The following is a 56,277-nucleotide window of genomic DNA, read 5'->3' on the forward strand; positions in this document are numbered from 1 at the left end:
CGGCTTCCCGCGCCTCGACGACGCCGCGCTCGAAGCCGTGCGCGCGTCGCAGTGCCAGCCGTACCTGCAGAACGGGCAGCCGATGCGCGCCGCGTACACGCAGCCCTACGACTTCAGCCTGACCGACTGATTTCCGCTACATCCAAAAAGCTACACCCAAAAAGATTCAAGAAAAGGAACACACATGCAAAGCTACGGTATCGCGCACGTCTGGGCGCAAGGTGACTTCGTGACGCGCTTCATCGCGATCACGCTGCTCGTGATGTCCATCCTGTCGTGGTTGGTGATCGTCATCAAGGGCTGGAACGTCTTCCGCCTGAAGCGCCTGACCCGCAACGCCGAACAAGCCTTCTGGCATTCGGACGATTTCGATGACGGCGTGCAGAAGCTCGGCGTCTCGTCGTCGACGCCGCAGGACAACCCGTTCCTCGCGCTCGCACTGTCGGGCAAGGAAGCCGCGGACCACCACCACCAGACCCAGCCGCACCTGCACGACCGCATGGACGTATCCGACTGGGTCACGCGCTGCCTGAAGGACACGATGGACGACGGCGTCGCGCGGATGCAGAGCGGCCTCGCGATTCTCGCGTCGATCGGCAGCACCGCACCGTTCGTCGGCCTGTTCGGCACCGTGTGGGGCATCTATCACGCGCTGCTCGTGATCGGCGCGACGGGCCAGACCTCGATCGATCAGGTCGCCGGCCCGGTCGGCGAATCGCTGATCATGACCGCGTTCGGCCTGTTCGTCGCGATCCCCGCCGTGCTCGGCTACAACGCGCTCACGCGCGCGAACAAGGACATCGTGAGCAAGCTGCGCCGCTTCGCGCACGGCCTGCACGCGTACTTCGTGACGGGCGCGCGCCTCGCGTCGTCGTCCCAGCGCGACGGCCTGCGCCTCGCCACCCGCGCGAACTGATCGAGGATCCGTCATGGCAATGAATTCCACCTTCGATGAAGAAGAAGAAGGCCTGATGAACGAGATCAACATGACGCCGCTCGTCGACGTGATGTTGGTGCTCCTGATCATTTTCCTGGTCACGATCCCGGCGATGCACCACGCGGTGAAGATCGATCTGCCGCGTGCGAGCAGCCAGCCGGTCGAAGTGAAGCCGCAGACCATCAACGTCGCGATCGAAGGCGACGGCACCGTGCTGTGGGACGACCACCCGGTCACCGCGGAAGATCTGCAGACGCGCATCGCGCAGGCGGCGCAAGCCACGCCGCAGCCGGAGCTGCATCTGCGCGCGGATCGCAAGGTCGCCTACGAGCACGTGGCGGAAGTGATGTCGGCCGCGCAGGCCGGCGGCCTCACGAAGCTGGGCTTCGTCACCGAGCCGAAGTCGAAGTAACGCATCACGCATCACGCGCTCGACAAAGTAAAAGGCCTTCATCGCCAGATGAAGGCCTTTTTTGATGCGCACGCGGGCGCCTTCGGGCGGCGGGCTCTTCGGCGGCATCAATTGGCGCCTGGAGCAACGCAATGCGACTCGCCGTGATCTCACGGACTGCGCGTTCTGCCCTATCTGGCTCGCAACATATGCGGCCACCGGTTTTCGCTCAGAGCATCCTTCGCGAAGTGGGATTCCAATATAGGTCGACACGCGCACGCATTCAAGCAAACCCCGATTGAAACTACCGATCGCGCGCGACGCTTGAATGAAAAAACCGATGCTTCGCACACACAAGGATCGCCGTCAGGTGGGCAGCATCTTCGGCATGCCGTCCTTCGCGCCGCGCTCCGGGCAGCCGGGCTGCGCGTAATGCTCGTTGTCGAGCTTCTCGACCAGGAAGTCGACGAAGGCGCGCACCGCGGGCGGCATCCCCTGCCGCGACACGAACACCGCGGATAATTGCGGCGCAGGCAAGGTCCAGCCCGGCATCACCGGCGACAACTGCCCCGCGCGCAGCGCGTTGCCGTACATCATTTCCGGCAGCGCGGCGATTCCGACCCCGTCGAGCACCGCCTCGCGTATCGTCATCAGATCCGCAGTGACGAGGCGCGGCTCATGCTCGTGCGTATGCCGCGTCCCATCGGGCGCGATCAGCGAAAACACGTGACGGCCGTCACCCGACGGCGTATCGAGCGTCGCGAAACCAGCCAGATCGTCGGGCGTCAACGGCGGCGCATGCTGGCTCAACAGGCTCGGCGCGCCGACCAGCATCTGCTCGGTGCGAAACAGCGGACGCACGACGATATTCGCGCTGGAGGGCGGCTCGGAGCGCACGCGCAAGGCGACGTCGATCGAATCCTCGAACAGATCGATCACGCGATTCGTCACGCGAATCTGCATCCGCACTTCCGGATAACGATGAAGGAATTCCGGCAGCAGGTTCGACAGCATGGTCTGCGACACCGTCACCGGCACGCTCACGCGCACCGTGCCGCGCGGCGACGTACGCAGCTGCTGCACCGCGTTCATCGCGGCCTGCGCCTCCGCGAGCATGGCCTGGCAATGCTGATAGAACAGCTGCCCGGCCTCCGTCAGCGCGAGCTTGCGCGTCGAACGCTGCAGCAGACGCACGCCGAGCGCCGCCTCCAGTTCGGTCAGGCGACGCGACAGGCGCGACTTCGAGATACCGAGCACGCGCTCCGCGGCGGAAAAGCCGCCATGCTCGACGACCTGCGAGAAGTACATCAGGTCGTTCAGGTTGTGTGCGTCGATAGTCATCTCATCGTTCCAATTCCAGAACGATCCATTGCGGATCGCCCGGCTTTTCTCTGCAAATCGCTCCATATAATAGCTTCATGTATCGAAAATAAAGCGATTCCCCCCATTCCGAAGGGCCTGCCCATGTCATCCAGCCGTTCCATCACACGCACATACCCATCGCTGCGCACGACCGAAGGCGGTGGTTTCATCGTCCATCGTCCATTCCCGACCCGCCTGTTGATGGACTTCGATCCATTCCTGCTGCTCGATGAAATGGGCCCCGTCAACTACGCGCCCGGCGAGGCCAAGGGCGCGCCCGATCATCCTCATCGCGGGTTCGAGACCGTCACCTACGTACTCGACGGCCGGTTCCGCCATCGCGACTCGGCCGGCCACGCGGGCACGCTCGGTCCCGGCGACGTGCAATGGATGACGGCGGGCGCGGGCGTCGTTCACAGCGAGATGCCCGATCCCGGCTTCGCGCACACGGGCGGCCGCTCGCACGGCTTCCAGCTGTGGGTGAACCTGCCGCGGCGCGACAAGATGATCGCGCCGCGCTATCAGGAGATCGGCGCGGCGCGTCTGCCGAGCGCCACGTCGCCCGACGGTCGAGCGCGCGTGAACGTGATCGCGGGCGAAGCGTTCGGCGTACGCGCCCATATCGAGACGCGCACGCCGATCCTGTATCAGCACTTCACGCTGCAACCGGGCGCCGAGGTCGAGCATCCTGTGCCGGCCGGCTTTCGCATGTTCGCCTACCCGTTCGACGGCGACGGGTTCTACGGCGCGCAACGGCAAGCGATCGATGCGCGCCACATGGTCGTCTACGGCGACGACGGCGACACCGTCGCCTTCGCCGCGGGCGACGCGCCGCTCGATCTGCTGCTGATCGGCGGCCAGCCGCTCAACGAGCCGATCGTCCGCTACGGTCCGTTCGTGATGAATACCGAGGACGAGATCCGCCAGGCGGTCGTCGACTTCCAGAGCGGCCGCATGGGGCGCATTCCCGCCTGATGCGCGGCGGTCATCGGGACGCGCCGCCCGCGCATCCGAATTGCGTCACAATACCTGCTCGCGCCTGTGGCGCCGTACGACAGAAGGAACCTGCCGCCTTGAATTTCGAACACCTGATCCAGATCAACGACCCCAGCAACCCGACCCTGCCCACCCTGACCCGCGCCCAGCTGTGGGAAGGCCTCGTGTTGCGCGCCGAGCAGCCGCAACTCTTCGTGATCGGCCTCGACCGCTGCGTCATGCGCGAGCGCACGGACACCCTGCTCGAGCGCGAGCTGCACTTCGGCAACGCGACGATCCTCGATCGCGTGACCTTCACGCCGGACGAGCAGGTCCGCTATGACATCCACGCCGCGCACGGCGAGATCGGCGGCTCACTGACGATGACGATCGAAGAGCCGGAAGCGGCGCAACTGTTCCTGCGCTTCGAATACCGGACCACGCTGCCCGTCGGCGACGACAGCGAGGACGCACGCCAGACCCAGGAGATCGTCAAGGAGGCCTATCGCGCGTCCGACATCGACACGGTCAGGCTGATCCGCGAATACGCGCAGGGGCGCAAGGATCCCGATCCGCTGCACTGAGCCGTCATGCGGGGCGCCCCCGCGGCGCTCCAGCCTGGATTTTGACGTTGGCTATCGACTTCGCTTGTTCGATCAATAATGAGATGTTGTAAATGGGAATGGTTATCATTTAGACTTCATTCCATCGTATCGCCAAACATCACTGACCGAATGACCGAACTTATGCGCTCTTCCACGCTCACCCTGCGCCGCACTGGCGGCACCGCAACCGGTGGCCGGACGAAAGTGGCGGCGGTTACCACGCCAGCGAATGCCGCGAAACCCGCCGGCGCGGATGCCGGCCAGCGCGTCGTCAAGAGCGAGGCGCTGCTCCAGGGCCAGACGCACGTGAGCATCGCGCACAACGGCGAGACTTACCAGCTCCGCGCCACCCGCCTGGGCAAGCTGATTTTGACGAAGTAGTCGTACCGAGTATTGTGGGGACCACCTCCTAGAGGGGTGTTGGGCATTAGCCAGCCGTAGCGGCTTGCACGCGAGATCTAGACCCCTTCGTGCAAACACATTCAAGCAGCCGTTACAGCAAGCCAAGCCACTTTTTTTGGTTCTCACCCGTGAAAGCAAAAGCGGCGCGTTCGATGAACGCGCCGCTTTTTTATCGCCGGCTTTCCTGCCGCCGACACGTCCTTCCACCCGGCTCAGAATCCCCAGAACATCAGCCACCACGCACTGTCGATCACGGCGAGCGCCGCGGCCACCCAGCCCATCGCGAGCACGCGGCGCGGCCAGCCTGCATAGCGGCCCGTGACCTTGAACGCGAGCCACGCGCTCCACAGGTTCGCGCCGATCAGGATCGCCAATCGCACATCGGTCGCCCAGCCGAGCGGCACGTGCTCCGCGCGCAGCAGCGACAGCGTCGTCGCGGACAAGCCGAGAAACACGCCCGCGCCCGCGATCGGAATCAGCCCCTGCGCGAGATGATGGAGCCGCACGCGCTCGAAACGGCCGAGCATCATGACCGCGCCGCTGAGCAGCACCAGCAGCACACTCCCGTAGATCAGTCCCGTGCCGACGATATAGCTGACGACGAGCGCCCCGTCGAGCCACGAGAACACGTCGTTGCGGTCGGGATAATGCGTGAGCAGGAACCACGGCGCATTGGTCTCGAGCGGCCAGAGGATGTCGTGGTCGATCAGCCAGCCGGCGAGCGCCTGCTTGATCTGCACGAACCACGGGCTCACGGTCCAGTGGAACGCGCCGATCGCGACGCCGAGCAACCCGTACAGGATCAGCGCGGTATCCCAGCCGCTCGCGTGCTTGTCGCCGAGCGCGACGACCTCTTCCGACGGCGAGCGCGCCGTCAGCGCGATCGCATCGCGATGGCCGGCGCAGCGGCCGCACATATGGCAGTCCGCCGCGCCCTTCATGTTGCGCAAGGGCACGAGCGGTGCACAGTTGATCGGAATCACGCGGTGCCCATGCTCGCCCTGCCGGTACGAACGTCGCCATGCTTCCTCGTCGACCTTGTAGCGCAGCGGCGCGAGTCGCGCGAGCAGCGAGAACACCCCGTTGACGGGGCACAGGTACTTGCACCAGACCCGCTTCTCGCGCCCGTACAGCAGACCGATCACCATCGCCGCGGCGGTCGAGCCGCCGAGCACCAGCAGCACGGCGCGCGGGTATTGGTAGACGCTCACCATCTGGCCATAGATCGTCGTGATCCCGAACGCAACGAACGGCCAGCCGCCCCAACGCATCCAGCGCGGAATCGCGCGGCCGCGACCGAAGCGGCTCGCGAACTCCGCGAGCGCGCCCTCAGGACACAGCACGCCGCACCACACGCGCCCGAGCATCACCATCGACAGCAGCACGAACGGCCACCAGATTCCCCAGAACAGGAACTGCGCGGCCAGCGTGAAATTGCTCCACAGATGCGCGGTGTCGTCGGGCAGCGGCGTGAACGCGGGCACGAGGATCAGGAACGCATAGACCGCGACCACGACCCACTGGATGCCGCGGATCAAAGCGCCATGGCGCTGCATCCATTGGCCGGCCGCCGCGATGCGGCCGATGCGGCCGCCGGCGACCGCGCTCATGCAGCGCGCCCCGCCGTCGCGACCGGACGCCGTGTCGCGCGCTTCAGCAGCAGATAGACGACGAGCCAATACGCGGCGTACGCAACCAGGTTCATGAGCGCCGGGTGCGCGCGATAGCCGGTCAGCGTCGCGACGAGCGAGCCGAAGGTGCTCGAATCATCGAGCAGCGCGGAGCTGTCCCACAGCTGCGCGATGCCGAGCGGCAGGATCTCCTTGTCGATCAGCTTGTCGACCCCGGTCTGGAACAGGCCGGCGCCGAGGAACAGCAGCATGATCTCGGTCACGCGGAAGAAATGCCGCCACGAGAAATACTTGCCGCCGAGTTGCAGCAGATAGAACGTGAGGAACGCGAGGCCGAGGCCGATGAGTACCGCGAGCATCTGCGCGCCGTCGACATGCCCGGACTGGCCGAAGCCGAGCCCGTACAGGAAGATCACGGTTTCGCTGCCCTCGCGCGCGATCGCCAGCGCGACCAGCACCGCGACGCCCCACCAGTTCGAACCCTGCGTGCTCTTCTGCAGCGATTGCTCCATGTCGCGCTTGAGCGTGCGGCCGTGCTGGCGCATCCACAGCACCATCTGCACGATCAGCACGCAGGCGACCAGCACCATCGCCGTCTGGAAATAGTCCTGCGCGTCGCCGGACAACACCTCGGTGAAGCCGACCAGCGCGGCGCCGAGCGCGACCGCCATCAACAGGCCCGCGCCCACCCCGGCCCACAGATACGGCAGGCCGCGCCGTGCATCGGCGTCGCCGTTATTGAGCCATGCGTAAAGAATGCCGACGACGAGCAGCGCCTCGACGCTCTCCCGCCAGACTATGAACAAGATCTGACCCATCTATCCCTCCTGGCACCGCTCGCGCGGCAAGCGCCGCCGGTGCGAAATCCCTTACTTCGCGACGATGACGCCCTGCGCCTGCTGGTGGAAATCGTCAAAGAACTTGTACTCGCCCGGCGACAGCGGGGCGATCACGACGAACGACTCGGAGCCCGGCGCGAGCACCTTCTCCTTGCGCAGCTGCACGCTCTCGAATTCGACTGCGCCCTTGCCGGTATTGCGGATTTCTATCTTGATGCGCTGGCCGGCCGGCACTTCGATGCGGGCCGGATTGAGCTTGCCGTCGGCCATCTCGAGCTTGAAGGTCGGCAGGTCGACCGCATGCGCGGCGCCCGCGACGAGCACGGCGGCGGCGAACGCGAATATTCTGGGGAATGTCATTGTGTTTCTCAAAAAAGACAAGCGCGCTATACGCGCGCTGTCCGACTGCTGCAGATCCCGCGGATCAATATCCGCCTTTCTTGCCGATGCCCGCGAACGGGAAATCGTAGTCGAGCGTGATCGGCTTGAACCACGGGCCCACGCCGGTTTCCTTGTCGACGTGGCGGCCGAACGCCATGTGGCCCGTCTGCATCGGCGGCTTCACGACGAGCGTCAGGTGGTACTTGCCCGGACCGTTCAGCTTCACGTTGTCGCCGTAGTGCGGGCCGTCGCTCGCGACCATGCCCATCAGGTCGCCTTCCGACTTCCACTTCGCGTCGCCCTGCTTCGTGAGCTTGTAGGTCACTTGCAGGTATGGCATCCAGTCGCCTTCGGCGAACCCGGTCGGATTGTTCTTGACCGCGTGGATGTCGGCCTCGAGGTGGATGTCCGAATCCGATGCCTTGCGCATCATCCCTTCCGGCTCCATCGTGATCGGCTGCAGATAAACCGCGCCGATCTCCATGCCGCCCTGGATCTGATGCTTGCCGATCGGATACTCGGCAGCCGTGGCCGACATCGCGGCCAGCGCCGCCGCTACCGCAATCCCGTTGCGGATGAAGGAAGAACCCAACATTGACACTCCTTGTTTTTATCGTCCGACCACACCCGACGGCCCCAAGCGCGGCCCGTCGGCGGTCCCTGATGCGAGAAAGAACGTTAATGCGAACTATTCTCAATAATTGCGGAGTTTAGCACCGATCCTGAACCGGAACAAACCGGCCCGCGCACCAAACCCTTGCTGGATCAGGAGCCCGATGCATCGGCGCGGGGTCAGGCGCCGCTCACGTGGTCGCCGACATTCGCGCCGAACACGCGTTCGCGCAGCAGCGCGAGCTGGTCGCGCGTCTGGGCGGCCTTCTCGAACTCGAGGTTCTTCGCGAAATCGGCCATCTGCTTCTCGAGCCGCTTGATCTCCTTCGCGATCTGCTTTTCCGACATGTCCTCGAATTTCGCGCGCTGCTGCGCCTCCTTCAGCTCCGCGCGCGCGTCGTCGACGTTGTAAACGCCGTCGATGATGTCCTTGATGCGCTTTTGCACGCCGCGCGGCGTGATGCCCATCTTTTCGTTGAACGCCACCTGCTTCGCGCGCCGGCGCTCGGTCTCGTCGATCGCGCGACGCATCGAGTCGGTGATGCGGTCCGCGTAGAGCAGCGCCTTGCCGTTGACGTTACGAGCCGCGCGGCCGATGGTCTGGATCAGCGAACGCTCGGCGCGCAGGAAACCTTCCTTGTCGGCGTCGAGGATCGCGACGAGCGACACCTCGGGAATGTCGAGGCCCTCGCGCAGCAGGTTGATCCCGACCAGCACATCGAAGGTGCCGAGCCGCAGGTCGCGGATGATCTCGACGCGCTCGACCGTGTCGATGTCGCTGTGCAGGTAGCGCACCTTCACGCCGTGGTCGGCGAGGAATTCAGTCAGCTGCTCGGCCATCCGCTTGGTCAGCACCGTGATCAGCACCCGTTCGCCGGCCTTGACCCGCGCGTTGATCTCGGTGAGCACGTCGTCGACCTGGCTGCTCGCGGGGCGCACCTCGATCTCCGGATCGACGAGCCCCGTCGGCCGCACCACCTGCTCGGCCACCTGCCCCGTCACCCGCAGCTCGTAGTCGGCGGGCGTCGCGGACACGAACACGACCTGGCGCATCTTGCGCTCGAACTCCGGAAACTTGAGCGGCCGGTTGTCGAGCGCGGACGGCAGCCGGAAGCCGTAGTCGACCAGATTCTCCTTGCGCGCGCGGTCGCCGTTATACATGCCGTTCAGCTGGCCGATCAGCACGTGCGATTCGTCGAGCAGCATCAGCGCGTCGGACGGCAGGTAATCGACGAGGGTCGGCGGCGGCTCGCCCGCCGCGGCGCCGGAGAAGTGCCGCGAGTAGTTCTCGATGCCCTTGCAGAAGCCCAGCTCGTGCAGCATCTCCAGATCGAAGCGGGTGCGCTGCTCGAGCCGCTGTGCCTCGACGAGCTTGCCTTCGCGGTGGAAAAACTCGAGCCGCTCGCGCAATTCGTCCTTGATCGTCTCGACCGCGCGCATCACGGTGTCGCGCGGCGTCACGTAGTGCGACGACGGATAGACGGTGAAACGCGGGATCTTCTGCCGCACCCGGCCTGTCAGCGGATCGAACAGCTGCAGCGACTCGACCTCGTCGTCGAACAGCTCGACCCGCACCGCCATTTCCGCGTGCTCGGCCGGGAAGATGTCGATCGTGTCGCCGCGCACCCGGAACGCGCCGCGCTGGAAGTCGGCCTCGTTGCGGTTGTACTGCATCGCGATCAGGCGCGCGATCACGTCGCGCTGGCCGAGCTTGTCGCCCGTGCGCAGCGTGAGAATCATCTGGTGATACTCGGACGGATTGCCGATACCGTAGATCGCCGACACCGTCGCGACGATCACCACGTCGCGGCGCTCCATCAGGCTCTTCGTCGCCGACAGCCGCATCTGCTCGATGTGCTCGTTGATCGACGAATCCTTCTCGATGAACAGGTCGCGCTGCGGTACGTACGCTTCCGGCTGGTAGTAGTCGTAGTACGAGACGAAATACTCGACCGCATTACGCGGAAAGAACTCGCGGAATTCCGCGTACAGCTGCGCGGCCAGCGTCTTGTTCGGGGCGAACACGATCGCCGGGCGGCCGAGCCGCGCGATCGTGTTCGCCATCGTGAAGGTCTTGCCCGAGCCGGTTACGCCGAGCAGCGTCTGGAACGACAGACCGTCCTCGACGCCTTCCACCAGCGTCTCGATCGCGGTCGGCTGGTCGCCGGCGGGCGGGTACGGCTGGTAGAGCTGGAACGGGGAGCCCTCGAACGTCACGAATTTCGATTCGTCGAGCGCCTCTTGCGTATCGGAATGATGTTCAGCCATGGGGTGCGGATCGCTGCGGAGGCAAAGGACTATTCTAGCGCGTCGCCGCCGGCCGGGCTGCTGTCGCCTCCTGCCGCGCGCCGCGTGCAAAAACCCGGCACGCCGCTGCGACATCGGCCGAAAACGCGCGGCGAATTCGCTACAATAGACGGCTGTCGCGCTTTGCCCCGCGTGCCGCCGTCGCGCGTCACGCCGCCCATGCAAGCCGCCGGGCCCAATGGCCTGACCCTCTTTCTCAACTGCTGCCGAACCATCATGTCGCTCTTCTCCGCTGTCGAACTCGCCCCTCGCGACCCGATCCTGGGTCTGAACGAAGCCTTCAACGCCGATCCGCGCCCGACCAAGGTCAACCTGGGCGTCGGCGTGTACACGAACGAAGACGGCAAGATTCCGCTGCTGCGCGCGGTCCGCGACGCGGAGAAGGTGCGGGTCGAAGCGGGCCTGCCGCGCGGCTATCTGCCGATCGACGGCATCGCCGCCTACGACGCCGCCGTGCAGAAGCTCCTGCTCGGCAACGATTCGCCGCTGATCGCGGCGGGCCGGGTCGTCACCGCCCAGGCGCTGGGCGGCACGGGCGCGCTCAAGATCGGCGCGGACTTCCTGCGCACGCTGAACCCGAACGCGAAGGTCGCGATCAGCGATCCGAGCTGGGAAAACCACCGCGCGCTGTTCGAAACGGCCGGCTTCGACGTCGTCGCCTATCCGTACTATGACGCGCAGACCAACGGCGTGAATTTCGACGGCATGCTGGCCGCGCTCGAAAGCTATGCGCCGGGCACGATCGTCGTGCTGCATGCGTGCTGCCACAACCCGACGGGCGTCGACCTGACCGACGCGCAATGGGCGCAGATCGTCGCGACCGTCAAGGCGCACAATCTGGTGCCGTTCCTCGACATCGCCTACCAGGGCTTCGGCGAAAGCATCGAGGCGGACGCGGCAGCCGTGCGCCTGTTCGCCGCTGCGGAACTGAACGTGTTCGTGTCGTCGTCGTTCTCGAAGTCGTTCTCGCTGTACGGCGAGCGCGTGGGCGCGCTGTCGATCATCACGTCGAGCAAGGACGAGGCCGCCCGCGTGCTGTCGCAGCTCAAGCGCGTGATCCGCACCAACTACTCGAACCCGCCGACCCACGGCGGCGCGATCGTCGCGGCCGTGCTCGCGTCGCCGGAACTGCACGCCGCATGGGTGCAGGAGCTGGGCGAGATGCGCGATCGCATCCGCGCGATGCGCAACGGCCTCGTCGAACGCCTGAAGACGAGCGGCGTCGACCGTGACTTCAGCTTCATCAACGCCCAGCGCGGGATGTTCTCGTACTCGGGCCTCACGTCGGCCCAGGTCGACCGCCTGCGCGAGGAGTTCGGCATCTATGCGGTCGGCACCGGCCGCATCTGTGTCGCGGCGCTCAATACCCGCAACCTCGACGCCGTCGCGAACGCCGTGGCCGCCGTGCTGAAGTAAGTTCGCGCACGCCGCCCGGCTCAAGAAAAAACGCGCTCCACGGAGCGCGTTTTTTTATTCCGGGCGGCGACGCCGGCCAAGAAGGCCGCGTCCGCCGACGTCACTGCATGAACCATCCGTGGCTGACGATGAACGACTGGCCGGTCAGCGCGGCGCTCGGGAACGCGGACAGGAACAGCACCGTCTGCGCGACGTCCTCGACCGTGGTGAACACGCCGTCCACCGTGTTGCCGAGCATCACATGCTTGATCACGTCGTCTTCGCTGATGCCGAGTTCCTTCGCCTGCTCCGGAATCTGCTTGTCGACGAGCGGCGTGCGCACGAAGCCCGGACACACCACATGCGAGCGCACGTTGTGCTTCGCGCCTTCCTTGGCCAGCACGCGCGCGAGGCCCAGCAGCCCGTGCTTCGCCGTCACATAGGCCGACTTCAGCGGCGACGCCTCGTGCGAGTGCACCGAGCCCATGTAGATCACCACGCCGCCGCGATCGTCCTTGTACATGTACTTGAGCGCCGCCTTGGTCGTCAGGAACGCGCCGTCGACGTGGATCGCCTGCATCTTCTTCCAGTCCGAGAACGCATAGTTCTCGATCGGATTCACGATCTGGATGCCCGCGTTCGACACCAGGATGTCGATCGTGCCGAAGGCCGCCGCCACCTTGTCGATCCCGCTGTTGACCGCTTCCTCGCTGGTCACGTCCATCGCGACGCCGATCGCCTTGCCGCCCGCCTGCCTGATCTGTTCCGCCACCGCGTTCGCGCCGTCCTGGTTCAGGTCCGCGATCGCCACCGCCGCGCCCGCCTTCGCCAGTTCCAGCGCGATCTCCTTGCCGATCCCGCTCGCCGCGCCCGTCACGACCGCCGTCTTGCCAGCCAAACTCGAAGCCATTCCCACGTCTCCTCAATCAGGTGAATGAAAGCATCATGTGCGGCGCGGGCCGGGCCACTCGGCACGTACCGGCAATCCGGCACGCCCGCGCGCGGACAACGCCGCTATTGTGCATGATCAGACCGCGCGCAATGGCCAAACAGGCTAAGCTTGTCAGCGGTCACGCATACGGGAGGCGCCATGAACTACCGCAGACTGGGACGTTCCGGCCTACAGGTCAGCGAGCTGTCGATCGGATCGTGGGTCACGTACGGCAACCAGGTGGATCGCCGCGCAGCCCGCGAATCGCTGGCTGCAGCGCGCGACGCCGGCGTCAACTTCTTCGACAACGCAGAGGTGTACGCCGGCGGCAAATCCGAGGAGATCATGGGCCATGCGCTGAAATCGCTGGGCTGGCCGCGCCTCAGCTACGTCGTATCGACCAAGTTCTTCTGGGGCCTGACCGAGGCGCCGAATCAATACCACACGCTGAACCGCAAATACCTGCTGCACGCGATCGACGCGTCGCTGCAACGCCTGCAGCTCGACCACGTGGATCTCGTGTTCTGCCACCGGCCCGATCCCTACACGCCGATCGAGGAAACCGTGTGGGCCATGAGCGACATGATCGCGCGCGGCAAGGCGCTCTACTGGGGCACCTCGGAGTGGAGCGCGGACGAGATCCGGACCGCCTGCGACATCGCCGAGCGCCATCATCTGCATAAGCCGGTGATGGAGCAACCGCAATACAACCTGTTCCACCGCCGCCGCGTCGAGCAGGAGTACCGTCGGCTCTACGAGGACCTCGGGATCGGGCTTACCACCTGGAGCCCGCTCGCGTCCGGGCTGCTGACCGGCAAATATCGACACGGCGTGCCCGAAGGCAGCCGGGCGCGCGTGCAGGGTTACGACTGGCTGCGCGAGCAGCTGACCGACGCGGCGAAGAACAGCATCGTCGACAAGCTCGGCCACGTCGCGGCGGAACTCGATTGCAGCATCGGCCAGCTCGCGATCGCCTGGGTGTTGAAAAATCCGCGGGTCAGCACCGTGATCACGGGCGCGTCGCGCATCGAGCAGATCGTGGAGAACATGCGGGCCGCCGACATCGCGACGCGACTCACGCCGGAGATCAAGCAGCGAATCGAGGATATCGTCGGCGATGCGTATCAATGACAGCAGTCGCCGCGGCGTCGCGTACAATACGCGACCGCTTCGGCCGGCCTGCCCACCTCCGCATCCTGTTGCGCGGTGTCGCGCGGGACGTTCGGCCCTTCCACGTTTCGCTCCGTTTGCCTGTTCGCCATGCTCAGTTATCGTCACGCCTTTCACGCCGGCAACCATGCGGATGTGCTCAAGCACGCCGTCGTCGTCCAACTGTTGCATTACCTGAACCGCAAGGACAAGTCGTATTGGTACATCGACACGCACGCGGGCGCCGGCGTTTACTCCCTGTTGGACGGCTACGCGGCGAAAACCGCTGAATCCGGCACCGGCATCGGCAAGCTGTGGGACGCGGATGATCTGCCGGCCGCGCTCGGCGACTACCTCGACGAAGTCCACGCGCTGAACGACGACGGCACGCTGCGCTACTACCCCGGCTCGCCCTATCTCGCATGGCGCCTGATGCGCGAACAGGACCGCATGCGGCTGTTCGAACTGCACACGACGGAAATCGATGTGCTGCGCCACAATTTCCGTGATGCCGGCCGGCGCGCGATGATCTATGCGGGGGATGGTTTCGAAGGAATCAAGGCGCTGCTGCCGCCGCCGCCGCGGCGCGCGCTGGTGCTCATCGATCCGTCCTACGAGGACAAGCGCGATTATGCGCGCGCGCTGAGCTGCGTCGAAGAAGCACTCAAGCGCTTTGCGACCGGATGCTATGCCGTGTGGTATCCGCAGGTGAGCCGCCCCGAGTCGCAGAAATTCCCTGATCACCTGAAGCGCCTGCAACCGAACAACTGGCTGCACCTGACGCTGACCGTGAGTCGGCCGCCGACGGACGGTTATGGGCTGTTCGGCAGCGGCATGTTCATTCTGAATCCGCCTTACACGCTGGTGGATTCAATGCGGGAAGCCCTTCCCTATCTCGTCGAGGCGCTGGGCCAGGACGACGGCGCAAGCTTTTCGATCGAGCATCGGAGCAGCTGACGCCGAATGCCGCGCCTCACTGGCGCGGCTGCCTCGGTGGGAGTTGGGGCTGCGGCTGGGCGCCGTTCCATGCCGGGACCTGGACATAGGGCGCCACGATCACGGGCATGACGGAGTTGGGCGCCAATTCCGCAGGGGCGGTCATCTGAGCAGGCGTCGCAATCGGCGCGCGCGACAGTGGCGCGTTCTGCAACACGATTCCGCTCTTGCCGTCGTGTATGCCGGCCTGGGTATCGAGCACCAGCGGCGGCCGGGACGGCTCTGCGCGAGCCGACAGGAACGCGCCCGAGAGCAAGACGCCAAACCCGCAGGTTACGAGGCGGACGAGGCTTTGAGGTAGTCGCATGTCACGCGAAGTCTTCCGACTGAGGTAGCAGATACGCCACCATAGCGCCGCTGTCCGCGACGCGCCAGTCATTCCGTGGACAAAAAGACAAAGCCCCGACGATACGGGGCTTGATTGTCATTGCGCCGGAACGGGCGCGATACTGCAGCGAAACCGAGGCTTACAGCGAGTAGCCGTTGGTTTCCAGCGCGCGGATGCGCTGCTCGAGCTGAACGATGTCGCTCGACGATGCCAGGTAGGCTTCGCGGCGGGTGCGTTCTGCGGTTTCAAACCAGGTGCTCAGCTTCTCGATGACGTATGCAAACATGATGGCTCTCCAAGGAAGATAAAGATCCCTGGTGAATCGGCGTCAGGGATATCCCGTATAGGGTTAACCCCATTATAGCCACAATGCACCAACTTGCCAGTGAAATGCTCGAATGCCGACCATTCCATTTTGGAATACATGCCGTGTTCCAGGCATAAACGATTGATTCTTCAGCACAATCCTCATGTTCGCGGCGTTCTGTCACGGCGTTGGGGTGCACTATTTCGGTGCATCACAGCACGTCGCCAAACCTTCCAGGATCGGACAATCGGGACGCTCATCCCCGTGGCAATGCGCGGCGAGGTTCGCGAGGGTGTTCCTCATGTCCGTCAACTCGGCGATACGGCTGTTCAATTCCGCCACGTGCTCGAGCGCGATCGCCTTCACTTCCGCGCTTGCCCTTGAGCGGTCCTGCCAAAGCGCCAGCAACTTACGGATGTCGTCGACCGCAAAACCCAGCCTGCGGGCCTGGCGAATGAACCGCAGCAAATGAACGTCGTCGTCCTGGTAGACCCGGTAACCGGCATCGGTTCGCTTGCTCGCGCTCAGCAAACCCACGCTTTCGTAGTATCGGATCATCTTCGCGCTGACGCCCGAGGCGCGCGCCGCTGCTCCAATGTTCACACTGCCTCCCAATCCACTATGGTGAGATCTTAGCTCGTTCGGAGAGACGACATGGCTCAATGGAAGCGCAAGTCTTCGTGCAGTTAACTGAGGAAGCGCTGCTTCATGGCTGCGCGCGCAACGAACCGGACGTCGCCCGCGATTCATCGCCCGGTCCTGATCCGGGTCGGACGGTGTCTGTGGGGAACCGGGAGAATTCTGGCGCGCAAAAAGCAAAACCCCCGCCGGATGGGCGGGGGTTTTGGCAGAGGGAGCCTGACGATTACCTACTTTCACACGGGCAATCCGCACTATCATCGGCGTAGAGTCGTTTCACGGTCCTGTTCGGGATGGGAAGGGGTGGGACCGACTCGCTATGGTCATCAGGCAAAGAGGGTTGTCGCGCTGCTTCGCAACGCGACCAATCCGGGAAGAAGCAGTAATTTTGGGGTTGTGAGGTTGTATCTCACACGTACGCGGTACTTCAACCGTCGTACGTCGAGTGCCTTGCACTCGACGCTCGATGTCCGTCTGCGCTGAAGCGCTGACGTGCATCGAGACAGACTTGTTATAGGATCAAGCCTTACGGGCAATTAGTATCAGTTAGCTGAACGCATTACTGCGCTTACACACCTGACCTATCAACGTCCTGGTCTCGAACGACCCTTCAAGGAGGTCAAGCCTCCAGGGATATCTCATCTCAAGGCGAGTTTCCCGCTTAGATGCTTTCAGCGGTTATCTCTTCCGAACATAGCTACCCGGCGATGCCACTGGCGTGACAACCGGTACACCAGAGGTTCGTCCACTCCGGTCCTCTCGTACTAGGAGCAGCCCCCTTCAAATATCCAACGCCCACGGCAGATAGGGACCAAACTGTCTCACGACGTTTTAAACCCAGCTCACGTACCTCTTTAAATGGCGAACAGCCATACCCTTGGGACCGGCTACAGCCCCAGGATGAGATGAGCCGACATCGAGGTGCCAAACACCGCCGTCGATATGAACTCTTGGGCGGTATCAGCCTGTTATCCCCAGAGTACCTTTTATCCGTTGAGCGATGGCCCTTCCATACAGAACCACCGGATCACTATGACCTGCTTTCGCACCTGCTCGACTTGTCGGTCTCGCAGTTAAGCACGCTTATGCCATTGCACTATCAGCACGATTTCCGACCGTACCTAGCGTACCTTCGTACTCCTCCGTTACGCTTTGGGAGGAGACCGCCCCAGTCAAACTGCCTACCATGCACTGTCCCCGATCCGGATCACGGACCAAGGTTAGAACCTCAAACAAACCAGGGTGGTATTTCAGGACGGCTCCACCGAAACTAGCGTTCCGGTTTCATAGCCTCCCACCTATCCTACACAGATCGGTTCAAAGTCCAATGCAAAGCTACAGTAAAGGTTCATGGGGTCTTTCCGTCTAGCCGCGGGTAGATTGCATCATCACAAACACTTCAACTTCGCTGAGTCTCGGAGGAGACAGTGTGGCCATCGTTACGCCATTCGTGCAGGTCGGAACTTACCCGACAAGGAATTTCGCTACCTTAGGACCGTTATAGTTACGGCCGCCGTTTACCGGGACTTCAATCAAGAGCTTGCACCCCATCATTTAATCTTCCGGCACCGGGCAGGCGTCACACCCTATACGTCCACTTTCGTGTTTGCAGAGTGCTGTGTTTTTATTAAACAGTCGCAGCCACCAGTTTATTGCAACCCTTCACCCTTTGCGCAGGGCATCAAGCTACAAGGGCGTACCTTATCCCGAAGTTACGGTACCAATTTGCCGAGTTCCTTCTCCCGAGTTCTCTCAAGCGCCTTAGAATACTCATCTCGCCCACCTGTGTCGGTTTGCGGTACGGTCATTGTTAAACTGAAGCTTAGAGGCTTTTCTTGGAACCACTTCCAATTGCTTCGCTTCCTAAGAAGCTCGCGCCACACCCTTGAATTCTGCACCCGGATTTGCCTAAGTGCCTTCTCCAATGCAGCGACCGGGACTTCCAACACCCGGACAACCTTCCGCGATCCGTCCCCCCATCGCATTTAACAATGGTGCAGGAATATTGACCTGCTTCCCATCAGCTACGCATTTCTGCCTCGCCTTAGGGGCCGACTCACCCTACGCCGATGAACGTTGCGTAGGAAACCTTGGGCTTACGGCGAGGGGGCCTTTCACCCCCTTTATCGCTACTCATGTCAGCATTCGCACTTCCGATACCTCCAGCACGCTTTTCAACGCACCTTCGCAGGCTTACGGAACGCTCTCCTACCATGCACAACTAGTGTGCATCCGCAGCTTCGGTATATAGCTTAGCCCCGTTACATCTTCCGCGCAGGACGACTCGATCAGTGAGCTATTACGCTTTCTTTAAAGGGTGGCTGCTTCTAACCTCCTGACTGTTTTAGCCTTCCCACTTCGTTTCCCACTTAGCTATATTTGGGGACCTTAGCTGGCGGTCTGGGTTGTTTCCCCTCTTGACACCGGACGTTAGCACCCGATGTCTGTCTCCCGTGATTGCACTCTTCGGTATTCGGAGTTTGCTATGGCGGGGTAATCTGCAATAGACCCCCCAACCATGACAGTGCTCTACCCCCGAAGGTGAGACACGAGGCACTACCTAAATAGTTTTCGGAGAGAACCAGCTATTTCCAAGTTTGTTTAGCCTTTCACCCCTATCCACAGCTCATCCCCTAACTTTTCAACGTTAGTGGGTTCGGACCTCCAGTACGTGTTACCGCACCTTCATCCTGGCCATGGATAGATCACTTGGTTTCGGGTCTACGCCCAGCAACTGAACGCCCTATTCGGACTCGCTTTCGCTACGCCTGCCCTATACGGTTAAGCTTGCTACTGAACGTAAGTCGCTGACCCATTATACAAAAGGTACGCCGTCACCCGTTTCCAGGCTCCGACTGTTTGTATGCATGCGGTTTCAGGATCTATTTCACTCCCCTCCCGGGGTTCTTTTCGCCTTTCCCTCACGGTACTGGTTCACTATCGGTCGATCACGAGTATTTAGCCTTGGAGGATGGTCCCCCCCCATCTTCAGACAGGATTTCACGTGTCCCGCCCTACTTTTCGTACACTTAGTTCTTTCTCGCTGTTTTCGTCTACAGGGCTATCACCTGCTATGGCCGCACTTTCCAGAGCGTTCGACTAACAACAAAAATAAAGAGTACAGGCTGATCCCATTTCGCTCGCCACTACTTTGGGAATCTCGGTTGATTTCTTTTCCTGCGGTTACTTAGATGTTTCAGTTCACCGCGTTCGCTTCACATAGCCTATGTATTCAGCTATGGATACTCCAGAAGGAGTGGGTTTCCCCATTCGGACATCTACGGATCAATGCTTGTTTGCCAGCTCCCCGTAGCTTTTCGCAGGCTACCGCGTCCTTCATCGCCTGTGATCGCCAAGGCATCCACCACATGCACTTATTCGCTTGACCCTATAACGAGTCTGTCTCGTCTTTCGACTTACAGCCGTTACAGGTTGAGTTCTCGCGTTGTGCCGTATTCCAATTGAGCCGAACATGAAGTTCGAATCATCTTGAGATACATCGATACAATCACAACCCGGATAGTTTTCACGTCCATCTCAAGACGCTTCCGCTATCCAAATTACTTACTTCTTCCAGATTGTTAAAGAACGACAGCCGATATGGTATTACTCATATCACTCTGACTGGCTCAATCGCCAATGACAAAAGTTCGATCACGTCGAACGCTTGTCATTGAAGATTGGTGGAGGCAGACGGGATCGAACCGACGACCCCCTGCTTGCAAAGCAGGTGCTCTCCCAGCTGAGCTATGCCCCCATACAGAGACTTCCTCAGGTTTCTGCCCGCGGTTAGCGGCACAGTACCGAAGCACTGAACCATCACACGTCAGACAACTTGGTGGGTCTGGTTGGATTCGAACCAACGACCCCCGCCTTATCAAGACGGTGCTCTAACCGACTGAGCTACAGACCCCTGAGTCTGTCTTGATAAACAGCCGATAAGCGTGAGCGCTCAACTTTGTGCGAAGCTCGAGAAAGGAGGTGATCCAGCCGCACCTTCCGATACGGCTACCTTGTTACGACTTCACCCCAGTCATGAATCCTACCGTGGTGACCGTCCTCCTTGCGGTTAGACTAGCCACTTCTGGTAAAACCCACTCCCATGGTGTGACGGGCGGTGTGTACAAGACCCGGGAACGTATTCACCGCGGCATGCTGATCCGCGATTACTAGCGATTCCAGCTTCATGCACTCGAGTTGCAGAGTGCAATCCGGACTACGATCGGTTTTCTGGGATTAGCTCCCCCTCGCGGGTTGGCAACCCTCTGTTCCGACCATTGTATGACGTGTGAAGCCCTACCCATAAGGGCCATGAGGACTTGACGTCATCCCCACCTTCCTCCGGTTTGTCACCGGCAGTCTCCTTAGAGTGCTCTTGCGTAGCAACTAAGGACAAGGGTTGCGCTCGTTGCGGGACTTAACCCAACATCTCACGACACGAGCTGACGACAGCCATGCAGCACCTGTGTATCGGTTCTCTTTCGAGCACTCCCGAATCTCTTCAGGATTCCGACCATGTCAAGGGTAGGTAAGGTTTTTTCGCGTTGCATCGAATTAATCCACATCATCCACCGCTTGTGCGGGTCCCCGTCAATTCCTTTGAGTTTTAATCTTGCGACCGTACTCCCCAGGCGGTCAACTTCACGCGTTAGCTACGTTACTAAGGAAATGAATCCCCAACAACTAGTTGACATCGTTTAGGGCGTGGACTACCAGGGTATCTAATCCTGTTTGCTCCCCACGCTTTCGTGCATGAGCGTCAGTATTGGCCCAGGGGGCTGCCTTCGCCATCGGTATTCCTCCACATCTCTACGCATTTCACTGCTACACGTGGAATTCTACCCCCCTCTGCCATACTCTAGCTTGCCAGTCACAAATGCAGTTCCCAGGTTAAGCCCGGGGATTTCACATCTGTCTTAACAAACCGCCTGCGCACGCTTTACGCCCAGTAATTCCGATTAACGCTCGCACCCTACGTATTACCGCGGCTGCTGGCACGTAGTTAGCCGGTGCTTATTCTTCCGGTACCGTCATCCCCCCGGGGTATTAGCCCAAAGGATTTCTTTCCGGACAAAAGTGCTTTACAACCCGAAGGCCTTCTTCACACACGCGGCATTGCTGGATCAGGGTTTCCCCCATTGTCCAAAATTCCCCACTGCTGCCTCCCGTAGGAGTCTGGGCCGTGTCTCAGTCCCAGTGTGGCTGATCGTCCTCTCAGACCAGCTACTGATCGTCGCCTTGGTAGGCCTTTACCCCACCAACTAGCTAATCAGCCATCGGCCAACCCTATAGCGCGAGGTCCGAAGATCCCCCGCTTTCATCCGTAGATCGTATGCGGTATTAATCCGGCTTTCGCCGGGCTATCCCCCACTACAGGACATGTTCCGATGTATTACTCACCCGTTCGCCACTCGCCACCAGGTGCAAGCACCCGTGCTGCCGTTCGACTTGCATGTGTAAGGCATGCCGCCAGCGTTCAATCTGAGCCAGGATCAAACTCTTCAGTTCAATACCTGTTACTGTTTTTCGGTTTCGTTAGAAACCGGTCGCTCACTCAAAGCTGACAGGTATATGAATTGCTTCATAAACCTGACTTACTTTAGTGTGAGACTCTTGATACTTTTGCTTGATCCGATCCGAAGATCAGACTCGCATCCCATCAAGCGCCCACACTTATCGGCTGTTAATTTTTAAAGAGCACATCTGCGAGGCGGGCCGGACTTCTTATCGACCTTCTCAGCAGCGCTGCGTTTTCAGCAGCAGAGAAGTGAGATTATGATCAATTCAGAGCAGCGCGTCAACAACTTTTTTCATCGCGCTGATCGTCCTGCTATCGATCAACCATCTTTGCCCAACACGCTTGAAACCCGCGCCAGGCTTTGCTTCTCTTCCTTCGCGCTGCGTTTCCGTTAGCGCGAAAGAGGCGTGATTGTAGGCACGCTTTTCCCGCCGCGCAAGCCCTTTCGTGAAAGATTTTTAAACGTCGCAAAACTGAAGCGCGCGACCCGCGCATCGCTCTATATAGCGGTCCTCCCGGCGACACGCTGACAAGCCCGCGCCGCCAAGCCGCTTAATATGCGCGGATCGGACTAGAATGACGGGTTCTCCGCATCCAACCACGTCCAACTATGCGCCAGCGAATCGCCAAACGCCTCCCTCCCGATGCCGACAAACTCGTCGGCCTGTCGCTCGCGCTGTTCGCCTCCGGCAGCCGCATCGAGGATCGCTTCTGGGAAACCAAGCTCGATGCCCTGCTCGCGAAGATCGTGCGCAATGGGAATCAGACCACGCTCGACGCCGCACTCGACCATCTCCAGCAGAATCATCCCGACGCCTACGGCGCGCTCGCCGACATGGCCGAGACCCACAGCGAATCGCTGCGGGTCGAACACGAAGGCCAGCCCTATGAGGCACTGCTCGTCGCGGTGCCCGTGCTCGCCTGGACCCGCTACATGATTCCGTCCGGCTCGCTCAAGGCCGACGCCTCCGATGCGCTGCGCACTCACCTGCAAGCCCACGTCCTCGCACGCGACACGCTGGTCGCCATGGCGCCGTTCCTGTACAGCATCGATCAATTGCCCCGCCATCACGTCGAGACCTACCGCCTGGCCCAGCAACTCACGCATGCCGCGCTCGGCGGACATCCGGTCAAGCTCAACCACGGCGACCTGCCGGAAACCTCGCCCATTCTTGCCGATCCGCGCTTTCTGCTCGCCGTCGTCGCGGCGCCCGCCGGCGCCCCGTTGTTCCGCTGGCAGGAAGAGGACGGCAATGCGCGCATCGAACGTGGCCAATGTCTTGAACAATGGGCGGCCCAGGGCGGCGCCAACCTGGCCAACGCCCTGCCCGGTTGCGAATTCGAATCCCTGCTGCCCGACGCCTACTACTCGGCCTGCCGCGACGCCGACGAGCGCATCCGCCCCCACACCGTGCGCACCGCCATTCGTTATCTTTTCGACACAATCGGCGCAGCGCCTCAAGAACTGCGCGCAGTGATCGCCGGCTTCGGCGAGCGGCGTGTCGACGAGTACCGGGTCGGCTTCACCCGACGCGGCGCCAACGACGTGATCTATGGCGTGGTCTGGCCGCTCTACGGCCGCGAGAACGGCGACGCCGCGATCGACGAAGCGACCGTAGACGCCGACGCCCCCGTCGAAGGTCCGCTCGAGGAGATCGCGACGCTGCTGCGGGACGCCGGCGTCACCGAGATCCGACGCCATGCCGGCCGCTTCGAGCCCGAGTACTGCGACGACTGCGGCGTGCCGCTTTACGCCGACCCGCTCGGCGAGATCGTGCACGCTGAAATGCCCGAAGACGCCTCGCCCGCCCAGCCGCACTTCCACTGAGCATCGGATCGCCGCCTCGGCCACCGCAAAAAGCCGCCCCGCGATACCGCGGCGCGGCTTTTTGCTTCTCTGTGAGTACGAATTGTCTTATGCCTTTTAGCCAGGCCGACATTTCGTAAGGAGTTTGTCATGATGGGATCCGTGACAGATCGACGCTCCTCCTACTCAGACAATAGAGGCAGAACATGCGATTCCTGGTGCTCAACGCCGACGCCGAGCGGCGCGACGGACTCAAGACCCTCCTCAAGCAGATCGCCCGGCAGGCCGGCTACAACGATGCAAAGGACTGGCACCAGGCTCGGCGGCTCCTCGCCCACCACAGTTTCGACCTCATCACGGTCGACTGGCACGACATCAAGCGCCTCGGCGACCTGAGCCAGCTGTGCGAAGCCTGCGCCCCCGCCCCGGTCGCGGTGCTGACCGACGATGCCTCGCCCGAGCAGGCGCAGGCGCTGTTCAAGGCCGGCGTGTTCGGCGTGATTCCGCGCACCACGCGCCCGCATCTCATCATCCGCGCGCTCGAGATGGTCCTGCTCGGCGGCCACTATGTCCCACCCGGCGCACTCGATCTGACCAACGCGCCCTCCGCCGGCCGCGACGCGCACGTGCAGGAATTGATCGACGAACTGCCGCGCAAGCGGCAGGCCACGCGCAGCCTGCTCTCTCCGCGGCAGGCGCAGATCATGCGCTTCGTCCACATGGGCAACACCAACAAGATGATCGCGCGCACGCTCGGCATCAGCGAAGGCACGGTCAAGATTCACCTCGCCAGCATCTTCCAGCAGCTCGGCGCCACCAATCGCGCCGCCGCGGTCGCGATCTACAACGGCTGGCTGCCCCCGCATCTCGAAGTATTGCTATCGGCCCGCCACGGCGCACCGAAACCCGCGCTGGGCGCGCCCTGTCCGGTTCCGCTGCGCCTCGCCACCCAGCGCAAGTACCCACGCGCCGCCGACGACGACACCACGCCCCAGCCGATGGCCGCCGAACCACGCGCGCCCTTCAAGCCCAGCTAGCAACGCTCGGCCGGCAAAATCAGGGCCGCTCGCTGAATCCATTCCCATTTTTGAGATTCAACGAGTAATATAAAAACATGGGTTTCCTGTACACGCCGCTTCCGTTCTGGGTCGCCGTCGGTGGCTGGATCGCCGCCGTGGCTCTGCTCGCGCTCGCGCTGTGGAGAGCCCCGTTCAAGCGCCTGCAGGACGCCACGCTGCAACACGTCTGGCTCGCGCTCGTCACCGCGATCGCCGTGCTGTGGGCGTCCAACGCCTGGCTCGACGACGGCCTCGTCATGCATCTGCTCGGCGCCACGCTGCTCGTCACCCTGTTCGACTGGACCCTCGCGCTGGTCGGCACCGCCGTCATCACCGGCGTCGCCGCCGTCATCTTCGATACGACCTGGCCCGGCGTCGGCCTGACCTATCTCGTGTACGGCGCCCTGCCCGTCGCCGTCTCCGCGCTGCTGCAGCGCGCCACCATCGCCTGGCTGCCGCACAACCTGCCGGCCTTCATCATCGGCCAGGGTTTCGTCACGCCACTCATCGCGGTCGGCGCGGTCGCGGGCGCCGCGGCGGGCGTGCAGATCGCGCTCGTCGGCGGCGACCCCGCCGTGCTGCCGGCCGGATACGCGCTCAACACCCTGCTGCTCGCGCTCGGCGAAGCGTGGTTCACCGGCATGGCGACCGCGCTCATCGCGGTCTACAAGCCGGCCTGGGTCACGACCTTCGACGTGCGCCGCTACCGCCTCGGCGGCCCCCGCGCCTGAGTGCCGGCGCCGCACCTCGCTCGGACAAAACGCGCATCCGTCCTAAGGGCGCACAACAATTTTGCGCTAAGATTGAACTCCTGCCCGACATCGGACCTCTTACGTGCCCGGTGTCTCTATCGCGCTTATCTCATACCTAGATGGACAGCTTCCCCGCCTCGTACCGCCTATTGGGCGTGCTCGGCAAGCTGGCGGCCTGCATCACGGGCCTGTCGCTTGCATGCGCCACCCCGGCGCTCGCCGACCTGCTCGACCAGCGCGCCGAAATGATCAACAAGTACGTGAACGAGATGCATGCCGATCCGCTCGTCGCGGATTGCGCGGCGCATGGCAATTTCATCGCCAGCACCTCCAATGCGTTCGATCACGTCGAATTCCCGTCCAGCGCCTTCGACCCGAGCAGCGCCACGATCACGCCCTGGAACGATTCGTTCGACCAGGGCAAGCAACGCGTCAAGGTCGACAACATCGTCACCGTCGAAGGGCTCGGCATCAGCAACAACGGCAGCGACCCGGCGCACCTCAAGTTCCGCTGCGGCTACGTCGGCACGCAGATGCTCGCGTTCAGCTGGAACGATCCGGTGCCGCCCGCCCGGGCGCATGTCGAGCGCCCCGCGTCGTCGAATAAGAAATTGAAGGCCCATGCCGGCAAGGGCAAAGGCAAGTCGAAAGCGAAGGCCCCGGGCAAGGGCGGCGGCAAGAAAGCCGCGACCACGAAGAAATCGGGCACCCAGAAGAAGGCCGTCAAGAAATCGACGGCAAAGAAGAGTGCGTAAGCGCCGCTTTCCCGCGGGCAGGAAAAAGCCGGAGCATGCTCCGGCTTTTTCCATGTCCAGGCCCGCCGTGCGGACCGCTGTCGCTGGTCAGCAGAACTTCTGCACCTGGTTCAGCACCGCCAGCAACATCGCGGCACCGAGCGACGCGCTGCGCTCGCCGTTCCAGCCCACCCGCTCGTCGGGCAGATTGGCGTTGTCCTTGAACGGCATCTCCAGCGTCAGCGACAAGCAGCCATATTGGTGGCCGACGTACTTCGACGCCAGCTTCAGCGCGTCTTCCTTATACTTCGACGCCGCATAGCCGTACTGATCCTGGAAATCCGGGCTCGCCTGCTTGAACGCCTCGATGAAAGCCGCCTGCTCGATCCGCTGCTGCTCGGTGAAGCCCGGCAGCATCTCGGAGCCCGCGACAAACACATAGGGCAGATCCTCGTCCCCGTGGATGTCGAAGAACATGTCGCAACCGGTCGCCGCGATCGCCTCGCGCACCACCAGCACCTCGGGGCTGCGCGCGGCATCCGGCTCCATCCACTCGCGGTTCAGGTTCGCGCCGGCCGCGTTGGTGCGCAGGTTCCCGAGCACGCTGCCGTCGGGATTCATGTTCGCGACGATATGGAAGGTCGCGAGATCGTAGAGCCTGCGCGCAACCGGATCGCCCGCCCAGTCGCCCCAGCCCGCCAGCCGCTTGACCAGGCCCTCGACGAACCATTCCGCCATCGATTCGCCCGGATGCTGCCGCGCGATGATCCACACCTTTTTCTTCGGCACCTCGGTCTCTTCCGGCGTGCCCAGCACCAGCAGGGAGATCGGCCGGCCTTCGACCGTCCGCCCCAACTCGACCACATTCGCCTGCGGCATCTGCTGCACCGCGCCGAGGAACTCCGAATGCCGCTCCTCGCCGTACGGCTCGAAGTACGCGTAGTAGATGCTGTCGAATTCCGGCGTATGGTCGATGGTCAGCACGGTGCCGTCGTACGAGGTCGGCACGCGGAACCAGTTGACCCGGTCGTAGCTCGCGGCCGCCCGGTAGTCCCGCCAGCCGGATGGGTACGCGCAGGCATGCGCGTTCTCGAAGCGCATCACGCAGCGTTCGCCGCGCGCGCCCGACAGGCGGAAATAAAACCATTGCGCGAACTCGGCCCGGCTGTCGCCGCGCACGCGCAGACGGATCTCGTCCGCGCGCTCGCACGACACGACGTCGATGGCGCCCGCGTCGAAGTTGCTGGTGATCGAGAGGTTCATTGCATCTCCTTGTGCCGGACGGTCTCGTGAACCGTCCGGGCGATTAGGCGCCGATTCGCCGGCGAAACACATAAGTGGCATCGTTCGAGGCCGCCGCATCGAACGCATAGCCTTCCGTCGCGAACGCCTTCAGGCCGTCCGGCGTCGCGATGCGGTTCTCGACCACATGGCGCGCCATCAGGCCGCGCGCGCGCTTCGCATGGAAGCTGATGATCTTGTAGCGGCCACCCTTCCAATCCTCGAACACCGGCGTGACCACCGGCGCGTCGAGCAGCTTCGGCTTCACCGAGCGGAAATATTCGGTCGATGCGCAGTTGACCAGCACGCGCGACGCGCCTTCGCGCGCATTCAGCTGCGTATTCAACGCCTGCGTGATGCGCTCGCCCCAGAACGCGTACAGATCCTTGCCGCGCGCATTCTCGAAGCGCGTGCCCATTTCGAGCCGGTACGGCTGCAGCAGGTCGAGCGGCCGCAGCAGCCCGTAGAGCCCCGACAGCACGCGCACGTGACGCTGTGCGTAGTCGAGATCGGCGGCCGACAGCGAGCGCGCGTCGAACCCTTCGTAGACGTCGCCGTTGAACGCGAGCACCGCCTGTTTCGCATTCGCGGGGCTGAACGTGCGCGACCAGTCGGCGTAGCGTTGGAAATTCAGCTGCGCGAGCGGATCCGAGATATCCATCAGGCTCGCGATCTGCTGCGGCGACAGCGCGCGCAGTTCATCGACCAGTTCGGCCGCGTCTTCGATGAAATCCGGGAGCGTATGTGCCTGAATATGGGGCGGCGTGTCGTAGTCGAGCGATTTCGCGGGAGAGAGAACGATTATCATAGAGGCTCGCAGGCACGTCGTGCCGTGCGGTCAGACGAAAACTACCGATTGTAACGAATGCCCAGCTCCAACGTGCCGCGCACCGTGGTACTCGATTCGAATGTCTGGATCGACATCCTCGTGTTCGACGACCCCGCCGCCCGCCCGATCCGCGCCGCCCTCGAGGCAGGCGCGCTCGTCGCGCTGATCGACGCGCGCTGCCTGAACGAACTCGAGCGCGTGCTCGACTACCCGCAGTTCCGCGCGCGCGCGGTCGACAAGGCCGCCGCGCTCGCCACGGTCGCGCGGCTCGCCCGCCTGGTCGCGCCCGCGCCGGACGCACCGGAAGCGCCGGTCGGCCGGCCCTTGCCCAAGTGCAAGGACCGCGACGACCAGAAGTTCCTCGAGCTCGCGCATGCCGCGCGCGCCGAGTGGCTGGTGTCGAAGGACCGTGCGCTGCTGAAGCTCGCGCGCCGCACCGAACGCGACTTCGGCTTCCGGATCGCGCAGCCCGCGCCGTTCACGGCGGCCTGCGCGCTCGCCGACGGAGAGCCCGCCCCCGTCTGATCGTCACGCCGCGCCTTGCCGTCCCGTTACCGTTTCGCACTTTCCATCCAGTACGCCACGATGAACGCACCTCACGACATGCCGACGACGCCGCACTTTCCCTCCCGCCTGCCCGAGGTGGGCACGACCATCTTCACGGTCATGAGCGCGCTTGCCACCGAAGCGGGCGCAGTCAACCTCGGACAGGGTTTCCCGGATTTCGGCTGCGACCCGCGCATCGTCGATGCGGTGTCGGACGCGATGCGCGACGGGCACAACCAATACCCGCCGATGGCAGGCGTCGCGCCCCTGCGCGAAGTGATCGCCGACAAGATCGCCCAGCTCTACGGCCGCCGCTACGACCCCGCGAGCGAGATCACCATCACGGCGGGCGCCACCCAGGCGCTGCTGACGGCGATCCTGTGCGCGGTCCATCCCGGCGACGAGGTGATCGTCGTCGAGCCGACCTACGACAGCTACCTGCCGTCGATCGCGCTCGCGGGCGGCACGCCCGTGTTCGTGACGCTCGAAGCGCCCGACTATGCGATCCCGTTCGACCGCCTCGCCGCCGCGATCACGCCGCGCACCCGCCTGATCCTGATCAACACGCCGCACAATCCGACCGGCACGGTCTGGCGCGACAGCGACATGCGCAAGCTGGAAGAGATCGTGCGCGGCACCAACCTGCTGATCCTGTCCGACGAGGTGTACGAGCACATGGTGTACGACGGCGAGCGGCACGAGAGCGTCGCGCGCTATCCGGAGCTGGCCGCGCGCAGCTTCATCGTGTCGAGCTTCGGCAAGACCTTCCACGTGACGGGCTGGAAGGTCGGCTACGTGGCCGCGCCCGCCGCGCTGACGGCGGAATTCCGCAAGGTCCACCAATTCAACGTATTCACCGTGAACACGCCGATGCAGGTCGGCCTCGCCGCCTACCTGCGCGATCCGCAGCCATATCTGACGCTGCCCGCGTTCTACCAGAAGAAGCGCGACTTCTTCCGCGCGGGGCTGGCCGGCTCGCGCTTCAAGCTGCTGCCGTGCACCGGCACCTACTTCCAGTGCGTCGACTACTCGGCGATCAGCGACCTGCCGGAAGCGGAGTTCTCGAAATGGCTGACGACCGAGATCGGCGTCGCCGCGATCCCGGTGTCCGCGTTCTACCACGCGCCGCACGAATCGGGCGTCGTGCGTTTCTGCTTCGCGAAACAGGAACAGACGCTCGCCGCCGCGCTCGAACGGCTCGCGCGCCTCTGAGCGCCTGACGCACGGGCGGCCCGCCGCCCGTGCGTCATCCCGCCTACTTGGCGGCGTCCTGGAACGCCTTGCGTTCCTCCGCCACGCGTCGCACGGCCGGCCGTTCGCCGAGCCGCTTCGCGTAGTCCTTCCAGTCGATCCCCGCCGCGAGCACGAAGTCGCGCCCGAAGACCTGCTTGGTCGCCAGTCCGACGAGCGGCAAGTGCACATAGGCGACGACGTCGGCGATCCCGAACGCGTCACCATACGCGTACGGCGTGAAGGTCGTCAGTTGCTTCAGCGCATCGAGCGCGTGCGTGAGGCGCGCCTCGACGCGCCGCTTGGTCCCGTCGCTCACCGTGCCGCCGAAGAACGCCTCCGGGTACACCTCGCGCGCGGGCAGCTCGATGTACAGCTCGAGACAGGTGATCAGCTCGCGCACCTTGGCGGCCGCGTACGGATCGGCCGGGAAAATGCCCAGCTCCGGATGGCGCGCCGCCAGGTATTCGATGATCGCCTGCGATTCGCTGATCGGACCGGACTCGGTGCGCAGGAACGGCACCTTGCCGAACGGCGACGCGGCCAGCGAGGCCGGATCGGCGAGCGGCAGCCCCAACCGCTCCTCCTCGAACGGGATGCCGAATTCGAGCAGGGCCAGCTTGGCCTTGTTGTAGTAATTGGACAGAGGGAAACCACACAGCTGCAACATGAGACGCCTCCTTTTTATGGGAACGTCGGCCGCATCCAGCCCCGTGCCGGCCCGCCGACGCCACGTCGAAAAGCACGTTCGTGCTAGTCTAAGACAAGTTCGGCACTTGTCATGCATCATCATCGATCCGGGCGCCGCATCCCGGCTGCCCGCCCCGCCCCTGCCCAGGAGACCCGCATGAGCGCAGCCCTGCTCGCATCGCGCCCGCCCGAAAGCGAATCGACTCTCGTCCTCACGCTGTCCAACCCCGGTGCGCGCAATGCGCTGCATCCCGACATGTACGCCGCCGGCCTGGAAGCGCTCAACACCGCCGAGCGCGATCCGGCGATCCGCGCGGTCGTGCTGACCGGCGCGAACCGTTTCTTCTGCGCGGGCGGCAACCTGAACCGCCTGCTCGATAATCGCGCGAAGGACCCGGCCCTGCAGGCGGAAAGCATCGACCTGCTCGGCGAATGGGTGACAGCGCTGCACACCGCGACCAAGCCCGTGATCGCCGCGGTCGACGGCGCGGCGGCGGGCGCCGGCTTCTCGCTCGCGCTCGCGTGCGACCTGATCGTCGCGGGCGACGACGCGAAATTCCTGATGTCCTACGCGCGCGTCGGGCTCACGCCGGACGGTGGCGGCTCGTGGTTCCTCGCGCGCGCGCTGCCGCGCACGCTGGCCGCCGAGATCCTGTTCGAAGGCAAGCCGGCCAGCGCCGCCCGGCTGCACGCGCTCGGCGTCGTCAACCGGCTTGCGAAGCCCGGCACCGCGCGCGAGGCCGCGATCGCGTGGGCCGACGAACTCGGCGCCATTTCGCCGCACGCCCTCACCGGCATCAAGACGCTGCTCGCCGATGCGCCCGACCGGCCGCTCGCGACCCAACTGATCGCCGAACGCGATCAATTCCTCGCCGCGCTCTATCATCCGGACGCGCTCGAGGGCATTACCGCCTTTCTCGAAAAACGCACGCCTATCTACAAACGTTGATGTCCGCCATGTCCCGCTACACCTTGCCGAAACGTCGCCGCCTCTATCTGATGCGCCACGGCGATGTCACCTACTTCGACGCCGACGTCGAGGTCATCGACCACGACGCCGTACCGCTCAACGAACGCGGCCGCGCGCAGGCCAGCGCGGCGGGCCGGCTGTTCGCGGAGCAGGCGGTGCGCTTCGACCGCGTGATCACGAGCGGCCTGCCCCGCACCATCGAAACCGCGCGGCGCGTGCTGGCCGAAACGGGCCAGCCTGCCGTGATCGAGATCGAACCCGCGTGGCGCGAAATCCGCGGCGGCAATCTCGACGCGCTGCCGCCCGAGCAGCACGAGGGCGCGTTCCTGCGCGCGCTCGACGGCCTCGTGTCCCACGATACCCGCTTTCTCTGCGGTGAGACGATCGGCGAACTGATCGATCGCGTCCTGCCGCCGTTCGCCGCGCTGCGCGCGGACCCGTCGTGGGATACCGCGCTGCTGGTGTTGCATGGCGGCGTGAACTGCGCGCTGCTGTCGCATGCCATGTTGCCTGAACAACGCTTGTTCAACGGCCGCCTGTCGCAGGCGACCGGCTGCATCAACGCGATCGACATCGGCGAACGCGACAACGACTATCTGATCCGCCTGCTCGATTATTGCCCGCACGAACCGCTGCATCGCGACGCCCGCAACACGGTGATGGAAATCTACTACCAGCAGTATCTGCAAAACACGCGCGGCTGATCCGGCCCGGCGTCCGGAGACGACGATGGCGCATCTGAATCATCCGGCGGGCTCAGCGACCGACTACCGCGCCTTCGCAGGCACGCGCCCGGTCGACGCCGCGCAGCATCCCGATACGGCGCGCTCGCCGACTGGCTTGCCCGCCACGTCGAGAATTTCGCCGGGCTGCTTGCGATCGAGCGATTCGATCGCGGCCAATCGAATCCGACCGACGCCCACGCGCTGCTATGTGATGCGAGCCAAGCCCGGGCCCGCCGCGAAGCTGCTGCCGTCCGCGCATGCAATCGCACGCGCACACCGGCGTACCGGTCACGCGGAGGCTCGCGCTGTGCGAGCACGAGTACGTGATCGGTCGCGCCTTCTACGTGATCGATTGCGTGGCGGGCCGCATGTTGTGGGATCCCGCACTGCCCGGCACGACGCCGGGCGAGCGCACCGCTCACGTCGACGAGATGGGCCGCACGATCGGCGTGCTGCCTGCGCTCGACGCAGGCCGGCACGCGACCGATGGCGGAACTCGCATGGCAATTGACGCGATGCCGCTCGCCCGCCTCGCCTGGTCCGCGATGCGCCGCGTGCGCGCCCCGACAGCCCGCACGTGATGCAGCCGCGACGGCGGACCTGTGCAGCGTCACCGCATGCGCTTCCCTCGGCAAACCTCGCCGCGCGACGTCTGCAGCCGCGAAAAATCTATGCTCTAATTTCCGCCTGCCGCGGCGCAACAAACACGCGCGCCGCATTGACGAACCGCAACCGAGGAACGCAGATGATCGACGTCTACAGCTGGGCGACCCCGAACGGTCACAAAGTGCACATCATGCTGGAGGAAACCGGCCTCGCCTATGAGGCCCATCCGATCGATATCGGCGCGGGCGACCAGTTCACGCCCGACTTCCTGGCGATCAGCCCGAACAACCGGATCCCGGCGATCGTCGACCACGACGGCCCCGGCGGGCAATCGCTGTCGCTGTTCGAATCGGGCGCGATCCTCGTCTACCTCGCCGAGAAGACCGGCCAGTTCCTGCCCACCGACCCCGCCGCGCGCTACACCACGCTGCAATGGCTGATGTTCCAGATGGGCGGCGTCGGCCCGATGTTCGGCCAGACCCATCATTTTCGGATCTACGCGCCCGAACAGATCGATTACGCGGTCAACCGCTACACGAACGAGACGCGCCGCCTGTACGGCGTGATGGACAAGCAACTCGGCAAGCATGCCTATCTCACCGGCGATGCATACACGATCGCCGACATCGCGACGTTCCCGTGGACCCGTTCGTGGAAGAACCAGGGTGTCACGCTCGAGGAATTCCCGAACGTGAAGCGCTGGCACGACGCCATCGCCGCGCGTCCCGCCGTGCAGCGCGGCGTCGAGGTGCTCGCGTCGCTGCGCAAGCCGCTGCAGGACGACAAGGCGCGCGAGGTGCTGTTCGGCGCGACCCAGTACGCGAAGCGCTGAGCCGCGCTGCGCGTCGCGTGGTGGGCCCGCCATGACGCCCCCGCCTCGCGGCGCGCATACTGTCGCGTTCAGAAGTGATGCTGCGTGATGAATTCCGCGACGCAGGCGAGCGCCGGTTGCCCCTGCGCCTCGATCTCGACGGAGATCGACCAGGTGGCGCGCACCCCGTCGTTCGCGACATCCTCCGCCGCCTTCAGCATGCATGCCGCGCGCACCCGTGCGCCCACCGGCACCGGGCGCAGGAAGCGCACCCGGTTGAGCCCGTAGTTCACGCCCATGCGCTGTTCGAAGCGCAGCGCATCGCCGAGCAGCGCCGGGATCAGCGACAAGGTCAGGAAACCGTGCGCGATCGGCCCGCCGAACGGCGATTCGCGCACGGCGCGGACCGGGTCGACATGGATCCACTGGTGATCGTCGGTTGCGTCGGCGAAGCGCTCGACGCGCGCCTCATCGATCACGCGCCACCCGCTCACGGCCCGCTCCGCGCCGACGCGCGCGTGCAGCGCCGGCGCGGAATCGATCAGCGGCGCGGCGGCCGCCGCCTCCGACGTCATGCGCGCGGCTGCGGCGCGCGCAGCCCGAAGATCACTTTCGAACGGACCGTGATCACCGTCTCGCCCTGCGGATTCACCCCTTCCCATTCGGTCGTCACGATGCCGCGGTCCGGACGGCTCTCCGAGACGCGCTTGTCGAGCACCTTGTTGTACATCGTGATGGCGTCGCCCGCGCGCACCGGCTTCAGCCAGCGAATCTCCTCGATCCCCGGCGAGCCCATGCTGGTCGACCCTTGCAGCACGTTGCGCACGAGCATGCCCATGAACACCGAGCAGGTATGCCAGCCGCTCGCGACCAGCCCGCCGAACGGCGACGCGCGGCCGGCCGCCTCGTCGAGATGGAACGGTTGCGGATCGTACTGCCGCGCGAACGCGACGATCTCGTCCGGCGTGAACGTGTGCGTGCCGACCTCGGTGCGTGAATCGACTTCCAGATCTTCGTAGCTGATACCCATCGCCTTCTCCGTGATTGCGGCGCGCACGCGCGCGCCGTCCTGCCCTGCCTCATGCCTCCTGCGGCGCCGCGAACCCGGGCAGCGCGGCAAAGCGCGCGAGATGATGATCGACATCGCCGAGCGTCGTCTCGATGATCGACAGGCGCTTGAACAGATGCGCCGCCGCGACCTCGTCGGTCACGCCCATCCCGCCGTGCAGCTGCACGGCCTGCTGGCCGACGAAGCGCGCGGCCTGACCGACCCGCGCCTTCGCGGCCGACACCGCGCGGCGCCGCTCGTCGGCGTCGTCGCTCGCATAGCGCACCGCCGCCAGATAGGTCAGCGAACGCGCCTGCTCCGCGTGAATCAGCATGTCGACCATGCGGTGCTGCAACACCTGGAAACGCGCGATCGGGCCGCCGAACTGCGTGCGGTTCTTCGTGTATTCGAGCGTCGCGCGATTCAGTGCGTCGAGTGCGCCGAGCGCTTCCGCGCACAGCAGCACGATGCCGTAGTCGGCGATCCGGTCGAGCGCCGCCGCATCGCGCTCGCCGCCCGTCAGCGCGCGGCCGGGCGCGTCCGTCAGCGTGAGCGTCGCGGCGCGCTGGCCGTCGATGGTCCGGTAGTCGACCACCTGCGCGCCCGCCGCGCCGCGTTCGACCACATACAGGCCGAGCGCGCCGTCGGCGGTGCGCGCCGGGACGATCCACGCATCCGCCTGCGCGCCGTGCCGGACCACCGATTTGATGCCGTTCAGCACGACGCCCTGGCCGCGCGCAGCGGCGATGGTGGCCAGCGCGAACAGGTCATGACGCGCATCCGGTTCGTGAAACGCGACGGCGAGCTTCGCGTCGCCGTGCGCGACGCGCGCCAGCAGCGCCGCATCCTCGCCCGCGCCGGAACCCGCGACGCGCAGCGCCTCGACGCCGACCGCGGTCGCCCAGTACGGCTCGACCACGAGGGCGCGCCCCAGCTCCTGCATCACGACCAGCATGTCGACCGTGCCGCCGCCGAAGCCGCCCTGCGCCTCCGGCACCGGCAACGCGGTCAGGCCGAGTTCGGCGAACGCGCCCCACTGCTCGGCCGACACCCCGGTCGCGCCGTGCACGATCGCGCGACGCGCGTCGAAGCCATAGCGCGCATCGAGATAGCGGCGCAGCGCGTCGGCGAATTGCTGCTGTTCTTCGGTAAAGGTGAAGTCCATGCGCCGCTCCTCAGAGTCCGAGCATCATCTGCGCGATGATGTTCTTCTGGATTTCGTTCGAGCCGCCGTAGATCGACGTCTTGCGGAAGTTGAAGTAATACGCGGCGAGCGGCGCGATCGCGTCGTCGCCCGTCACGCTATGCGCGCGCTCGCCTTCGAGGAAGGGGACGTCGAACGGCGCGGCGAGCGGGCCCGCGGCCTCGAACATCAGTTCGGTCAGCATCTGCTGGATCTCGCTGCCGCGGATCTTCAGCATCGATGCTTCCGGTCCCGGCCCGCGCCCCTGCGCCTCGCTGCTGACGACGCGCAGCACCGTCACTTCGAGCGCCATCAGCTCGATCTCGAGCGCGGCCACCTTCGCGCCGAACACGGGATCCTCGAGCAGCGGCCGTCCGTTCTTGCGCTGACGCATGGCGAGCTGCTTCAGGAATGCCAGCTCGCGTTTCGACGCGCCCACCCGCGCAATCCCGGTGCGCTCATGCCCGAGCAGGTATTTCGCATAGGTCCAGCCGCGGTTCTCGTCGCCGACGAGATTCTCGACCGGCACCCGCGCGTCCTCGAAGAAGACCTCGTTCACCTCATGGTCCTCGTCGAGCGTGATGATCGGGCGCACGGTGACGCCGGGCGTCTTCATGTCGATCAGCAGGAACGAGATGCCTTCCTGCTTCTTCGCCTCGGGATCGGTGCGCACGAGGCAGAACATCAGGTCCGCATACTGCCCGAGCGTGGTCCAGGTCTTCTGGCCGTTGACCACGTAGTGATCGCCGTGCCGTTCGGCGCGCGTGCGCAACGAGGCGAGGTCGGAACCCGAGCCGGGTTCCGAATAACCCTGGCACCACCAGTCGGTACCGTCGAGGATGCGCGGCAGATAGTGGCGCTTCTGCGCCTCGCTGCCGTATTTCATCAGCACCGGCGCCACCATCGACACGCCGAACGGCAGTACCGTGGGCGCGCCGATCCGGGCGCACTCCTCGTCCCAGATGTGACGCTGCGTCGCGCTCCAGCCCGGCCCGCCGTATTCGACGGGCCACGCAGGCGCGGCCCAGCCGCGCGGGGCGAGCACCCGGTGCCAGCTCGCGTAGTCGTCGCGATTCAGACGTTTGTGATTGAGAACCTTCGCGCGCAGGGCCTGAGGCAGGTTGGCCTCGAGCCAGGCGCGGATGTCGACGCGGAATGCGTCGTCGGCGGGGGAATAATCGAGATCCATGCGCGTGTCTCCTGTAGAGCAGCGTCAGTGCTTCGGCACTGATCCTGTTCCCACGCGGTCGACCAGCATCGTGCCTCGGCACTTGCGCCGGCCCCGCAGGGCTCTCCGCGGCCGACGAGGCCGCCAGGAGCAGCGCGGCGATCAGCGGGCGATCACTGCAACGGCTCTTTCAGCGCGGCCGGAACCGGCAGCGGCATCACGTCGATGCCTTCTTCGACCAAGGCTCGCGCATCCTCCGGTGTCGTCACTCCTCGGATGCTGCGCACGGGCGCCTCGTTGTAATGAATGCGCCGCGCTTCCTCGGCGAAGCGCTCGCCCACGTTCTCGGTCTTGTCCAGCACCTCGCGCAACGCGCGCATCACCTGCGCCTGCAGCGCGCGCGGATCGGCCGGCGCCGGCTGCGTCGCGCCCGACAGATTCAGGCGCGGCGCGGACGGCATGCGGCTGACCTCGGTCGCCCCGCACACCGGGCATTCGACCAGCCTGCGGGACAACTGCGCTTCGAACTCATCGGCGGAAGCGAACCAGCCTTCGAACCGATGGCCGTGCGGGCACTGTAAATCGAGGACCTTCATGCTGAATCAGGGCGTGCTCGGAGTGTATCGCAAAACAAAAATTTATGAACGGTCGTGCTAAATCTCGACCTGCGGCCGAACCGCGACCGGCGTCGATTGTAGCGTGCGGCTCGAATCGCCGCCGAGCGTGGGGTGGGACGGCCGGTTCCGGGCGCGCCCCGCTTGAGGACTATCGGCGACGGACGTCTGGCAGGGGCGCCCGGCCAGGGGCGCCCGGCTATGGGCGAATCACCTCGCCGAGCGGCCAGGCGCCGGACAGCGCCTTGTCGAGCCACATCGTGCCGATGATCGTCTTCACGTCGGTGATCTGGCCGGTGAGGATCCATTCCAGCACTTGCGGCACGGTCGCGCTGAAGGTTTCGAGGAACTCGCCCTCGTCGAGCGCGCGCTCCCCTTCCGTCAGGCCGCGCGCAAGATACAGGTCGATGAACTCGGTCGAGTAGGAGATGATCGGGTGGATCCGCGTCAGGTGCACGTATTCGCGCGCGCTGTAGCCCGTTTCCTCGCGCAGTTCGCGGATCGCGCACGCGAGCGGCCCTTCCTGCGGATCGAGCTTGCCGGCCGGATATTCGGCCATCACCTTGCCGATCGGGTAACGGTACTGGCTCTCCAGCAGCACGCGACCGTCCTCGAACAGCGGGATCACCATCACCGCGCCCGGGTGCTTCACGTACTCGCGGGTCGCCTGCTTGCCGTCCGGCAGGCGCACCGTGTCGCGCCGCAGCTTCAGGAATGCGCCGTCGTAGATCGATTGGCTGTCGATGCAGGTTTCGGTCAGCGTAGCGTCGTGATTCGGCAGGTCAGCCATCGGCGGCTCCGGAAGTGAGCGCAACGGCCGGCGGCCGTCAGCGTCGTTTGACGAGATACTGGAACGTGAAGCCGGGGAACGCGAACACCACGAACAAGCTGAACGTGATCGCGTAGAACTGCCAGCCCTGTTCGAAGCGATTGCCGGCGCGCGATTCGAGCCAGAAGCCCAATGCGCCGACGATGAAGTACAACACGATCAATTCGCCGATCCGGATCCAGCCGCTCTTCTTCGCGGCGCCCAGCGGCACCGCGGCGAAGAGCCGCTGATTCAGGAACGGCAGGTTGGCGCCCGCGAGCGCCAACAGCACGATGAACCAGCCCGCTGCCGACATCAGAGCGGCAGCGTGTGGCTGATGGCCTGCAGGCAGATCGTCATCAGCGGGCCCGGCACCAGGCCTAGCACGACGACGGCAAGGCCGTTCAGCACCAGGATCGTGCGCTTGCAGACATCGCCCGTGATCGGCGTCGTGTCCTGCGGCGCATCGAAGTACATGAGCTTGACGATGCGCAGGTAGAAGAACGCGCCGAACAGCGAGGTGATGACCGCCAGCACCGCGAGCCACGTCAGGCCGGCATTGACCGTCGCCTCGAGCACCGCGAGCTTCGCGTAGAAGCCGACCGTCGGCGGAATCCCCGCGAGCGAGAACATCATCACCATCATCACGAACGCGAACACCGGGCTGCGCTTGTTCAAGCCCTTCAGGTCGTCGATGGTCTCGGCCTCGAAATCGCGGCGCGCGAGCAGCATCACCACGCCGAACGAGCCGAGCGTCGTCACCAGGTAGACGATCGTGTAGAACATCGCCGAGCTGTACGCGCTCGCCGCCGACGCCGGATTGCCGTTGACGACGCCCGACAGCAGGCCGAGCAGCACGAAGCCCATGTTCGAGATCGCCGAGTACGCGAGCATCCGCTTCACGTTGCGCTGGACGATACCGGTCAGGTTGCCGACGATCAGCGACAGCGCCGCGAGGATCACGATCATCTGCTGCCAGTCGGCCGCGAGCGGCAGCAGGCCCATCACCAGGAACCGCAGGCCCCACGCGAACGCCGCGACCTTCGGGCCGCCGCCGACGAACAGTGTCATCGCGGTCGGCGCGCCCTGGTAGACGTCCGGCACCCACATGTGGAACGGCACCGCGCCGAGCTTGAACGCCACGCCCGCGACCACGAAGATCACGCCGAACAGCAGCACCGCGTCGTTGATGCGACCCGACGCGACAGCCTTCAGCACTTCGTTCAACTCGAGCGAGCCGGTCGCGCCGTACAGCATCGAGATCCCGTACAGCACGAAGCCCGACGCGAGCGCGCCCAGCACGTAGTACTTCATCGCCGCTTCGCTCGACTGCGCGGCATCCTGGCGCAGCGCGATGGTCGCGTACAGCGACAGCGACATCAGTTCGAGACCGAGGTAGAGCGTCAGGAAGTTGTTGCCCGAGATCATGATCAGCTGGCCGAGCAGCGAGAACATGCCGAGCAGGAACACGTCGCCGCGGAACAGGTTGCGATCTTCCAGGTACTTGCGCGAGTAGACGAGCGCCACCGCGAAGCCCAGCGACACCACCGCCTTCATCACGCTCGCGAACGAGTCGACGACGACCATCCGCGTGAAGAAGTAGTACTGCTGCGGATCGAACGCCTGCAGCGCGAACCACACGCCGGCCGCGACCGACGACAGGACCGCGATCAGATACGTGAGGCGACGGCCGGCCGCGCCGGCGAAGGTGTCGTTCAGCCACGCGACGATGATGGCGAGCATCACCAGCGCGTCAGGCAACAAGACAGTCATAGGTGCGTTTTGCATGATCTTTATGTCCTCCGCTCGCGCTTACTGGGCCAGCGGCAGCTTCGACTGCGCGACGTGGGAGAGGAGGTTTTCCACGGAAACGTGCATCACGTCGGTGAAGGGCTTCGGATACAGGCCCATCAGCATCGTGAATGCGGCCAGCACGGCGAGCATCGTGAATTCGCGGCGGCCGATGTCCTTCAGCTGCGCGACCTTGTCGTTCTTCACCGCGCCGAAGTACACGCGCTTGTACATCCACAACGTGTAGGCCGCGCCGAGAATCAGCGTGAACGCCGCGCCGAACGCGATCCAGAAATTGAACTGGACGGCCGCGAGGATCACCATGAACTCGCCGACGAACCCGGAGGTGCCCGGCAGGCCGCAGTTGGCCATCGAGAACAGCATCGCGAACGCCGCGAACTTCGGCATCACGTTGACGACGCCGCCGTAATCGGCGATCTGGCGCGAGTGCAGGCGGTCGTAGAGCACGCCGATGCACAGGAACATCGCGCCCGACACGAAGCCGTGCGAGATCATCTGAATGATCGCGCCTTCGACGCCGAGCTGGTTGAAGATGAAGAAGCCGAGCGTGACGAAGCCCATGTGCGCGATCGACGAATACGCGACCAGCTTCTTCATGTCGGACTGCACCATCGCGACGAGGCCGATGTAGATCACCGCGACGAGCGACAGCGCGATCACCGTGGGCGCGAAGAAGTGGCTCGCGTCCGGCGTGATCGGCAGCGAGAAGCGCAGGAAACCGTACGCGCCGAGCTTCAGCATGATCGCGGCCAGCACCACCGAGCCGCCCGTCGGCGCCTCGACGTGGGCGTCCGGCAGCCAGGTGTGGACCGGCCACATCGGCACCTTCACCGCGAACGCGAGGAAGAACGCAATGAACAGCAGCACCTGCGGCGTCATCGCGATCTTCGCGTTCTGCCAGGTGGCGAGGTCGAACGAATGCGTCTGCGTGTACAGGTAGATCAGCGCAACCAGCATCAGCAGCGAGCCGGCCAGCGTGTACAGGAAGAACTTGAACGCCGCGTACACGCGGTTCGGGCCGCCCCACACGCCGATGATGATGTACATCGGGATCAGCGTGGCTTCGAAGAACACGTAGAACAGCAGGCCGTCGGCCGACGAGAACACGCCGATCATGATGCCGGACAGGATCAGGAACGCGGCCAGGTACTGCGACACGTTCTCGGTGATCACTTCCCACGCCGCGATCACGACGATCACGGTGATCAGCGCGGTCAGCACGACGAACCACATCGAGATGCCGTCGACGCCGAGGTGATACGAGATGTTGAAGCGTTCGATCCAGGTCGTCTGCTCGACGAACTGCAGCGCGGCCGTGCTCGTATCAAAGCCCGTGACCAGCGGCAGCGTGACCGCGAGGCCCGCGAGCGAGCCGATCAGCGCGAGCCAGCGCGCCGTGCCCGGATTTTTGTCGGAACCCACCGCGAGCACGAGCAGGCCGAACACGATCGGCAGCCAAATCGCGGTACTGAGAATCGGAAAAGAGTGCATTAGTCGTCCCCCGCCTTATTTGCCGCCGAGCGTTACAAACAGGGTCAGGAGCCCCAGCATGCCGATGATCATGGCGAACGCGTAGTGATAGATGTAACCGGATTGGAGGAAGCGGATCACGCCGGCGAACCAGCCGATGAAACGCGCGCTGCCGTTGACGAGGCCGTCGATCACCACGACGTCGCCTTCCTTCCACAGACCGCGCCCGATCGCGACCGAGCCCTTCGCGAACACGACCTCGTTGATCTTGTCCATGTAGTACTTGTTGTCCAGCAGCGTGTAGATCGGGCCGAACGCGCGGCGGACCACCGCCGGCAGATCCGGACGCTTCAGGTACAGGAACCACGCGACGATCACGCCGGCGGCCGCGAGCCACAGCGGCAGCGTCGAGATCGAATGCAGGCCGAGCGCGGCCCAGCCGTGGAATTCCTCGGCCATCTCGGCCAGCGCCGGGTGGTTCGCGCCGATGAAGATCACCTTGTCGAACGCGACGCCGTGCTGGAAGAAGTCGCCGAACAGCATCGGACCGATCGCGATCGCGCCGATCACGATCGACGGAATCGCCAGCAGCACGAGCGGCACCCACACGACCCACGGAGTCTCGTGCGGTTCGTGCGCGTGGTCGTCATGGCCGTGGCCGTGATCGTCGTGACCGTGCGCGGCCGCCTGCCCCATCGGCGAATCCGGATGCTTCGGCTTGCGGAAGCGCTCTTCGCCGTGAAACACCAGGAAGTACATGCGGAACGAGTACAGCGCGGTCACGAACACGCTCGCGACCACCGCGAAGTAGGCGAAGCCCGAACCCGGCAGGTGCGACAGCTTCACTGCATCGATGATCGAGTCCTTCGAGTAGAAGCCGGAGAAGAACGGCGTGCCGATCAGCGCCAGCGAGCCGATCAGCGACGTGATCCAGGTGATCGGCATGTACTTGCGCAGGCCGCCCATGTTGCGCATGTCCTGGTCGTGGTGCATGCCGATGATCACCGAGCCCGCGCCGAGGAACAGCAGCGCCTTGAAGAACGCGTGCGTCATCAGGTGGAACACGGCGACCGGGTAGGCGGACACGCCGAGCGCGACCGTCATGTAGCCGAGCTGCGACAGCGTCGAATACGCGACCACCCGCTTGATGTCGTTCTGGACGATGCCGAGGAAGCCCATGAACAGCGCCGTGATCGCGCCGATCACCGTGATGAACGACAGCGCCGCGTCGGACAGTTCGAACAGCGGCGACATGCGCGTCACCATGAAGATGCCGGCCGTCACCATGGTCGCCGCGTGAATCAGCGCGGAGATCGGCGTCGGGCCTTCCATCGAGTCAGGCAGCCACACGTGCAGCGGGAACTGCGCGGACTTGCCCATCGCGCCGATGAACAGACAGATACAGGCGACCGACAGCAGGCCCCAGTCGGTGCCCGGGAAGTGCAGCACCGCGAGCGCCTCGCGCTTCGCGAACACTTCGCCGTAGTTCATCGAGCCCGCGTAGGCGAGCAGCAGGCCAATGCCGAGCAGGAAGCCGAAGTCGCCGACGCGGTTCACGAGGAACGCCTTCATGTTGGCGTAGATCGCGCTTTCCCGCGTGAAGTAGAAGCCGATCAGCAGGTACGACACCAGGCCCACCGCTTCCCAGCCGAAGAACAGCTGCAGGAAGTTGTTGCTCATCACGAGCATCAGCATCGAGAACGTGAACAGCGAGATGTAGGAGAAGAAGCGCTGGTAGCCCTCTTCCTCCGACATGTAGCCGATCGTGTAGATGTGCACCATCAGCGAGACGAAGGTGACCACCACCATCATCATCGCAGTCAGCGAATCGACGAGGAAGCCGACCTCGAGCTTCAGCGAGCCCACGTTCATCCATTCGTAGACCGTCGCGTTGTAGCTCGCGCCGTTCATCACCTGGAGGAACACCATCGCGGAAAGGATGAGCGAGATCGCGACGCCGAGAATCGTGACCCGGTGCGCGCCCTTGCGCCCCACCGCGTTCCCGAACAGCCCCGCGATCAGCGAGCCGGCCAGCGGAGCGAGCGGAATCGCCAGCAGCAGGTTTTCATTGAGTGTCGTTGACATAACAGCGGTGCCTGAAATTAACCTTTGAGCTGATCGAGATCCTCGACATTGATCGTGTCGAGCTTGCGGAACAACGTCACCAGAATCGCGAGGCCGATGGCGGCTTCAGCCGCCGCGACCGTCAGCACGAAGAACACGAAGATCTGGCCGTGCACGTCGCCGAGGTAATGCGAGAACGCGACGAAATTGGTGTTCACCGCGAGCAGCATCAATTCGATCGACATCAGGATCACGATGATGTTGCGACGGTTCAGGAAGATCCCGACGATGGCGATCGCGAACAGGATCGCGCCGAGCACGAGGTAATGGGCCAAGGTCAACATTTGTCTTTCTCCTCCGCTTAGCCGTTGTTGCCGGTGGAACCGGCATCGCCGTCGACGGTTTCCGGCTGCGGCTTCTCCGCCTGCATCTTCACGAGGCGCACGCGGTCCTGGCGACGCACCTTCACCTGGTCGGACACGCGCTGACGCTTGCTGTCCTTGCCCTTGCGCTCGGTCAACGCCACCGCGGCGATGATCGCGACGAGCAGCACCAGGCCGGCGACTTCGAAGGCGAAGATGTAATCGGTATAGATCACCTTGCCGATCAGGCGCGTGTTCGGCATGCCGGCGAGCGCGCCCGCGGCGATGTCGCGCACCGGCGCGGAGGTCGCGCCGTAGCCGCGCCACAGGATCAGCGCGGTCTCGACCACGATGATCGCGCCCACCACGGTCGCCATCGGCACGAAGCGCTTGAAGTCGCGCCGCAGCTCGTCCATGTTGATGTCCAGCATCATCACGACGAACAGGAACAGCACCATCACGGCGCCGACGTAGACCAGCACCAGCAGGATCGCGAGGAACTCGGCCTCGAGCAGCATCCAGATCGCGGCCGCGTTGAAGAACGCGAGCACGAGGAACAGCGCAGACCCGACCGGGTTGCGCGAAGTGATCACCTTCAGCCCCGAGACCACGAGGAGCAGCGAGAAGATGTAGAAGAGTACGGTCGTGAAGTCCATGATTACCGGTTCATCGTTAGGCCTGTATCAGGCGCGGTTCGTTGGCACAAGACAAGCGTGCCGCAACCGTCGCCGCGGCTCGGCCGGCCCGCTCGGGCCGGCACTGCATACCACCTGTTACCGATACGGCGCATCGGCGGCCTTCGCGGCCGCGATGTCCTTCTCGTAGCGGTCGCCCACCGCGAGCAGCATGTCCTTCGTGAAGTACAGGTCGCCGCGCTTCTCGCCGTGATACTCGAGGATCTGCGTCTCGACGATCGAGTCGACCGGGCAGCTTTCCTCGCAGAACCCGCAGAAGATGCACTTGGTGAGATCGATGTCGTAGCGCGTCGTGCGGCGCGTGTTGTCCGCGCGCGTTTCCGACTCGATCGTGATCGCCAGCGCCGGGCACACCGCCTCGCACAGCTTGCATGCGATGCAGCGCTCTTCGCCGTTCTCGTAGCGGCGCAGCGCGTGCAGCCCGCGAAAGCGCGGCGAAATCGGCGTCTTCTCTTCCGGGAACTGCACCGTGAACTTGCGCTTGAACGCATAACGTCCGGTCAGCGCGAGCCCTTTCAGCAGCTCGACCAGGAAGAACGTCTTAAAGAAGTGTTGGATTGCCGTCATGATTTCAACCGCCCCTTAATTCCAGATATTCAGCGGCGACATGATCCAGAAGCCGACCACGATCACCCAGACCACGCACACCGGCAGAAACACCTTCCAGCCCAGGCGCATGATCTGGTCGTACCGGTAGCGCGGGAACGTCGCGCGGACCCAGATGAACACCGACAGCAGCGCGAAGACCTTCAGCACCAGCCAGAAGATGCCCGGGATGAACGACAGGAATTCGAACGGCGCGGACCAGCCGCCGAGGAACAGCGTCGCGGTCAGGGCCGAGATCACGATCATGTTGATGTACTCGGCGAGGAAGAACAGCGCGAACGCCATCCCCGAGTAATCGATCATGTGGCCCGCGACGATCTCGGACTCGCCTTCCACCACGTCGAACGGGTGGCGGTTCGTTTCCGCGATGCCCGACACGAAGTAGACGACGAACACCGGCAGAAGCGGCAGCCAGTTCCACGACAGGAAGTTGAGGCCGTAGCTCGCGAAGATGCCGTGCTGCTGCGAATTGACGATCGCCGACAGGTTCAGGCTGCCCGCCGTCATCAGCACGACGACCAGCGCGAAACCCATCGAGATTTCGTAGGACACCATCTGCGCGGCCGCGCGCATCGCGCCGAGAAACGCGTACTTCGAATTCGACGCCCAGCCCGCCAGGATCACCGCGTACACGCCGATCGACGAGATCGCGATCGCGTACAACAGGCCCGCGTTGATGTCGGCGAGCACCGCTTCCGCCTGGAACGGGATCACCGCCCACACCGCGAACGCGGGCAGCACGGTCATCACCGGCGCGATCAGGTAGAACCAGCGGCTCGCGGCCGTCGGCTGGATCACTTCCTTGAGCAGCAGCTTCAGCACGTCGGCGATCGGCTGCAGCAGGCCCGCCGGGCCCACGCGGTTCGGTCCGAGACGCACGTGGATCCAGCCGATCAGCTTGCGTTCCCACAGAATCAGGTACGCCACGCACAGCAGGATCACCACGCTGACGACGAGGATGCGCACGAGCGCCCATACCGTCGGCCACGCGACACCGAGAAGCTGGGCTCCGCCCGAGTTGATCGTATCGAACAAGCTCATTTACGCCTTCTCCACCACCAGTTCACCGGACAGGCTGCCAAGCTCAGCGCCGGCAGGCGTCGCCGCCGATACACGCACGACCGTCTCCGCAAGATTCTCGTCACGCACGGCCGGCAACTGCACCGCGCGATCGCCCTGGCGCACGCGCACCGCGTCGCCATCCTTCAGACCGAGCCGGTCGAACAGCGCGGCAGGCAGCGCCGCCTTGTTCGCCGCCTTCGCGGCCGCCGTCAGATGCAGCGAACCCGCGCGGCGCACCAGCGCGTCGGCGTGATAGATCGGCACGTCGGCGAGGCGCTCGAGGCCGCCGTTCGCCGCCGCCGCGACCCGCGCCGGCGCGACCGCCGTGTGGTTCGACAGGCGCTCGGCCGCCACGCGCTCGCCCAGCGCCGCGAGACGCACCTCTTCCGAGGTTTCGTATTCGAAGTTCGGCAGGTTCAGCAGGCTGCCCAGCACGCGCAGCACCTTCCAGGCCGGACGCGTGTCGCCCAGCGGACGCACGACGCCGTTGAACGACTGCGCGACGCCTTCCGCGTTGACGAACGTACCGGCCGTTTCCGTGAACGGCGCGATCGGCAGCAGGACGTCCGCGTAGTCGAGACCGTGCTTGAACGGCGACATCACGACCACCATCTCCGCCTGCTTCAGCGCGGCCAGGGCCTGCGCCGGGTCGGCCGTATCGAATTCCGGCTCGACGTTCAGCAGCACGTAGCCCTTGCGCGGCTGCGCGAACGCGTCGCGCGCATTGAGGCCGCCCTGGTCAGGCAGTGCGTTGACGAGGTGCGCGCCGACGGTATTGGCCGCTTCCGTCAGGAAGCCGAGCGTCGCGCCCGTCTGTTCCGCGATCCACTGCGCGGCCGCATGCAGCTGCGCGAATTGCGGATGTTGCACCACGCCGTTGCCGAGCAGCACGACGCGACGCTCGCCGCTCGTCAGCGCCTGCGCGACCTGCTGCGCGGCTTCCGATGCGGCGACGCCCGACAGCGCGTCCGGCAGCGCGACGCCGCGCGCCTGCGCGACCGCCGCGGCCACGCCGGCCAGCTCGTCGAACCATGTCGACGGCGCCGCCGCGATCCGCTTCGCGGTCGGGATCAGCGCATCGTCGCGGGTGGCGTTCAGGAAATGCAGCTTCGCGCCGTTCTTCGCGGCCTGACGCAGGCGCGCGGCGAAGAGGGGGTGGTCGCGGCGCAGGAACGAGCCGACGACGAACGCGGCGTTGACCGTCGACAGGTCGGCGATCGGCATGCCGAGCCACGGCGCACCGTTGACCGGCGCCGAGAAATCAGCCTGACGCAGGCGGAAATCGACGTTCGGGGTCTTCAGTTCACGCGCCAGCTGCTTGAGCAGGAACAGCTCCTCGACCGTGCTGTGCGCGCTCGACAGCGCGGCCAGCGCATTCGCGCCGTGATCGGCCGCGATGCCCTTGAGGCCCTTCGCCACGTATTCGAGCGCGGTCTGCCAGTCGGTTTCGAGCCACTGGCCGCCCTGCTTGAGCATCGGCTTGGTCAGGCGCTCTTCGCTGTTGAGGCCTTCGTACGAGAAACGGTCCTTGTCCGAGATCCAGCACTCGTTGACGGTCTCGTTCTCGAACGGCAGCACGCGCATCACGCGGTTGTTCTTGACCTGCACCACGAGGTTCGCGCCGACGGAATCGTGCGGGCTCACCGACTTGCGGCGCGACAGTTCCCAGGTACGGGCGCTGTAGCGGAACGGCTTGCTCGTGAGCGCGCCGACCGGGCACAGGTCGATCATGTTGCCGGACAGCTCGGAATCGACCGTCTTGCCGACGAAGGTCGTGATTTCCGAGTGCTCGCCGCGGCCCAGCATGCCGAGTTCCATCACGCCGGCGACTTCCTGGCCGAAGCGGACGCAACGCGTGCAGTGGATGCAGCGCGACATTTCTTCCATCGAGATCAGCGGGCCCACGTTCTTGTGGAACACCACGCGCTTCTCTTCGCTGTAGCGCGACGACGACTTGCCGTAGCCGACCGCCAGATCCTGCAGCTGACACTCGCCGCCCTGATCGCAGATCGGGCAGTCGAGCGGGTGATTGATGAGGAGGAATTCCATCACCGATTGCTGCGCCTTCACGGCCTTGTCGGACGTGGTGTGCACGATCATGCCGGCCGACACGGGCGTCGCGCAGGCCGGTACGGCCTTCGGCATCTTCTCGACTTCAACGAGACACATCCGGCAATTGGCCGCAACCGACAGCTTCTTGTGATAGCAGAAGTGAGGGATGTACTTGTCCGCCTTGTGCGCAGCCTGGATCACCATGCTGCCTTCGGGCACCTCGACCTTCTGGCCGTCTATTTCAAGTTCAACCATGATGGTGAATGGTCCTTAACCTATTTCCGCTCGTTCGCGCATACGCTCGACCGCGCGCTCGATATCCGCAACCGGGTTCCGCTTCAGGCCGCCGCCGCGTGCGCGTGGCCGCCGACCATGCAGTGCTTGTGCTCGACGTGATACGCGAACTCGTCCCAGTAGTGCTTGAGCATCCCGCGCACCGGCATCGCCGCCGCATCGCCGAGCGCGCAGATCGTGCGGCCCATGATGTTCTCGGCGACCGAGTTCAGCAGGTCCAGATCTTCCTTGCGACCCTCCCCGTGCTCGATCCGGTTCACGACGCGCCACAGCCAGCCCGTGCCTTCGCGGCACGGCGTGCACTGGCCGCACGATTCCTCGTGATAGAAGTACGACAGGCGCAGCAGCGAACGGACCATGCAACGCGTCTCGTCCATCACGATCACCGCGCCCGAGCCGAGCATCGAGCCGGCCTTCGCGATCGCGTCGTAATCCATGTCGGTCTGCATCATCAGATCGCCCGGCACCACCGGTGCGGACGACCCGCCCGGGATCACCGCCTTGATCTTCTTGCCGCCGCGCATCCCGCCCGCCAGCTCCATCAGCGTCGCGAACGGCGTGCCGAGCGGCACTTCGTAGTTGCCCGGACGCTCGACGTCGCCCGACACCGAGAAGATCTTCGTGCCGCCGTTGTTCGGCTTGCCGAGTTCGAGGTAGTTCTGCGGGCCGATGCTCAGCAGGAACGGCACCGCGGCGAACGTCTCGGTGTTGTTGATCGTGGTCGGCTTGCCGTACACGCCGAAGCTCGCCGGGAACGGCGGCTTGAAGCGCGGCTGGCCCTTCTTGCCTTCGAGCGATTCGAGCAGCGCGGTTTCCTCGCCGCAGATGTACGCGCCATAGCCATGGTGCGCATGCAGCTCGAACGAGAACTCGGAGCCCATGATGCGCTCGCCGAGGAAGCCGGCGCGGCGCGCTTCGTCGAGCGCCGCCTCGAAACGGCGATAGACCTCGAAGATCTCGCCGTGGATGTAGTTGTAGCCGACCGTGATGCCCATCGCGTACGCGCCGATCGCCATGCCCTCGATCAGGGCGTGCGGATTCCAGCGCAGGATGTCGCGGTCCTTGAACGTGCCCGGCTCGCCTTCGTCCGAGTTGCAGACGAGGTACTTCTGCCCCGGGAACTGGCGCGGCATGAAGCTCCACTTCAGGCCGGTCGGGAAGCCTGCGCCGCCGCGGCCGCGCAGCCCCGACGCCTTGACGTCGGCGATCACCTGCTCGGGCGGAATCTTTTCCTCGAGGATGCGGCGCAGCTGCTGGTAGCCGCCGCGCGCGACGTAGTCTTCGAGATGCCAGTTGTCGCCGTTCAGGCCGGCGAGAATCAGCGGTTTGATGTGACGATCGTGGAGGGACGTCATTTCGAGAGCTCCTCAAGCAGCTGGTCGATCTTCTCGCGGCTCATGAAGCTGCACATTTTGTGGTTGTTCAGCAGCAGCACCGGCGCGTCGCCGCACGAACCGAAGCACTCGCCTTCCTTCAGCGAGAACTTGCCGTCGGGCGTGGTTTCGCCGAAACCGATACCGAGCTTCTGCTTCAGATAAGCGGCGGTCGCTTCCGCACCGCCGTCCGGGCCGAGCTGGCACGGCAGGTTCGTGCAGAGCGTGATCTTGTGCTTGCCGACCGGTTGCAGCTCGTACATCGTGTAGAACGTCGCGACTTCCTGCACGGCGACGGCCGGCATGTCGAGATAGTCCGCGACGAACTGCATCAGTTCGGGCGACAGCCAGCCGTGCTCTTCCTGGGCGACGGCCAGTGCCGACATCACGGCGGACTGTTTCTGATCGGCGGGATACTTCGTCAACGCGCGATCGATTTCTTTCAGGCCTTCAGCTGAGATCATTTTCAGACACGACTCTTTCAATTCCTACCGAACGAACAACCTGCCGACTTGGGGGTACGGACGGCAGACCTGGCGCTCACTATTGACAGCTGGCGAGGGCGCAGCGCGCATCGCCGGTGATTCGCGGCGCCGCCCGACCGGGGCGGCGCCGCTCCTTAACGGTCGATCTCGCCGAACACGATGTCCTGCGTGCCGATGATCGTGACCGCATCGGCGATCATGTGGCCGCGGGCCATCTCGTCGAGCGCGGCCAGATGCGCATAGCCCGGCGCGCGGATCTTGAGCCGGTACGGCTTGTTCGCGCCGTCCGACACGAGATAGATGCCGAACTCGCCCTTCGGATGTTCGACGGCGGCGTACGCCTCGCCTTCCGGCACGTGGAAACCTTCGGTGAAGAGCTTGAAGTGGTGAATCAAGTCTTCCATGTTGGTCTTCATGCCGACGCGCGACGGCGGTGCAACCTTGTGATTGTCGATCATCACCGGGCCCGGATTCTTGCGCAGCCAATCAATACATTGTTTCGCGATGCGGGTCGATTGGCGCATTTCCTCGACGCGAACCAGGTAGCGGTCGTAGCAGTCGCCGTTCACGCCCACCGGGATATCGAAATCGAGGCGGTCGTACACTTCGTACGGCTGCTTCTTGCGCAGGTCCCATGCGATCCCCGAACCGCGGATCATCGGGCCCGTCAGGCCGAGCTGCAGCGCACGCTCCGGCGTCACCACGCCGATCCCGACGAGACGCTGCTTCCAGATCCGGTTGTCGGTCAGCAGCGTTTCGTATTCGTCGACGCAGGTCGGGAAACGATTGAAGAAATCTTCGATGAAGTCGAGCACCGAGCCCTGGCGCGCCTCGTTCATGCGTGCGAGCGCCTTCTCGTTGCGGATCTTCGACGCCTTATACTGCGGCATCGCGTCCGGCAGGTCGCGATAGACGCCGCCCGGACGGTAATAGGCCGCGTGCATGCGCGCGCCCGACACCGCCTCGTAGACGTCCATCAGGTCCTCGCGCTCGCGGAACGCGTACAGGAACACCGCCATCGCGCCGACGTCGAGCGCGTGCGCGCCGATCCACATCAGGTGGTTCAGCACGCGCGTGATTTCATCGAACAGCACGCGGATGTACTGGGCGCGCTCCGGCACCTCGATGCCGAGCAGCCGCTCGATCGCCATCACGTAGCCGTGTTCGTTGACCATCATCGACACGTAGTCGAGACGATCCATGTAGGGTACGGACTGGATGAAGGTCTTGCCCTCGGCAAGCTTTTCCGTCCCGCGATGCAGGAGGCCGATGTGCGGGTCGGCGCGCTGGATCACTTCGCCATCGAGTTCGAGCACGAGGCGCAGCACACCGTGCGCGGCCGGGTGCTGCGGACCGAAGTTGAGCGTGTAGTTCTTGATTTCTGCCATGGCGCCCTCTTAATGTTTCAGACCGCCATAGCGATCCTCGCGGATCACGCGCGGCGTGATTTCGCGCGGCTCGATCGTCACCGGCTGGTACACGACGCGCTTCTCTTCCGGGTCGTAACGCATCTCGACGTAGCCGGAAACCGGGAAATCCTTGCGGAACGGGTGACCGATGAAGCCGTAGTCGGTCAGGATCCGGCGCAGGTCCGGATGGCCTTCGAACACGATGCCGTACAGGTCGAACGCCTCGCGCTCGTACCAGTTGGCCGAGGCCCACACGTTCACCATGGAGGCGACGATCGGCAGATCGTCGTCGGACGCGAACACGCGCAGGCGCAGCCGCCAGTTGTTCGACACCGACAGCAGTTGGAGCACCGCCGCGAAGCGCGGGCCGTCGTAGGCGCCGTCACCGTAGGTTTGATAGTCGACGCCGCACAGGTCGATCAACTGCTCGAAGCCGAGCGTGGGGTCGTCGCGCAATTGCGTCGCGACCTCGAGGTAGTCGCCCGCCTTCACGACGAGCGTCAGCTCGCCGACAGACTCGGTCAGGCTCACCACGCGCGCGCCGAGCGCGGCGTCGAGGTTCGCTTTGAGGGTCTCGATTTTGCTTGCCATATTGTGGGGTGCTCGGGGCGTTTATTGACGGGCGATGGTGGCGGTGCGGCGGATCTTCGCTTGCAGCTGGATCACGCCGTAGACCAACGCTTCCGCCGTCGGCGGACATCCGGGCACGTAGACATCGACCGGCACGATGCGATCGCAGCCGCGCACCACCGAATACGAATAGTGGTAGTAGCCGCCGCCGTTCGCGCACGACCCCATCGAGATCACCCAGCGCGGCTCGGCCATCTGGTCGTACACCTTGCGCAGCGCGGGCGCCATCTTGTTGCACAGCGTGCCCGCGACGATCATCACGTCCGACTGGCGCGGGCTCGGGCGAAACACGACGCCGAACCGATCCAGGTCGTAGCGGGCCGCGCCCGCATGCATCATCTCGACCGCACAACACGCGAGACCGAACGTCATCGGCCACAGCGAGCCGGTGCGCGTCCAGTTGATCAGCTTGTCAGCCGTGGTGGTGACAAAACCTTCCTTCAAGACCCCTTCGATACTCATTTGCTTTCCACTCCAGACAGGCGGCAGGCAGGGGCCGCCCATGCAAACCGGCGATTGAACCCGTCACTCCCAGTCGAGGCCACCCTTCTTCCAGATATACGCAAAGCCCAGCAGGAATTCGAGCAGGAAAATCATCATTGCCATGAACCCGGGCCAGCCGATGTCGCGCAGGGCGACGCCCCACGGAAACAGGAACGCGGTCTCGAGATCGAAGATGATGAACAGGATGGCGACGAGGTAGTAACGCACATCGAACTTCATGCGCGCGTCTTCGAACGCTTCGAAGCCGCACTCGTATGGGGAATTCTTTTGAGAGTCGGGCCTGTTGGGGCCGAGAAGCTTACCGATGCTGACCAGCGCTATGCCTAATCCGGCGCCCACGAGAATGAACAACAAGACGGGGTAATAGGCTGCGAGGTTCAAGGCTTTCCTCTATCGGTTGGTCTGAGCGCTCCGGAGAATAACACCTTCCGGAGAAAGGATCATTTCGGAGTGCCTGCGATCCCAAGACATCCGCAAGCATACGCCACAAATGAAAAATGCCAGCCCACACGAAGCGGCTGGCATTGAGTAACTTTGGTGCCGACGGCGAGACTCGAACTCGCACAGCTTTCGCCACTACCCCCTCAAGATAGCGTGTCTACCAATTTCACCACGTCGGCACTGCATGCAACCCGGGAGAGAACTTCTTGCGTCCCGCGAATCGCTTCAAGAATTAAATTCTAACCCGGCTTTCCAAATTGTTCAACGCACAAATCCGATTTTTTTAAACTTTTATTTCGGAACGTCCTGACCCGGCGCGGAGGCGCTCGACGTCGCGACGGCAGCCGATGCGGCAGCCGGCTGCGACGCGGCAGCAGCCGATGCAGGCGCCGTCGTGGCCGCACCGCCCAGCACGCCGACCGACGGCGCGGACTTGTAGGAGCCGAGGTAGGTCAGCGTGAGCGTCGCGATGAAGAAGATGGTCGCGAGAACCGCGGTGGTGCGCGACAGGAAGTTCGCGGAACCGGTCGCGCCGAACAAGCTGCCCGACGCCCCGCTGCCGAACGCCGCGCCCATGTCGGCGCCCTTGCCATGCTGCAGCAGCACAAGGCCGATCACGCCCAGCGCGGACAGCAGCTGCACCACAATAATCAGTACTTTCAGATACGGCATCACTCTCACCTGAGTTGGGGTTTGAGCGGCCGGCACGCGCCGACCGCCTGGATTCATTCACTATGCTGCGGACACGGCCCGCATCAGCCCGCGGCCCGGCAGATCGCCAGGAAATCGTCGCTCTTCAGCGACGCGCCGCCGATCAGGCCACCGTCGATATCCGCCTGGCCGAACAGCTCGACCGCGTTGTCGGCCTTCACGCTGCCGCCATACAACAGCGACACGTGCGCCACGCCCTTCGCCTCGAGACGCGCGCGCAGGAACGCATGCACCTGCTGCGCCTGGTCGGACGTCGCGCTCTTGCCGGTGCCGATCGCCCAGACGGGTTCGTAGGCCACCACGATGCGCGCCGCCTCGTCCGTCGACAACACCGCCAGCACCGCGTCCAACTGCGTGCCGACCACCTGCTCGGTCACGCCGGCCTCGCGCTCTTCGAGCGTCTCGCCGACGCACACGACCGGCGTCAGGCCCGCCGCGAGCGCACGCTGCGTCTTCGCCGCGACCGCCGCATCGGTTTCGCCATGATACGCGCGCCGCTCGGAGTGACCGACGAGCGCATAGGCCGCACCGAATTCGGCCACCATGCCCGCGGCGACTTCGCCGGTGTACGCGCCCTGTTCGTGCGCGGACACGTCCTGCGCGCCCACCGCGACGCGGCCGCCCTGCAGCCGCCCGCACGCCTGCGCGAGATACGGGAACGGCACGCATACGCCGACGGCCACACTGTCCGGCACCGCGAGCGCGCCTTGCGCGACGCTGTCCAGCAATGCCTGGTTGCCGTCGAGGCGGCCATGCATCTTCCAGTTGCCGATCACCCGCTTGGTTCTTTGTTTCGACATCGTTCGTCTCGTCATGGACATGCCGGCAGGGCCGGCCGTCGGGTTCATCCGGCGAAGCAAACCTGCGATTTTACTGCGCGGCCCAGGAACCGGTCAAACCGGCCCTGTCAAGCGTTCGTCCCCCATTCCAGCACGATCTTGCCGACATGCTCGCTGCTCTCCATCAGCGCGTGCGCATCGGCCGCCTGCTCGGCCGGGAAGGTCCGGTAGATCACGGGCTTGATGTGCCCGTCGGCCAGCAGCGGCCACACGCGCTCATGCAGCTGCGCGGCGATCCGCGCCTTGAATTCGACCGGACGCGGCCGCAGCGTCGACCCGGTCACCGTCAGGCGCCGGCGCAGAATCTCGCCGAGATTCACCTCGGACTTCGCGCCGCCGAGCAGCGCGATCAGCACCAGCCGGCCGCCGTCGGCGAGCGCGCTCAGTTCGCGCGGCACGTAGCTGCCCGCGACCATGTCGAGGATCACGTCGACGCCGCGATCCTGGGTCAGCGCCTTCACGACCTCGACGAAATCCTCGGTGCGGTAATTGATCGCACGCTCCGCGCCGAGGCGCTCGCACGCCCGGCACTTGTCGTCGCTGCCCGCGGTGGCGAACACCCGGAAGCCCAGCGCATGCGCGATCTGGATCGCCGTCACGCCGATCCCGCTCGAGCCGCCCTGCACGAGCAGCGTCTCGTGCGGGCCGCCCTCGCCCGCGCCCAGCGCCGCGCGATCGAACACGTTGCTCCACACCGTGAAGAACGTCTCCGGCAGCGACGCCGCCTCGAGGTCCGTGAGCCCCGCGGGCACCGGCAGGCACTGCGCGAGCGGCGCCGCGACGTATTCCGCGTAGCCGCCGCCCGCGACGAGCGCGCATACGCGGTCGCCGCGCTTCAGGCCGAACGGGTTCGCGGCCGGATCGGACAGGTCGCCGTCGACGATCTCGCCCGCCACCTCGAGC

At 64.3% G+C, this 56,277-nt stretch carries 54 protein-coding genes, 3 tRNA genes, 3 rRNA genes and 1 pseudogene (2 of these 61 cut by a window edge); 19 read left to right on the top strand and 42 right to left on the bottom strand.

Going from position 1 to position 56,277, the window contains the following annotated elements; translation table 11 throughout:
• The 3 genes in view from Bsp3421_RS24075 to Bsp3421_RS24085 are tightly spaced (at most 54 nt apart) and all read left to right on the top strand, a layout consistent with a single transcriptional unit that may run on beyond the window.
• Positions 1–130, top strand: the 3' end of a protein-coding gene (locus tag Bsp3421_RS24075; protein ID WP_274004064.1) for an energy transducer TonB. 593 nt of this gene lie to the left of the window's left edge; 130 of the gene's 723 nt are visible here — the last part of the coding sequence; the start codon falls outside the window, past its left edge; the stop codon is at positions 128–130.
• Positions 131–184: 54 nt separating this feature from the next.
• A complete protein-coding gene (locus Bsp3421_RS24080; RefSeq protein WP_274004066.1) occupies positions 185–916 on the top strand; it encodes a MotA/TolQ/ExbB proton channel family protein in 732 nt (243 codons plus the stop codon).
• 13 nt (positions 917–929) lie between these two features.
• A complete protein-coding gene (locus Bsp3421_RS24085) occupies positions 930–1,349 on the top strand; it encodes an ExbD/TolR family protein (protein ID WP_274004069.1) in 420 nt (139 codons plus the stop codon).
• Between the two features lie 345 nt (positions 1,350–1,694).
• Here the strand turns inward: Bsp3421_RS24085 and Bsp3421_RS24090 are convergent, their stop codons facing one another.
• Positions 1,695–2,669 carry a LysR family transcriptional regulator gene (locus Bsp3421_RS24090; protein WP_274004070.1) on the bottom strand — a complete coding sequence of 325 codons (975 nt, stop codon included), beginning with the start codon at positions 2,667–2,669 and terminating at the stop codon, positions 1,695–1,697.
• A gap of 123 nt (positions 2,670–2,792) precedes the next feature.
• Here Bsp3421_RS24090 and Bsp3421_RS24095 point away from each other — a divergent pair, with 123 nt between their 5' ends.
• The 3 genes from Bsp3421_RS24095 to hemP all read left to right on the top strand — a co-directional run bounded on the left by Bsp3421_RS24095 (position 2,793) and on the right by hemP (position 4,651).
• Positions 2,793–3,665 (top strand): pirin family protein, encoded by an 873-nt coding sequence (locus Bsp3421_RS24095; protein ID WP_274004335.1) that lies wholly within the window; start codon positions 2,793–2,795, stop codon positions 3,663–3,665.
• Positions 3,666–3,763: 98 nt separating this feature from the next.
• On the top strand, positions 3,764–4,249 hold the full coding sequence (locus Bsp3421_RS24100; protein WP_274004071.1) for an SRPBCC family protein: 486 nt from the start codon (positions 3,764–3,766) through the stop codon (positions 4,247–4,249).
• Between the two features lie 150 nt (positions 4,250–4,399).
• Complete coding sequence (gene hemP, locus Bsp3421_RS24105; RefSeq protein ID WP_274004073.1) at positions 4,400–4,651, top strand: hemin uptake protein HemP; 252 nt, start codon at positions 4,400–4,402, stop codon at positions 4,649–4,651.
• A gap of 233 nt (positions 4,652–4,884) precedes the next feature.
• Here hemP and Bsp3421_RS24110 read toward each other — a convergent pair whose 3' ends face one another.
• The 5 genes from Bsp3421_RS24110 to uvrB form a co-directional block, all read right to left on the bottom strand.
• A complete protein-coding gene (locus Bsp3421_RS24110) occupies positions 4,885–6,282 on the bottom strand; it encodes a 4Fe-4S binding protein (RefSeq protein ID WP_274004074.1) in 1,398 nt (465 codons plus the stop codon).
• Positions 6,279–7,121: an FTR1 family iron permease gene (locus Bsp3421_RS24115; RefSeq protein WP_274004076.1), complete on the bottom strand. Its 843-nt coding sequence runs from the start codon at positions 7,119–7,121 to the stop codon at positions 6,279–6,281. The genes Bsp3421_RS24110 and Bsp3421_RS24115 overlap by 4 nt, the downstream gene beginning before the upstream one ends.
• 51 nt (positions 7,122–7,172) lie before the next feature.
• Positions 7,173–7,502, bottom strand: coding sequence for a cupredoxin domain-containing protein (locus Bsp3421_RS24120; protein WP_274004078.1), 330 nt, complete (start codon positions 7,500–7,502; stop codon positions 7,173–7,175).
• A 64-nt stretch (positions 7,503–7,566) separates the two neighbouring features.
• Positions 7,567–8,118 carry an iron transporter gene (locus Bsp3421_RS24125; protein WP_274004079.1) on the bottom strand — a complete coding sequence of 184 codons (552 nt, stop codon included), beginning with the start codon at positions 8,116–8,118 and terminating at the stop codon, positions 7,567–7,569.
• Between the two features lie 197 nt (positions 8,119–8,315).
• Complete coding sequence (gene uvrB, locus Bsp3421_RS24130) at positions 8,316–10,403, bottom strand: excinuclease ABC subunit UvrB (protein ID WP_274004080.1); 2,088 nt, start codon at positions 10,401–10,403, stop codon at positions 8,316–8,318.
• 255 nt (positions 10,404–10,658) lie between these two features.
• Here uvrB and Bsp3421_RS24135 point away from each other — a divergent pair, with 255 nt between their 5' ends.
• On the top strand, positions 10,659–11,858 hold the full coding sequence (locus Bsp3421_RS24135) for an amino acid aminotransferase (RefSeq protein WP_274004082.1): 1,200 nt from the start codon (positions 10,659–10,661) through the stop codon (positions 11,856–11,858).
• A 100-nt stretch (positions 11,859–11,958) separates the two neighbouring features.
• On the opposite strand, the gene Bsp3421_RS24140 is transcribed toward Bsp3421_RS24135, so the two are convergent.
• Complete coding sequence (locus tag Bsp3421_RS24140) at positions 11,959–12,747, bottom strand: 3-hydroxybutyrate dehydrogenase (RefSeq protein ID WP_274004084.1); 789 nt, start codon at positions 12,745–12,747, stop codon at positions 11,959–11,961.
• 180 nt (positions 12,748–12,927) lie between these two features.
• Between Bsp3421_RS24140 and Bsp3421_RS24145 the strand changes: the two genes are divergently transcribed.
• The gene (locus tag Bsp3421_RS24145) at positions 12,928–13,899 is read left to right on the top strand and encodes a potassium channel beta subunit family protein (RefSeq protein WP_274004085.1); all 972 of its coding nucleotides are present in this window, start codon (positions 12,928–12,930) and stop codon (positions 13,897–13,899) included.
• A gap of 129 nt (positions 13,900–14,028) precedes the next feature.
• Positions 14,029–14,874 carry a 23S rRNA (adenine(2030)-N(6))-methyltransferase RlmJ gene (locus Bsp3421_RS24150; protein WP_274004087.1) on the top strand — a complete coding sequence of 282 codons (846 nt, stop codon included), beginning with the start codon at positions 14,029–14,031 and terminating at the stop codon, positions 14,872–14,874.
• 506 nt (positions 14,875–15,380) lie between these two features.
• Here Bsp3421_RS24150 and Bsp3421_RS24160 read toward each other — a convergent pair.
• From Bsp3421_RS24160 to Bsp3421_RS24190, 7 genes are all read right to left on the bottom strand, one after another.
• Complete coding sequence (locus Bsp3421_RS24160; RefSeq protein ID WP_252988207.1) at positions 15,381–15,527, bottom strand: DUF3563 family protein; 147 nt, start codon at positions 15,525–15,527, stop codon at positions 15,381–15,383.
• A 219-nt stretch (positions 15,528–15,746) separates the two neighbouring features.
• Positions 15,747–16,151, bottom strand: a complete 405-nt coding sequence (gene cueR / locus Bsp3421_RS24165; protein ID WP_274004092.1) for a Cu(I)-responsive transcriptional regulator — start codon at positions 16,149–16,151, stop codon at positions 15,747–15,749.
• Between the two features lie 253 nt (positions 16,152–16,404).
• Positions 16,405–16,518: ribosomal RNA gene (gene rrf / locus Bsp3421_RS24170) — 5S ribosomal RNA — on the bottom strand.
• A gap of 184 nt (positions 16,519–16,702) precedes the next feature.
• Positions 16,703–19,575: ribosomal RNA gene (locus tag Bsp3421_RS24175) — 23S ribosomal RNA — on the bottom strand.
• Between the two features lie 293 nt (positions 19,576–19,868).
• Positions 19,869–19,944: transfer RNA gene (locus tag Bsp3421_RS24180), tRNA-Ala, on the bottom strand.
• A 79-nt stretch (positions 19,945–20,023) separates the two neighbouring features.
• Positions 20,024–20,100 (bottom strand) — tRNA-Ile (locus Bsp3421_RS24185).
• Between the two features lie 61 nt (positions 20,101–20,161).
• Positions 20,162–21,695 (bottom strand): 16S ribosomal RNA (locus Bsp3421_RS24190).
• The 16S, 23S and 5S rRNA genes sit together here with 2 tRNA genes alongside, the layout of an rRNA operon.
• Before the next feature lie 620 nt (positions 21,696–22,315).
• Here Bsp3421_RS24190 and Bsp3421_RS24195 point away from each other — a divergent pair.
• From Bsp3421_RS24195 to Bsp3421_RS24210, 4 genes are all read left to right on the top strand, one after another.
• Positions 22,316–23,533, top strand: coding sequence for a DUF2863 family protein (locus tag Bsp3421_RS24195; RefSeq protein ID WP_274004095.1), 1,218 nt, complete (start codon positions 22,316–22,318; stop codon positions 23,531–23,533).
• A gap of 185 nt (positions 23,534–23,718) precedes the next feature.
• Positions 23,719–24,549 carry a response regulator transcription factor gene (locus tag Bsp3421_RS24200; protein ID WP_274004098.1) on the top strand — a complete coding sequence of 277 codons (831 nt, stop codon included), beginning with the start codon at positions 23,719–23,721 and terminating at the stop codon, positions 24,547–24,549.
• A 77-nt stretch (positions 24,550–24,626) separates the two neighbouring features.
• Complete coding sequence (locus Bsp3421_RS24205) at positions 24,627–25,301, top strand: energy-coupling factor ABC transporter permease (RefSeq protein WP_274004101.1); 675 nt, start codon at positions 24,627–24,629, stop codon at positions 25,299–25,301.
• Between the two features lie 140 nt (positions 25,302–25,441).
• Positions 25,442–26,077 (top strand): BspC domain-containing protein, encoded by a 636-nt coding sequence (locus tag Bsp3421_RS24210; RefSeq protein WP_274004103.1) that lies wholly within the window; start codon positions 25,442–25,444, stop codon positions 26,075–26,077.
• 87 nt (positions 26,078–26,164) lie between these two features.
• On the opposite strand, the gene Bsp3421_RS24215 is transcribed toward Bsp3421_RS24210, so the two are convergent.
• Positions 26,165–27,319 carry a M14 family metallopeptidase gene (locus Bsp3421_RS24215; RefSeq protein WP_274004105.1) on the bottom strand — a complete coding sequence of 385 codons (1,155 nt, stop codon included), beginning with the start codon at positions 27,317–27,319 and terminating at the stop codon, positions 26,165–26,167.
• Between the two features lie 43 nt (positions 27,320–27,362).
• Complete coding sequence (gene yaaA, locus Bsp3421_RS24220; protein WP_274004106.1) at positions 27,363–28,145, bottom strand: peroxide stress protein YaaA; 783 nt, start codon at positions 28,143–28,145, stop codon at positions 27,363–27,365.
• 57 nt (positions 28,146–28,202) lie between these two features.
• On the opposite strand from yaaA, the gene Bsp3421_RS24225 reads away from it, so the two are divergent.
• On the top strand, positions 28,203–28,691 hold the full coding sequence (locus Bsp3421_RS24225) for a putative toxin-antitoxin system toxin component, PIN family (RefSeq protein ID WP_274004107.1): 489 nt from the start codon (positions 28,203–28,205) through the stop codon (positions 28,689–28,691).
• Positions 28,692–28,751: 60 nt separating this feature from the next.
• A complete protein-coding gene (locus Bsp3421_RS24230; protein WP_274004109.1) occupies positions 28,752–29,924 on the top strand; it encodes a pyridoxal phosphate-dependent aminotransferase in 1,173 nt (390 codons plus the stop codon).
• Between the two features lie 43 nt (positions 29,925–29,967).
• On the opposite strand, the gene Bsp3421_RS24235 is transcribed toward Bsp3421_RS24230, so the two are convergent.
• Complete coding sequence (locus Bsp3421_RS24235; RefSeq protein WP_274004110.1) at positions 29,968–30,612, bottom strand: glutathione S-transferase family protein; 645 nt, start codon at positions 30,610–30,612, stop codon at positions 29,968–29,970.
• Between the two features lie 177 nt (positions 30,613–30,789).
• Here Bsp3421_RS24235 and Bsp3421_RS24240 point away from each other — a divergent pair, with 177 nt between their 5' ends.
• The 4 genes and pseudogenes from Bsp3421_RS24240 to Bsp3421_RS24255 all read left to right on the top strand — a co-directional run bounded on the left by Bsp3421_RS24240 (position 30,790) and on the right by Bsp3421_RS24255 (position 33,765).
• Positions 30,790–31,581, top strand: coding sequence for an oxepin-CoA hydrolase, alternative type (locus Bsp3421_RS24240; RefSeq protein WP_274004112.1), 792 nt, complete (start codon positions 30,790–30,792; stop codon positions 31,579–31,581).
• 8 nt (positions 31,582–31,589) lie between these two features.
• Entirely contained in the window at positions 31,590–32,306 is a 717-nt protein-coding gene (locus Bsp3421_RS24245; protein ID WP_274004114.1) for a histidine phosphatase family protein, read from the top strand.
• A 25-nt stretch (positions 32,307–32,331) separates the two neighbouring features.
• Positions 32,332–32,794, top strand: a pseudogene (locus Bsp3421_RS24250) (phosphotransferase); the annotation flags it as partial.
• Positions 32,795–33,072: 278 nt separating this feature from the next.
• Positions 33,073–33,765, top strand: a complete 693-nt coding sequence (locus Bsp3421_RS24255; protein WP_274004116.1) for a glutathione binding-like protein — start codon at positions 33,073–33,075, stop codon at positions 33,763–33,765.
• 68 nt (positions 33,766–33,833) lie between these two features.
• On the opposite strand, the gene Bsp3421_RS24260 is transcribed toward Bsp3421_RS24255, so the two are convergent.
• The 25 genes from Bsp3421_RS24260 to Bsp3421_RS24380 all read right to left on the bottom strand — a co-directional run.
• Positions 33,834–34,319 carry a MaoC family dehydratase gene (locus Bsp3421_RS24260; protein ID WP_274004118.1) on the bottom strand — a complete coding sequence of 162 codons (486 nt, stop codon included), beginning with the start codon at positions 34,317–34,319 and terminating at the stop codon, positions 33,834–33,836.
• On the bottom strand, positions 34,316–34,774 hold the full coding sequence (locus Bsp3421_RS24265) for a MaoC family dehydratase (RefSeq protein ID WP_274004120.1): 459 nt from the start codon (positions 34,772–34,774) through the stop codon (positions 34,316–34,318). Before Bsp3421_RS24265 ends, Bsp3421_RS24260 begins: the two co-directional genes overlap by 4 nt.
• Positions 34,775–34,823: 49 nt before the next feature.
• Positions 34,824–35,957: an acyl-CoA dehydrogenase family protein gene (locus tag Bsp3421_RS24270; RefSeq protein ID WP_274004122.1), complete on the bottom strand. Its 1,134-nt coding sequence runs from the start codon at positions 35,955–35,957 to the stop codon at positions 34,824–34,826.
• Positions 35,958–35,967: 10 nt separating this feature from the next.
• Positions 35,968–37,164 (bottom strand): acyl-CoA dehydrogenase family protein, encoded by a 1,197-nt coding sequence (locus Bsp3421_RS24275; RefSeq protein WP_274004124.1) that lies wholly within the window; start codon positions 37,162–37,164, stop codon positions 35,968–35,970.
• 152 nt (positions 37,165–37,316) lie between these two features.
• Positions 37,317–37,739 (bottom strand): DUF1178 family protein, encoded by a 423-nt coding sequence (locus tag Bsp3421_RS24280; protein ID WP_274004126.1) that lies wholly within the window; start codon positions 37,737–37,739, stop codon positions 37,317–37,319.
• 217 nt (positions 37,740–37,956) lie between these two features.
• Positions 37,957–38,547, bottom strand: a complete 591-nt coding sequence (locus Bsp3421_RS24285; RefSeq protein ID WP_274004127.1) for an NUDIX domain-containing protein — start codon at positions 38,545–38,547, stop codon at positions 37,957–37,959.
• A gap of 37 nt (positions 38,548–38,584) precedes the next feature.
• Positions 38,585–38,881, bottom strand: coding sequence for a DUF2818 family protein (locus Bsp3421_RS24290; protein WP_252983711.1), 297 nt, complete (start codon positions 38,879–38,881; stop codon positions 38,585–38,587).
• A complete protein-coding gene (gene nuoN / locus Bsp3421_RS24295) occupies positions 38,881–40,338 on the bottom strand; it encodes an NADH-quinone oxidoreductase subunit NuoN (RefSeq protein WP_274004336.1) in 1,458 nt (485 codons plus the stop codon). Before nuoN ends, Bsp3421_RS24290 begins: the two co-directional genes overlap by 1 nt.
• Positions 40,339–40,377: 39 nt before the next feature.
• Positions 40,378–41,868, bottom strand: a complete 1,491-nt coding sequence (locus Bsp3421_RS24300; protein WP_274004129.1) for an NADH-quinone oxidoreductase subunit M — start codon at positions 41,866–41,868, stop codon at positions 40,378–40,380.
• Positions 41,869–41,883: 15 nt separating this feature from the next.
• Positions 41,884–43,932 (bottom strand): NADH-quinone oxidoreductase subunit L, encoded by a 2,049-nt coding sequence (gene nuoL / locus Bsp3421_RS24305; protein WP_274004130.1) that lies wholly within the window; start codon positions 43,930–43,932, stop codon positions 41,884–41,886.
• Positions 43,933–43,949: 17 nt separating this feature from the next.
• Positions 43,950–44,255 carry an NADH-quinone oxidoreductase subunit NuoK gene (gene nuoK, locus Bsp3421_RS24310; RefSeq protein ID WP_252983714.1) on the bottom strand — a complete coding sequence of 102 codons (306 nt, stop codon included), beginning with the start codon at positions 44,253–44,255 and terminating at the stop codon, positions 43,950–43,952.
• Between the two features lie 17 nt (positions 44,256–44,272).
• Positions 44,273–44,929, bottom strand: coding sequence for an NADH-quinone oxidoreductase subunit J (locus Bsp3421_RS24315; RefSeq protein ID WP_274004131.1), 657 nt, complete (start codon positions 44,927–44,929; stop codon positions 44,273–44,275).
• Between the two features lie 117 nt (positions 44,930–45,046).
• Positions 45,047–45,535, bottom strand: a complete 489-nt coding sequence (gene nuoI / locus Bsp3421_RS24320; RefSeq protein WP_252983716.1) for an NADH-quinone oxidoreductase subunit NuoI — start codon at positions 45,533–45,535, stop codon at positions 45,047–45,049.
• 15 nt (positions 45,536–45,550) lie between these two features.
• On the bottom strand, positions 45,551–46,615 hold the full coding sequence (gene nuoH, locus Bsp3421_RS24325; RefSeq protein ID WP_274004132.1) for an NADH-quinone oxidoreductase subunit NuoH: 1,065 nt from the start codon (positions 46,613–46,615) through the stop codon (positions 45,551–45,553).
• Positions 46,616–48,943, bottom strand: a complete 2,328-nt coding sequence (gene nuoG / locus Bsp3421_RS24330) for an NADH-quinone oxidoreductase subunit NuoG (RefSeq protein ID WP_274004134.1) — start codon at positions 48,941–48,943, stop codon at positions 46,616–46,618. It lies immediately after the preceding gene.
• A gap of 83 nt (positions 48,944–49,026) precedes the next feature.
• Complete coding sequence (gene nuoF / locus Bsp3421_RS24335; protein ID WP_274004135.1) at positions 49,027–50,337, bottom strand: NADH-quinone oxidoreductase subunit NuoF; 1,311 nt, start codon at positions 50,335–50,337, stop codon at positions 49,027–49,029.
• A complete protein-coding gene (gene nuoE, locus Bsp3421_RS24340; RefSeq protein ID WP_252983720.1) occupies positions 50,334–50,819 on the bottom strand; it encodes an NADH-quinone oxidoreductase subunit NuoE in 486 nt (161 codons plus the stop codon). Before nuoE ends, nuoF begins: the two co-directional genes overlap by 4 nt.
• A gap of 155 nt (positions 50,820–50,974) precedes the next feature.
• The gene (locus Bsp3421_RS24345) at positions 50,975–52,228 is read right to left on the bottom strand and encodes an NADH-quinone oxidoreductase subunit D (RefSeq protein WP_274004138.1); all 1,254 of its coding nucleotides are present in this window, start codon (positions 52,226–52,228) and stop codon (positions 50,975–50,977) included.
• Between the two features lie 9 nt (positions 52,229–52,237).
• Complete coding sequence (locus tag Bsp3421_RS24350; RefSeq protein ID WP_274004140.1) at positions 52,238–52,840, bottom strand: NADH-quinone oxidoreductase subunit C; 603 nt, start codon at positions 52,838–52,840, stop codon at positions 52,238–52,240.
• Between the two features lie 21 nt (positions 52,841–52,861).
• Positions 52,862–53,341: a NuoB/complex I 20 kDa subunit family protein gene (locus Bsp3421_RS24355; protein ID WP_274004143.1), complete on the bottom strand. Its 480-nt coding sequence runs from the start codon at positions 53,339–53,341 to the stop codon at positions 52,862–52,864.
• A 63-nt stretch (positions 53,342–53,404) separates the two neighbouring features.
• Positions 53,405–53,764 (bottom strand): NADH-quinone oxidoreductase subunit A, encoded by a 360-nt coding sequence (locus tag Bsp3421_RS24360; protein WP_274004145.1) that lies wholly within the window; start codon positions 53,762–53,764, stop codon positions 53,405–53,407.
• 154 nt (positions 53,765–53,918) lie between these two features.
• Positions 53,919–54,003 (bottom strand) — tRNA-Leu (locus Bsp3421_RS24365).
• A 112-nt stretch (positions 54,004–54,115) separates the two neighbouring features.
• Positions 54,116–54,496 (bottom strand): preprotein translocase subunit SecG, encoded by a 381-nt coding sequence (secG, locus tag Bsp3421_RS24370; protein ID WP_274004147.1) that lies wholly within the window; start codon positions 54,494–54,496, stop codon positions 54,116–54,118.
• An 83-nt stretch (positions 54,497–54,579) separates the two neighbouring features.
• A complete protein-coding gene (gene tpiA, locus Bsp3421_RS24375; protein WP_274004149.1) occupies positions 54,580–55,383 on the bottom strand; it encodes a triose-phosphate isomerase in 804 nt (267 codons plus the stop codon).
• Between the two features lie 59 nt (positions 55,384–55,442).
• Positions 55,443–56,277 carry the 3' portion of an NAD(P)H-quinone oxidoreductase gene (locus Bsp3421_RS24380; protein WP_274004151.1) on the bottom strand. Its footprint extends 185 nt past the window's final position, so 835 of the gene's 1,020 nt are visible here — the last part of the coding sequence; its start codon lies off the right edge, out of view — the gene reads right to left on this strand; it ends in the stop codon at positions 55,443–55,445.

The sequence above is a fragment of the Burkholderia sp. FERM BP-3421 genome (genome assembly GCF_028657905.1).
GTDB lineage: Bacteria > Pseudomonadota > Gammaproteobacteria > Burkholderiales > Burkholderiaceae > Burkholderia.

Coding starts and splice junctions, on each gene's coding strand:
- Bsp3421_RS24160 (WP_252988207.1), bottom strand. CDS start 15,527: ATGTTTGCATACGTCATCGAGAAGCTGAGCACCTGGTTTGAAACCGCA.
- Bsp3421_RS24290 (WP_252983711.1), bottom strand. CDS start 38,881: ATGTCGGCAGCGGGCTGGTTCATCGTGCTGTTGGCGCTCGCGGGCGCC.
- Bsp3421_RS24095 (WP_274004335.1), top strand. CDS start 2,793: ATGTCATCCAGCCGTTCCATCACACGCACATACCCATCGCTGCGCACG.
- Bsp3421_RS24280 (WP_274004126.1), bottom strand. CDS start 37,739: ATGAAGGTCCTCGATTTACAGTGCCCGCACGGCCATCGGTTCGAAGGC.
- Bsp3421_RS24115 (WP_274004076.1), bottom strand. CDS start 7,121: ATGGGTCAGATCTTGTTCATAGTCTGGCGGGAGAGCGTCGAGGCGCTG.
- nuoI (WP_252983716.1), bottom strand. CDS start 45,535: ATGACGGCAATCCAACACTTCTTTAAGACGTTCTTCCTGGTCGAGCTG.
- Bsp3421_RS24345 (WP_274004138.1), bottom strand. CDS start 52,228: ATGGCAGAAATCAAGAACTACACGCTCAACTTCGGTCCGCAGCACCCG.
- Bsp3421_RS24205 (WP_274004101.1), top strand. CDS start 24,627: ATGGGTTTCCTGTACACGCCGCTTCCGTTCTGGGTCGCCGTCGGTGGC.
- Bsp3421_RS24230 (WP_274004109.1), top strand. CDS start 28,752: ATGAACGCACCTCACGACATGCCGACGACGCCGCACTTTCCCTCCCGC.
- Bsp3421_RS24245 (WP_274004114.1), top strand. CDS start 31,590: ATGTCCCGCTACACCTTGCCGAAACGTCGCCGCCTCTATCTGATGCGC.
- Bsp3421_RS24135 (WP_274004082.1), top strand. CDS start 10,659: ATGTCGCTCTTCTCCGCTGTCGAACTCGCCCCTCGCGACCCGATCCTG.
- tpiA (WP_274004149.1), bottom strand. CDS start 55,383: ATGAACCCGACGGCCGGCCCTGCCGGCATGTCCATGACGAGACGAACG.
- Bsp3421_RS24260 (WP_274004118.1), bottom strand. CDS start 34,319: ATGACGTCGGAGGCGGCGGCCGCCGCGCCGCTGATCGATTCCGCGCCG.
- Bsp3421_RS24285 (WP_274004127.1), bottom strand. CDS start 38,547: ATGGCTGACCTGCCGAATCACGACGCTACGCTGACCGAAACCTGCATC.
- Bsp3421_RS24210 (WP_274004103.1), top strand. CDS start 25,442: ATGGACAGCTTCCCCGCCTCGTACCGCCTATTGGGCGTGCTCGGCAAG.
- Bsp3421_RS24355 (WP_274004143.1), bottom strand. CDS start 53,341: ATGAGTATCGAAGGGGTCTTGAAGGAAGGTTTTGTCACCACCACGGCT.
- Bsp3421_RS24195 (WP_274004095.1), top strand. CDS start 22,316: ATGCGCCAGCGAATCGCCAAACGCCTCCCTCCCGATGCCGACAAACTC.
- nuoF (WP_274004135.1), bottom strand. CDS start 50,337: ATGACGTCCCTCCACGATCGTCACATCAAACCGCTGATTCTCGCCGGC.
- Bsp3421_RS24315 (WP_274004131.1), bottom strand. CDS start 44,929: ATGGACTTCACGACCGTACTCTTCTACATCTTCTCGCTGCTCCTCGTG.
- Bsp3421_RS24145 (WP_274004085.1), top strand. CDS start 12,928: ATGAACTACCGCAGACTGGGACGTTCCGGCCTACAGGTCAGCGAGCTG.
- nuoN (WP_274004336.1), bottom strand. CDS start 40,338: ATGACTGTCTTGTTGCCTGACGCGCTGGTGATGCTCGCCATCATCGTC.
- nuoG (WP_274004134.1), bottom strand. CDS start 48,943: ATGGTTGAACTTGAAATAGACGGCCAGAAGGTCGAGGTGCCCGAAGGC.
- nuoE (WP_252983720.1), bottom strand. CDS start 50,819: ATGATCTCAGCTGAAGGCCTGAAAGAAATCGATCGCGCGTTGACGAAG.
- nuoH (WP_274004132.1), bottom strand. CDS start 46,615: ATGAGCTTGTTCGATACGATCAACTCGGGCGGAGCCCAGCTTCTCGGT.
- Bsp3421_RS24255 (WP_274004116.1), top strand. CDS start 33,073: ATGATCGACGTCTACAGCTGGGCGACCCCGAACGGTCACAAAGTGCAC.
- Bsp3421_RS24300 (WP_274004129.1), bottom strand. CDS start 41,868: ATGCACTCTTTTCCGATTCTCAGTACCGCGATTTGGCTGCCGATCGTG.
- hemP (WP_274004073.1), top strand. CDS start 4,400: ATGACCGAACTTATGCGCTCTTCCACGCTCACCCTGCGCCGCACTGGC.
- Bsp3421_RS24110 (WP_274004074.1), bottom strand. CDS start 6,282: ATGAGCGCGGTCGCCGGCGGCCGCATCGGCCGCATCGCGGCGGCCGGC.
- nuoK (WP_252983714.1), bottom strand. CDS start 44,255: ATGTTGACCTTGGCCCATTACCTCGTGCTCGGCGCGATCCTGTTCGCG.
- Bsp3421_RS24085 (WP_274004069.1), top strand. CDS start 930: ATGGCAATGAATTCCACCTTCGATGAAGAAGAAGAAGGCCTGATGAAC.
- Bsp3421_RS24200 (WP_274004098.1), top strand. CDS start 23,719: ATGCGATTCCTGGTGCTCAACGCCGACGCCGAGCGGCGCGACGGACTC.
- Bsp3421_RS24080 (WP_274004066.1), top strand. CDS start 185: ATGCAAAGCTACGGTATCGCGCACGTCTGGGCGCAAGGTGACTTCGTG.
- Bsp3421_RS24125 (WP_274004079.1), bottom strand. CDS start 8,118: ATGTTGGGTTCTTCCTTCATCCGCAACGGGATTGCGGTAGCGGCGGCG.
- uvrB (WP_274004080.1), bottom strand. CDS start 10,403: ATGGCTGAACATCATTCCGATACGCAAGAGGCGCTCGACGAATCGAAA.
- Bsp3421_RS24090 (WP_274004070.1), bottom strand. CDS start 2,669: ATGACTATCGACGCACACAACCTGAACGACCTGATGTACTTCTCGCAG.
- Bsp3421_RS24215 (WP_274004105.1), bottom strand. CDS start 27,319: ATGAACCTCTCGATCACCAGCAACTTCGACGCGGGCGCCATCGACGTC.
- Bsp3421_RS24140 (WP_274004084.1), bottom strand. CDS start 12,747: ATGGCTTCGAGTTTGGCTGGCAAGACGGCGGTCGTGACGGGCGCGGCG.
- Bsp3421_RS24265 (WP_274004120.1), bottom strand. CDS start 34,774: ATGGGTATCAGCTACGAAGATCTGGAAGTCGATTCACGCACCGAGGTC.
- yaaA (WP_274004106.1), bottom strand. CDS start 28,145: ATGATAATCGTTCTCTCTCCCGCGAAATCGCTCGACTACGACACGCCG.
- Bsp3421_RS24350 (WP_274004140.1), bottom strand. CDS start 52,840: ATGGCAAGCAAAATCGAGACCCTCAAAGCGAACCTCGACGCCGCGCTC.
- Bsp3421_RS24235 (WP_274004110.1), bottom strand. CDS start 30,612: ATGTTGCAGCTGTGTGGTTTCCCTCTGTCCAATTACTACAACAAGGCC.
- Bsp3421_RS24270 (WP_274004122.1), bottom strand. CDS start 35,957: ATGGACTTCACCTTTACCGAAGAACAGCAGCAATTCGCCGACGCGCTG.
- Bsp3421_RS24150 (WP_274004087.1), top strand. CDS start 14,029: ATGCTCAGTTATCGTCACGCCTTTCACGCCGGCAACCATGCGGATGTG.
- Bsp3421_RS24120 (WP_274004078.1), bottom strand. CDS start 7,502: ATGACATTCCCCAGAATATTCGCGTTCGCCGCCGCCGTGCTCGTCGCG.
- nuoL (WP_274004130.1), bottom strand. CDS start 43,932: ATGTCAACGACACTCAATGAAAACCTGCTGCTGGCGATTCCGCTCGCT.
- secG (WP_274004147.1), bottom strand. CDS start 54,496: ATGCCGTATCTGAAAGTACTGATTATTGTGGTGCAGCTGCTGTCCGCG.
- Bsp3421_RS24225 (WP_274004107.1), top strand. CDS start 28,203: ATGCCCAGCTCCAACGTGCCGCGCACCGTGGTACTCGATTCGAATGTC.
- Bsp3421_RS24275 (WP_274004124.1), bottom strand. CDS start 37,164: ATGGATCTCGATTATTCCCCCGCCGACGACGCATTCCGCGTCGACATC.
- Bsp3421_RS24240 (WP_274004112.1), top strand. CDS start 30,790: ATGAGCGCAGCCCTGCTCGCATCGCGCCCGCCCGAAAGCGAATCGACT.